Annotated in this window: 53 protein-coding genes and 1 pseudogene (2 of these 54 cut by a window edge); 32 read left to right on the top strand and 22 right to left on the bottom strand. The window is 48.3% G+C overall.

What is annotated here, in order from left to right:
- The 5 genes from WB237_RS13620 to ytfQ all read right to left on the bottom strand — a co-directional run.
- A protein-coding gene (locus WB237_RS13620) for a methyl-accepting chemotaxis protein (RefSeq protein WP_336213836.1) crosses the window boundary here: on the bottom strand, positions 1-317 show its start. It extends 1,255 nt beyond the left edge of the window; only the first 317 of its 1,572 coding nucleotides appear in the window; the start codon lies at positions 315-317; the stop codon falls past the left edge of the window.
- A gap of 93 nt (positions 318-410) precedes the next feature.
- Positions 411-1,412 (bottom strand): galactofuranose ABC transporter, permease protein YjfF, encoded by a 1,002-nt coding sequence (gene yjfF / locus WB237_RS13615; RefSeq protein ID WP_129996827.1) that lies wholly within the window; start codon positions 1,410-1,412, stop codon positions 411-413.
- Positions 1,399-2,424, bottom strand: coding sequence for a galactofuranose ABC transporter, ATP-binding protein YtfT (gene ytfT, locus WB237_RS13610; protein ID WP_028016478.1), 1,026 nt, complete (start codon positions 2,422-2,424; stop codon positions 1,399-1,401). The genes yjfF and ytfT overlap by 14 nt, the downstream gene beginning before the upstream one ends.
- Positions 2,425-2,434: 10 nt before the next feature.
- Positions 2,435-3,937 carry a galactofuranose ABC transporter, ATP-binding protein YtfR gene (gene ytfR / locus WB237_RS13605; RefSeq protein ID WP_049005177.1) on the bottom strand — a complete coding sequence of 501 codons (1,503 nt, stop codon included), beginning with the start codon at positions 3,935-3,937 and terminating at the stop codon, positions 2,435-2,437.
- Positions 3,938-4,001: 64 nt separating this feature from the next.
- Positions 4,002-4,958, bottom strand: coding sequence for a galactofuranose ABC transporter substrate-binding protein YtfQ (ytfQ, locus tag WB237_RS13600; RefSeq protein ID WP_014068659.1), 957 nt, complete (start codon positions 4,956-4,958; stop codon positions 4,002-4,004).
- A gap of 308 nt (positions 4,959-5,266) precedes the next feature.
- Between ytfQ and ppa the strand changes: the two genes are divergently transcribed.
- From ppa to WB237_RS13585, 3 genes are all read left to right on the top strand, one after another.
- Positions 5,267-5,797, top strand: coding sequence for an inorganic diphosphatase (gene ppa / locus WB237_RS13595; protein WP_010427397.1), 531 nt, complete (start codon positions 5,267-5,269; stop codon positions 5,795-5,797).
- A 221-nt stretch (positions 5,798-6,018) separates the two neighbouring features.
- A complete protein-coding gene (locus WB237_RS13590) occupies positions 6,019-6,603 on the top strand; it encodes a hypothetical protein (protein ID WP_336213830.1) in 585 nt (194 codons plus the stop codon).
- On the top strand, positions 6,600-7,070 hold the full coding sequence (locus tag WB237_RS13585) for a hypothetical protein (RefSeq protein WP_336213828.1): 471 nt from the start codon (positions 6,600-6,602) through the stop codon (positions 7,068-7,070). Before WB237_RS13590 ends, WB237_RS13585 begins: the two co-directional genes overlap by 4 nt.
- Before the next feature lie 314 nt (positions 7,071-7,384).
- On the opposite strand, the gene WB237_RS13580 is transcribed toward WB237_RS13585, so the two are convergent.
- From WB237_RS13580 to tamA, 3 genes are read right to left on the bottom strand one after another with little or no spacing between them, the layout of a single operon-like run.
- Positions 7,385-7,729, bottom strand: coding sequence for a gamma-glutamylcyclotransferase family protein (locus WB237_RS13580; RefSeq protein ID WP_014830431.1), 345 nt, complete (start codon positions 7,727-7,729; stop codon positions 7,385-7,387).
- A gap of 2 nt (positions 7,730-7,731) precedes the next feature.
- The gene (gene tamB, locus WB237_RS13575) at positions 7,732-11,508 is read right to left on the bottom strand and encodes an autotransporter assembly complex protein TamB (RefSeq protein ID WP_336213825.1); all 3,777 of its coding nucleotides are present in this window, start codon (positions 11,506-11,508) and stop codon (positions 7,732-7,734) included.
- Positions 11,505-13,238 carry an autotransporter assembly complex protein TamA gene (gene tamA, locus WB237_RS13570; RefSeq protein WP_336213822.1) on the bottom strand — a complete coding sequence of 578 codons (1,734 nt, stop codon included), beginning with the start codon at positions 13,236-13,238 and terminating at the stop codon, positions 11,505-11,507. Before tamA ends, tamB begins: the two co-directional genes overlap by 4 nt.
- A 224-nt stretch (positions 13,239-13,462) precedes the next feature.
- On the opposite strand from tamA, the gene msrA reads away from it, so the two are divergent.
- Complete coding sequence (msrA, locus tag WB237_RS13565) at positions 13,463-14,104, top strand: peptide-methionine (S)-S-oxide reductase MsrA (protein WP_336213820.1); 642 nt, start codon at positions 13,463-13,465, stop codon at positions 14,102-14,104.
- Here msrA and WB237_RS13560 read toward each other — a convergent pair whose 3' ends face one another.
- Positions 14,105-15,163: a LacI family DNA-binding transcriptional regulator gene (locus WB237_RS13560; RefSeq protein ID WP_336213818.1), complete on the bottom strand. Its 1,059-nt coding sequence runs from the start codon at positions 15,161-15,163 to the stop codon at positions 14,105-14,107.
- Between the two features lie 192 nt (positions 15,164-15,355).
- On the opposite strand from WB237_RS13560, the gene WB237_RS13555 reads away from it, so the two are divergent.
- The 5 genes from WB237_RS13555 (at position 15,356) to WB237_RS13535 (ending at position 21,434) form a co-directional block, all read left to right on the top strand.
- Entirely contained in the window at positions 15,356-16,507 is a 1,152-nt protein-coding gene (locus WB237_RS13555; protein ID WP_336213816.1) for a Gfo/Idh/MocA family protein, read from the top strand.
- Between the two features lie 16 nt (positions 16,508-16,523).
- On the top strand, positions 16,524-17,702 hold the full coding sequence (locus WB237_RS13550; RefSeq protein WP_336213814.1) for a Gfo/Idh/MocA family protein: 1,179 nt from the start codon (positions 16,524-16,526) through the stop codon (positions 17,700-17,702).
- A 2-nt stretch (positions 17,703-17,704) separates the two neighbouring features.
- A complete protein-coding gene (locus WB237_RS13545) occupies positions 17,705-18,772 on the top strand; it encodes a Gfo/Idh/MocA family protein (protein WP_336213812.1) in 1,068 nt (355 codons plus the stop codon).
- Between the two features lie 12 nt (positions 18,773-18,784).
- Positions 18,785-19,807 (top strand): Gfo/Idh/MocA family protein, encoded by a 1,023-nt coding sequence (locus WB237_RS13540; protein ID WP_336213809.1) that lies wholly within the window; start codon positions 18,785-18,787, stop codon positions 19,805-19,807.
- Positions 19,808-19,886: 79 nt separating this feature from the next.
- Positions 19,887-21,434 carry an MFS transporter gene (locus WB237_RS13535; RefSeq protein ID WP_336213807.1) on the top strand — a complete coding sequence of 516 codons (1,548 nt, stop codon included), beginning with the start codon at positions 19,887-19,889 and terminating at the stop codon, positions 21,432-21,434.
- A gap of 388 nt (positions 21,435-21,822) precedes the next feature.
- Here the strand turns inward: WB237_RS13535 and WB237_RS13530 are convergent, their stop codons facing one another.
- The 3 genes from WB237_RS13530 to WB237_RS13520 all read right to left on the bottom strand — a co-directional run bounded on the left by WB237_RS13530 (position 21,823) and on the right by WB237_RS13520 (position 24,333).
- Positions 21,823-22,134, bottom strand: coding sequence for a hypothetical protein (locus WB237_RS13530; protein WP_336213806.1), 312 nt, complete (start codon positions 22,132-22,134; stop codon positions 21,823-21,825).
- 68 nt (positions 22,135-22,202) lie between these two features.
- Positions 22,203-23,612: a PAAR domain-containing protein gene (locus WB237_RS13525; protein WP_336213803.1), complete on the bottom strand. Its 1,410-nt coding sequence runs from the start codon at positions 23,610-23,612 to the stop codon at positions 22,203-22,205.
- Between the two features lie 10 nt (positions 23,613-23,622).
- The gene (locus WB237_RS13520; RefSeq protein ID WP_336213801.1) at positions 23,623-24,333 is read right to left on the bottom strand and encodes a hypothetical protein; all 711 of its coding nucleotides are present in this window, start codon (positions 24,331-24,333) and stop codon (positions 23,623-23,625) included.
- Positions 24,334-24,939: 606 nt separating this feature from the next.
- Between WB237_RS13520 and WB237_RS13515 the strand changes: the two genes are divergently transcribed.
- Positions 24,940-26,277: a hemolysin family protein gene (locus WB237_RS13515; RefSeq protein WP_028016472.1), complete on the top strand. Its 1,338-nt coding sequence runs from the start codon at positions 24,940-24,942 to the stop codon at positions 26,275-26,277.
- A gap of 71 nt (positions 26,278-26,348) precedes the next feature.
- Here WB237_RS13515 and WB237_RS13510 read toward each other — a convergent pair whose 3' ends face one another.
- Positions 26,349-26,555 (bottom strand): DUF1107 domain-containing protein, encoded by a 207-nt coding sequence (locus tag WB237_RS13510; RefSeq protein ID WP_028016471.1) that lies wholly within the window; start codon positions 26,553-26,555, stop codon positions 26,349-26,351.
- 323 nt (positions 26,556-26,878) lie between these two features.
- On the opposite strand from WB237_RS13510, the gene WB237_RS13505 reads away from it, so the two are divergent.
- Positions 26,879-27,436, top strand: coding sequence for a YtfJ family protein (locus WB237_RS13505; protein ID WP_028016470.1), 558 nt, complete (start codon positions 26,879-26,881; stop codon positions 27,434-27,436).
- Here the strand turns inward: WB237_RS13505 and cysQ are convergent.
- On the bottom strand, positions 27,430-28,170 hold the full coding sequence (cysQ, locus tag WB237_RS13500; RefSeq protein ID WP_114979623.1) for a 3'(2'),5'-bisphosphate nucleotidase CysQ: 741 nt from the start codon (positions 28,168-28,170) through the stop codon (positions 27,430-27,432). The two genes, WB237_RS13505 and cysQ, sit on opposite strands and share 7 nt — an antisense overlap.
- 190 nt (positions 28,171-28,360) lie before the next feature.
- Here cysQ and WB237_RS13495 point away from each other — a divergent pair, with 190 nt between their 5' ends.
- Positions 28,361-30,304 carry a bifunctional 2',3'-cyclic-nucleotide 2'-phosphodiesterase/3'-nucleotidase gene (locus WB237_RS13495; RefSeq protein ID WP_336213796.1) on the top strand — a complete coding sequence of 648 codons (1,944 nt, stop codon included), beginning with the start codon at positions 28,361-28,363 and terminating at the stop codon, positions 30,302-30,304.
- A 76-nt stretch (positions 30,305-30,380) separates the two neighbouring features.
- Here WB237_RS13495 and WB237_RS13490 read toward each other — a convergent pair whose 3' ends face one another.
- Positions 30,381-30,764 (bottom strand): winged helix-turn-helix transcriptional regulator, encoded by a 384-nt coding sequence (locus tag WB237_RS13490; protein ID WP_374760264.1) that lies wholly within the window; start codon positions 30,762-30,764, stop codon positions 30,381-30,383.
- A gap of 391 nt (positions 30,765-31,155) precedes the next feature.
- On the opposite strand from WB237_RS13490, the gene WB237_RS13485 reads away from it, so the two are divergent.
- The 5 genes from WB237_RS13485 (at position 31,156) to WB237_RS13465 (ending at position 37,571) form a co-directional block, all read left to right on the top strand.
- The gene (locus WB237_RS13485; protein WP_336213792.1) at positions 31,156-31,989 is read left to right on the top strand and encodes a TnsA endonuclease N-terminal domain-containing protein; all 834 of its coding nucleotides are present in this window, start codon (positions 31,156-31,158) and stop codon (positions 31,987-31,989) included.
- Positions 31,980-34,103, top strand: coding sequence for a transposase (locus tag WB237_RS13480; RefSeq protein ID WP_336213790.1), 2,124 nt, complete (start codon positions 31,980-31,982; stop codon positions 34,101-34,103). The genes WB237_RS13485 and WB237_RS13480 overlap by 10 nt, the downstream gene beginning before the upstream one ends.
- Positions 34,100-35,542, top strand: a complete 1,443-nt coding sequence (locus WB237_RS13475; RefSeq protein WP_336213788.1) for an AAA family ATPase — start codon at positions 34,100-34,102, stop codon at positions 35,540-35,542. Before WB237_RS13480 ends, WB237_RS13475 begins: the two co-directional genes overlap by 4 nt.
- A 44-nt stretch (positions 35,543-35,586) precedes the next feature.
- A complete protein-coding gene (locus tag WB237_RS13470; RefSeq protein WP_336213787.1) occupies positions 35,587-36,450 on the top strand; it encodes a TniQ family protein in 864 nt (287 codons plus the stop codon).
- Positions 36,451-36,578: 128 nt separating this feature from the next.
- Positions 36,579-37,571, top strand: coding sequence for a TniQ family protein (locus WB237_RS13465; protein WP_336213785.1), 993 nt, complete (start codon positions 36,579-36,581; stop codon positions 37,569-37,571).
- Between the two features lie 68 nt (positions 37,572-37,639).
- Here WB237_RS13465 and WB237_RS13460 read toward each other — a convergent pair.
- From WB237_RS13460 to WB237_RS13435, 6 genes and pseudogenes are all read right to left on the bottom strand, one after another.
- A pseudogene (locus WB237_RS13460) lies at positions 37,640-37,832 on the bottom strand (IS3 family transposase); the annotation flags it as partial.
- A 125-nt stretch (positions 37,833-37,957) separates the two neighbouring features.
- Entirely contained in the window at positions 37,958-38,371 is a 414-nt protein-coding gene (locus tag WB237_RS13455; RefSeq protein ID WP_336213783.1) for a hypothetical protein, read from the bottom strand.
- Positions 38,372-38,395: 24 nt separating this feature from the next.
- Positions 38,396-39,355 carry a hypothetical protein gene (locus WB237_RS13450; protein ID WP_336213781.1) on the bottom strand — a complete coding sequence of 320 codons (960 nt, stop codon included), beginning with the start codon at positions 39,353-39,355 and terminating at the stop codon, positions 38,396-38,398.
- Between the two features lie 216 nt (positions 39,356-39,571).
- The gene (locus WB237_RS13445; protein WP_336213779.1) at positions 39,572-41,362 is read right to left on the bottom strand and encodes a carbohydrate-binding protein; all 1,791 of its coding nucleotides are present in this window, start codon (positions 41,360-41,362) and stop codon (positions 39,572-39,574) included.
- A gap of 249 nt (positions 41,363-41,611) precedes the next feature.
- A complete protein-coding gene (locus WB237_RS13440; RefSeq protein WP_052714356.1) occupies positions 41,612-43,798 on the bottom strand; it encodes a M60 family metallopeptidase in 2,187 nt (728 codons plus the stop codon).
- 51 nt (positions 43,799-43,849) lie between these two features.
- On the bottom strand, positions 43,850-45,466 hold the full coding sequence (locus WB237_RS13435) for a glycoside hydrolase family 19 protein (protein WP_336213775.1): 1,617 nt from the start codon (positions 45,464-45,466) through the stop codon (positions 43,850-43,852).
- Between the two features lie 459 nt (positions 45,467-45,925).
- On the opposite strand from WB237_RS13435, the gene gspG reads away from it, so the two are divergent.
- The 12 genes from gspG (at position 45,926) to WB237_RS13375 (ending at position 54,965) form a co-directional block, all read left to right on the top strand.
- Complete coding sequence (gene gspG / locus WB237_RS13430; protein WP_045908025.1) at positions 45,926-46,339, top strand: type II secretion system major pseudopilin GspG; 414 nt, start codon at positions 45,926-45,928, stop codon at positions 46,337-46,339.
- A 2-nt stretch (positions 46,340-46,341) separates the two neighbouring features.
- On the top strand, positions 46,342-46,785 hold the full coding sequence (locus tag WB237_RS13425; protein ID WP_045908024.1) for a lytic transglycosylase domain-containing protein: 444 nt from the start codon (positions 46,342-46,344) through the stop codon (positions 46,783-46,785).
- Positions 46,786-46,872: 87 nt separating this feature from the next.
- A complete protein-coding gene (locus WB237_RS13420; protein ID WP_238461044.1) occupies positions 46,873-47,979 on the top strand; it encodes a type II secretion system F family protein in 1,107 nt (368 codons plus the stop codon).
- Positions 47,979-49,601: a GspE/PulE family protein gene (locus tag WB237_RS13415; protein ID WP_052714355.1), complete on the top strand. Its 1,623-nt coding sequence runs from the start codon at positions 47,979-47,981 to the stop codon at positions 49,599-49,601. Before WB237_RS13420 ends, WB237_RS13415 begins: the two co-directional genes overlap by 1 nt.
- A complete protein-coding gene (locus WB237_RS13410) occupies positions 49,582-50,244 on the top strand; it encodes a hypothetical protein (protein WP_045908022.1) in 663 nt (220 codons plus the stop codon). The genes WB237_RS13415 and WB237_RS13410 overlap by 20 nt, the downstream gene beginning before the upstream one ends.
- Positions 50,241-50,738 carry a hypothetical protein gene (locus WB237_RS13405; protein ID WP_336213767.1) on the top strand — a complete coding sequence of 166 codons (498 nt, stop codon included), beginning with the start codon at positions 50,241-50,243 and terminating at the stop codon, positions 50,736-50,738. The genes WB237_RS13410 and WB237_RS13405 overlap by 4 nt, the downstream gene beginning before the upstream one ends.
- Positions 50,728-51,270: a hypothetical protein gene (locus WB237_RS13400; protein ID WP_336213764.1), complete on the top strand. Its 543-nt coding sequence runs from the start codon at positions 50,728-50,730 to the stop codon at positions 51,268-51,270. Before WB237_RS13405 ends, WB237_RS13400 begins: the two co-directional genes overlap by 11 nt.
- Positions 51,267-51,782, top strand: a complete 516-nt coding sequence (locus WB237_RS13395; protein WP_336213762.1) for a hypothetical protein — start codon at positions 51,267-51,269, stop codon at positions 51,780-51,782. Before WB237_RS13400 ends, WB237_RS13395 begins: the two co-directional genes overlap by 4 nt.
- Positions 51,779-53,653 (top strand): secretin N-terminal domain-containing protein, encoded by a 1,875-nt coding sequence (locus WB237_RS13390; RefSeq protein WP_336213761.1) that lies wholly within the window; start codon positions 51,779-51,781, stop codon positions 53,651-53,653. The genes WB237_RS13395 and WB237_RS13390 overlap by 4 nt, the downstream gene beginning before the upstream one ends.
- Positions 53,650-54,126: a type II secretion system protein gene (locus WB237_RS13385; protein WP_336213758.1), complete on the top strand. Its 477-nt coding sequence runs from the start codon at positions 53,650-53,652 to the stop codon at positions 54,124-54,126. The genes WB237_RS13390 and WB237_RS13385 overlap by 4 nt, the downstream gene beginning before the upstream one ends.
- Entirely contained in the window at positions 54,113-54,481 is a 369-nt protein-coding gene (locus WB237_RS13380; RefSeq protein WP_045908017.1) for a type II secretion system protein, read from the top strand. Before WB237_RS13385 ends, WB237_RS13380 begins: the two co-directional genes overlap by 14 nt.
- On the top strand, positions 54,468-54,965 hold the full coding sequence (locus tag WB237_RS13375) for a type II secretion system protein (RefSeq protein WP_336213755.1): 498 nt from the start codon (positions 54,468-54,470) through the stop codon (positions 54,963-54,965). The genes WB237_RS13380 and WB237_RS13375 overlap by 14 nt, the downstream gene beginning before the upstream one ends.
- A 4-nt stretch (positions 54,966-54,969) precedes the next feature.
- On the opposite strand, the gene WB237_RS13370 is transcribed toward WB237_RS13375, so the two are convergent.
- Positions 54,970-55,230: a LysR family transcriptional regulator gene (locus WB237_RS13370; protein ID WP_045908015.1), complete on the bottom strand. Its 261-nt coding sequence runs from the start codon at positions 55,228-55,230 to the stop codon at positions 54,970-54,972.
- 255 nt (positions 55,231-55,485) lie between these two features.
- Between WB237_RS13370 and WB237_RS13365 the strand changes: the two genes are divergently transcribed.
- The 3 genes from WB237_RS13365 to WB237_RS13355 form a co-directional block, all read left to right on the top strand.
- Positions 55,486-56,172: a response regulator transcription factor gene (locus tag WB237_RS13365; RefSeq protein WP_052714354.1), complete on the top strand. Its 687-nt coding sequence runs from the start codon at positions 55,486-55,488 to the stop codon at positions 56,170-56,172.
- Between the two features lie 61 nt (positions 56,173-56,233).
- Positions 56,234-57,019 (top strand): prepilin peptidase, encoded by a 786-nt coding sequence (locus tag WB237_RS13360; RefSeq protein WP_336213752.1) that lies wholly within the window; start codon positions 56,234-56,236, stop codon positions 57,017-57,019.
- 157 nt (positions 57,020-57,176) lie between these two features.
- On the top strand, positions 57,177-57,671 hold the 5' portion of the coding sequence (locus tag WB237_RS13355; protein WP_045908012.1) for a response regulator transcription factor. Its footprint extends 108 nt past the window's final position; 495 of the gene's 603 nt are visible here — the first part of the coding sequence; it begins with the start codon at positions 57,177-57,179; its stop codon lies beyond the right edge, outside the window.

Below are 57,671 nucleotides of genomic sequence, written 5' to 3'. Positions count from 1 at the left end.
TCGATCACGCCTTTCAGCGTTTTCTGGGCCAGGGTGACTTCCTGATTGATATTTTTTACCGATTTGGCCGCATCATCCAGCATGCCGATTTCCATCATTCGGACGGCCTGACCCGCTTCATTGCGGGCGCGGAGGATCAGCGTATAGCCGGAATTAAGCTGCACCATCTGCTCACCCTGAAGGTGGTTGATGCGCTGTAGTGAAGAAGAACTCTGTGTAAGGGCATAAATGCCAATACCGCTGACAATCAGCAGCAGAAGGGTCATAACGGCCAGTAAAGAGAGCAAGCCGGTACGAATCGATAGCGTTTTAAGCATGATATTATTTCCGGTAGCGAGATATTTCTGGGCATAAAAAAAGAGTATCGGCCGCTACCGGAAAATGTTTAGACTTTAAGCAAATTCAGCGTGTTATCGCTCTGTTACTGATGTGTTTACGCGTGTAACCGTCGAGCTTTGACGATTCTCCCAGAGCACCGTCAGACCACGCTGCAGGGCGATAAAAATAAACAGCAAAATGCCGATGGCAATCTTGGTCCACCAGGAGCTGAGCGTGCCGTCAAAGTTAATGTAGGTTTGTATCAGGCCCTGGATTGCCACGCCAAACAGCGTCCCCAGCACCGTCCCCACGCCACCACTGAGCAACGTTCCACCGATCACCACCGAGGCGATGGCATCCAGTTCCACCCCTACGCCTGCCAGGGCATAACCCGCCTGGGTATAAACCGAGAATACAATTCCCGCCAGCGTCGCCAGACCTGTTGAGAGCATATAGATGCGAATAGTTGTACTGCGGGTGGAGATCCCCATCAGGTTTGCCGACGTGGCGTTGCCGCCAATAGCATAAACCTGATTGCCAAACCGGGTACGATGGGCAAGGAAGATCCCAATGACCACGACGCCCAGCATCAGTAACCCCATCGCGCTCAAACGTCCACCGCCGGGTATTTTCCACGCCAGGCTGGAGAGCGTGTCGTACACCGGATGGTTAATCGGAATAGATTCTTCCGACACCAGATAACTCACGCCGCGAAGGAAGAACATCCCGGCGAGGGTAATAATAAAAGCCGGGATTTTCAGCGCATCGATCAGTAGCCCCATAAAGGCACCAAACGCGCACCCCATCACCAGCACCAGCGGAAACGCCACCAGCGGTGAGATCCCCCAGAATCCGATAGCCTTCGCAAGAAACACGCCGGTGAATGCGATCACCGAACCAACGGAGAGATCGATCCCACCGGAAAGGATCACAAAAGTCATCCCGACGGCGATAATGCCTAAAAAAGCGTTATCGGTCAGGATATTGCAAATCACACGCGTGGAGGCAAACCCCGGGAACTGGGTCAGACAGTAGAGATAACCCAGCACAAACACGCCCAGCGTGATCATTAGCGGCAAATTACGTTTTATCATGGCCACGGATCCCCTTAATGATGCTGACAAAGCGCGGCGACTGGACGATCAGCACACAGAGCACGACCACCGCTTTCACCACCTGGTTGAGCTCCGGCTGGAAACCAGAGAGCAGGATCCCGGTATTCATTCCCTGAATAATCAGCGCGCCAATCACCGAGAGCAGCAGGTTAAAACGCCCGCCCATCAGCGATCCGCCGCCGATCACAACCGCCAGGATCGCATCCAGCTCCAGCCAGAGTCCTGCGTTGTTGGCATCGGCCCCACGAATATCTGCCGCGACGATCGTCCCGGCAATGGCGGCGCATATGCCGCTCAGCACATAGGTCAGCATCACCATCAACCGGGTATTGACCCCGGCGTTGCGCGCGGCACGAATGTTGATCCCGACGGCCTCAATGAACATGCCCAGTGCCGTTTTGCGGGTAAAGAGCCAGAACACCACCAGCGTCACCAGGGCAATGATCACCGGAGTCGGGAAGAACAACAGTTTGCCGCTGCCAAGCCACGCCAGGCCCGGAGAGTTAAAGGTGACGATCTGCCCGGATGTGATCAGCTGCGCCACACCGCGCCCGGCGACCATTAAAATCAGGGTGGCGACAAACGGCTGGATCTTGAGGACTGCCACCAGAATACCGTTCCACAGCCCGGCGAGTACGCCAGTGCCTAAGGCGGCAAGCAGCACCACCGGCAGGCTGTGCCCGGCCACGGTCATTGAGGCTGCCGTAGCCCCGGCGATAGCCATCACCGCGCCGACGGAGAGGTCAATCCCGCCAGTGGCAATGACCAGCGTCATACCAATCGCCAGCAGCGCCACCGGCGCCGCACGGTTCAAAATATCGATCGGGCTGCCAAACAGACGGCCATCCTGGACAATAATCTGGAAGAAATGCGGCGCGACAAGGCTGTCAACCAACAGTACCACCAGCAGTGCCGCGATTTGCGGTGTGCCGGTTGGCCAGTTGAAGCGGCGCTTTGACTCCCCTGTTTGCGAAAGCGAACGAGACATCACAATTCACTCCTTACGCCGCGATGGCATTCATGATCGCCGGAACGGACAGTTTATCCAGCGGGATCTCTGCCACCTGTTTACGATCGCGCATGATGATCACGCGATCGGCATACCCCACCAGTTCCTCCAGCTCAGACGATATGACCAGCAGCGCCAGGCCGTCCGCACACAACGTTTCAATAAGCCGGATGATTTCAGCATGCGCACCGACGTCAATCCCGCGCGTCGGTTCATCGAGGATCAGGAACTGGGGTTTGGTCAGCAGCCAGCGCGACAACAAGACCTTCTGCTGGTTACCCCCTGAAAGGAATTCAATAGGTTGTTCTGCGCTCGGGGTACGAATGCCAAGCTGGCGGATAAAGCGTTCCGCAATGGCGTTTTGCTCTTTGCGTGGGATTGGCCTCAGCCAGCCTCGCTGCGCCTGTAACGCCAGAATGATATTCTCCCGCACCGAGGCGGCGGCAATAATACCGTCCGTTTTTCTGTCTTCCGGACAGAAGCCAACGCCCAGACACGAGGCCTGATGCGGCGATCGCAGCGTTTGCGGTTTGCCTTTGATTAATGCGGTGCCGCTGTCTGCTGGCTTAATTCCGAAGATGACTTCGGCGGTTTCTGTTCGTCCGGAGCCTAACAATCCGGCCAGACCGACAATTTCGCCAGGACGAACCTCCAGGTTAAACGGTGAAATAGTCCCTTTTTTGCCGAAATCACTGAAAGCCGCGACGGGTTTATCACTCAGCAGCGTGCGGCCCGCACGCTGGAGCGCGTTGGTCTCCAGCTCGCGCCCGAGCATCATTTTGACCAGTTCAATCTGGGGTAATTCACGGGTTTCCCGACAGCCGACAAAACTGCCGTTACGCAGTACCGTAATGCGATCGCTCACTTCATACACCTGGTCGAGGAAATGGGTCACGAAGATCAGGCTCACGCCCTGATCGCGCAGCTGGCGCATCAGGGTAAAGAGCATTTCCACTTCCTGGGTATCGAGACTGGCAGTGGGCTCATCGAGGATCAGTACTTTTGCGGAGAGATCGATAGCGCGACAAATCGCGACGATCTGCTGCATGGCAACGGAAAAGCGGTTCAGCGGCTCGCGAACGTCGAGAGAAAAACCGTAGGATTCCATCAGCTTTGTCGCCCGCGCTTCCATCTCCTTGCGGCGCAGCAGGCCAAAGCGTCGTGGTTCACGGCCAATAAACAGATTATCCGCCACCGACATGTTCGGCAGCAGGTTCACTTCCTGATAGACCGTCCCGATCCCAAGCTGCTGGGCGTGAGCGGTATTTTTCGGCGAAATGGCATTGCCTTCCAGCCAGATAGTGCCGCGATCGGCATGATAGACGCCGGTCAGGGCTTTAATCAGCGTCGACTTCCCTGCTCCGTTCTCACCCAGCAGCGCCATAATCTCACCACGCCGCAGGCTAAAATCAACGTTATCCAGCGCTTTTACGCCAGGAAAGTATTTACTCAAGCCCTCTGTGCGGAGGATTTCCTGATGTTGTTCCGAGTTCATATTTACGCCTCCGGCACAAATCGTAGGCCGGGTAAGCGTAGCGCTACCCGGCAATTACACTGGATCAGTAACCCATATTTTTCTTCTTCTCTAACTCTTCTTTTGCTGTGTCAGGAAGGTAGAGTGTGGATTTGGTGATAGTCAGTTTTTCAGGCATCGTGCCGTCTTTCTTGAATTTCTCCAGCGCATCGAATGCCGGGCCCGCCATGTTCGGCGTGAGCTCCACGCTGGCGTTCGCTTCACCGTCCATCATCGCCTTGTAGATGTCTGGCACACCGTCGATTGAGCCGGTGAGGATATCTTTGCCCGGCTTCAGGCCCGCTTCTTTAATGGCCTGAATCGCACCGATCACCATGTCATCGTTGTGGGCGTAAACCATGCAGATGTTCTTGCCGTTGTTTTCAGCCTTGATAAAGCTCTCCATAACCTCTTTGCCTTTACTGCGCGTGAAGTCACCGGACTGAGAGCGGATAATCTTGATGTTTGGTGCTTTAGCGATAGCCTCAGCAAACCCTTTCTTACGGTCGATGGCCACGCTCGCGCCAACGGTGCCCTGCAACTCAACGACGTTACACGGTTTGCCATCCACCTGTTTCACCAACCAGTCACCAATCAACTGTCCTTCAAGAATGTTGTTGGCGGTGACGGTGGTCATATAGAGCGATTTGTCTTTGACATCAATGGAACGATCGAGCAGGAAAACCGGGATCTCAGCGTCTTTCGCTTCCTTCAGGACAGGTTCCCAGCCCGTCGCGACGACAGGCGCAATAAAGATGGCATCAACGCCCTGGGCGATAAACGAACGCACGGCTTTGATTTGGTTTTCCTGCTTTTGCTGACCATCGGCGATTTTCAGGGTGATACCACGTTTCTGGGCCTCGCTTTTTGCAACGTTGGTTTCTGCTGCTCGCCAGCCGGATTCAGAGCCGACTTGCGAAAAACCTACGGTTAAAGGGGCGGCCATCGCCATAGACGACATGGCTGCCGAAACTGCTGTGACCAGGAGTAAGCGCTTCCACATATGAACGTCCTCGTAGGGGGATTATTGTTGGTGAAAAGATGTTCTGCGAAATGACTATAGCCAATGAAATATGTAACGAATTGCGTTACATCACACTTCGGAAAAGTGAATAAAACGTTAATCACAAGTTTGTAATCGCTTTCATTTCGCCATGAAAAATGCAGCTGAGTTTATGGATTTTTCTGTCATGGAATCGGTCTGAAAAGTGGGGTTAGCGGTGAGAGAAGGCGAAAACAGGCGGAGACATTCAGCGCGAGTTGGCTATAATACCTGCCACTTGTTTACCATCCATTTTAAAGGACACCGACATGAGCTTACTCAACGTCCCAGCGGGTAAAGAACTGCCAGAAGATATCTACGTAGTAATCGAAATCCCGGCTAACGCAGATCCTATCAAATACGAAGTGGACAAAGAGAGCGGCGCCCTGTTCGTAGACCGTTTCATGTCTACCGCGATGTTCTATCCGTGCAACTACGGTTACATCAACCACACCCTGTCTCTGGACGGTGACCCGGTTGACGTACTGGTCCCAACGCCATACCCACTGGAGCCAGGCTCAGTTATCCGCTGCCGTCCAGTTGGCGTACTGAAAATGACCGACGAATCCGGTGAAGATGCGAAGCTGGTTGCGGTTCCGCACACCAAACTGAGCAAAGAATACGATCACATCAAAGATGTGAACGACCTGCCAGAACTGCTGAAAGCGCAGATCACTCACTTCTTCGAGCACTACAAAGACCTCGAAAAAGGCAAGTGGGTTAAAGTTGACGGCTGGGACAACGCAGAAGCGGCGAAAGCAGAAATCATCGCCTCTTTCGAACGCGCTGCTAAGAAGTAATTCTTACGGCTGATATTAAGGCCCCGCAAGTCGGGGCTTTTTTGTGTCTATGGTTAAAAGCAGCACAAACTGATTTTTTAAGATAAATCCCATTCCGTTTCATTCAGGCATTAAAAGCAATAAAGATATCCTATCATTTATGGTGGGGATGGTTGAATAGCCTGGCCATTAACAACATACTGTCATGATGAACATTAATCCCCATTCATTATAGGATTCATATGTCATCCATTAACATTGATGTTGCCCGCCCAACTGGAATTTATTTTATCATTGAACGGCTGTATTCTCGCGATGGCCTTATGCCTTCTATTGGGGAAATAAGCCCCTCTTTGACACAGGTGCACCGTACTGTCATTCAGCTCAAACGCAAGCAAGATATGTTTATGGATGGCGTTAAGGTTATCCCTAAAGATATTACTCTTTGGCAACAGATAAAATATCTTACAGGTTCAAAAGTCACGACTAAAGATACCGATACGTTAGTGTATACGACCGATTTTATCGGCTCCCTTATTGCCACAACGCCTTTAGGCAATATTGAACTTGAAAATATTCCTCGTTTCCTCACGACAGAGTCTATCCACTCCCTGCCGCAAGCAGTGAGTTATGGCCGCGACCCCATTCCGCAAGTTCTTCTTTATGGCCGTAAGGATATTGTCTTCTTTATGGACAATGGTGGAAAAGGTACACCAACCGCTATTGCAAAATATAACCACAATACGCGTGACCTTGCCATAATCAAAGATCAGCTAGAAGCCAGTAAAACAATGAAGGAACTGCTGTCAAAAGGAGCAAAACTATGAGTAAGAAAAGTCATATCATGAGTCTGCTCGTCCTTATTATTGCCTCTTTTGTCTTTGGTAGAAGTACGTATTTTGAATACCTGGCGTGGTACTATGGGAGCGATAATTTAGTATACAGTGAAATAAATAATTCATTACTAGCCAGTTTATTTAATGGGATTTATTTTGCTCTATCAGCAAGTATTATCTATACGTTGCTAGTTCTATTAAAAAGAATCCCCAAAAATATCGTCGTTTCTTGTCTGCTCCAGTTCTGTATTAATATCGGGCTGTATACCCTTTTCGTTGCAGTAGAGAGAGGATATAGTCAATTGCATACTTTAGGCTCGGGTGCTACTGATATCACCCATAGCTATTTTTTAGGGGCGTTGCTGACGAGCACACTCCTGACCGTCGTGATCGTGAGCGTGATACATGCTAAGTTTCTTTCTTCAAAGCATAAAGATGGGCTACATAAAAGCATTTGACTGTTACGGTAAAGACAGCAAATGGCAGTATCTCTGCATCATGGCATTCCAGCTTACCTGGTTTTTGTGTTACTTATGGATCCCTTATCGAAGCGATTATGCGATTCTGCTGTTTTTACTGTTTTTCCTGCCCGTCATTTCAAGCAATACGCGATGCATAAACTACTATGGTCGTTCACGCGCTTTATGTTTGTTATGGCTTATTGCCCCGTACATCATGCTGTTCGTTCCTCTGTTTTTAACCCGACGCCGGGGTGCAGAAGAGAGCTGAAGGAACAAAAAACAACGCCACCTTTCGGTGGCGTTGTCGTTTTTCAGTACTGGTCTCTGTCTAACCAGTTACCGCTTACAATCCGCGTTAACCCTTCGACCGGACGCTGGTAGACATACATCCACGCGCTTCCGTACGGTGTCTGGATCAACTGGCGCGCGTATTCACCGCCCCTGGTGCGCAAGGCATCAAGTTCGGCAAGTGTCGCGTTATCAATACGATAGACTTCACCCTGTACTGTTCCTTCGCCGGGAACCGCGCCTGGATAGTGGCCCAGGCTGTACAACTGGTAGTTCTCGATATTGTAATTCCCCAGCAGCAGGGCATTGGTCATCCAGTGACTGTTGCCTTGCTTGGTTCGTAAACTGCCGTAGACAAATATTCGCATTGCTAAAACTCAAACTGATAGAGCAGATCAAGTGCCTGGTCTACGCCGGACACTGCTTCCAGATATAGCTTAGGCATCAGGCGATAGCGTAACGTGAGTGTTGCCAGTGAGTCAAAGATCCCCACACCATATTTTACCTGCAGACCCGGCAGTACATAGCCGCTGACCACCACCTGCGAGGAGTCACCCACGCCCTGGGTGTCCAGCGCCAGATTGCTTACGCCGAACGTCTCGCCGATTTTACCCACAACCTGCCCACTTTGTGCAACCCCCAGACCCACTAACATCGAGGTCATCGCCGCACTGTCGCTCTGACCGCTGTCCAGACCTTGTCCACGCAACAGGTAAGAAAGAGCTTCCTGTTGTGACATCGCTGGGTCAGAGAAGATTTCCGCCTTCGGTTCGTCGGCGGAACCGGTGACGCGTACACCCGCGATGACGTCGTTTTCCGTCGCTTCCGGGTTACGAATCGCTTCGATATTCAACAGAGGTTGATCCGGTGGACCGGAGAACAACAGTTCACCTTTACGCACAATTAAATCCTGACCATAGGCATGGAAACGCCCTTCAGGAATATTAATCTGCCCGTTCAGGCCCAACCCTTGTTTATCCTGCGCCACCTTCAGGTCACCCGTAAGCCTCGCCTTCAGCCCAAACGCATCCAACCGCACGTTATTCCCCACGTGCACGATAAGGTTACTATTAATCGGTATGCCAGCGCTCTTCTGTTCGACAGGTTTCAGATTTTCATTGAGCATAACTTCATCACTTGAGACACCGACCGCACTTTCCGGCACGTCGTGAACCACAATACGAGCCCACGGCACGTCGACGCGTCCGTCAAGCGTGAAGAGGCTTGGCGTGGCTTCAAAGACAACATCAGGTGAAACATCAAGGCGTACCATTGGCGGAACGGTGATGCGTACCTTACTGCCTTTCGCAGCAATACGGGCGCGCCAGTTATCGAGTTGGCTCCAGTCTGCGTCACCGCTCAGATTGATCTGCCCTTGCTGAGTCAATACCGAGCCGCTCAGTGTTGAACTCATACCATTGAAGTTCATCGCGATCTGGCTCGGCTGCATATCAAACGGCATAAAGTTACCGTCGATATCCACACCGCTGAGCCGCATCTGACCGAACAGCTGCGGGCTTTGCGCGTTGCCAGCCAGACGCAAATTGGCATTCAGCATGCCTGCTGCTTTTTCCCCGCGGTCGAAAATCGGGTTCACCATCGCCAGGTTGAAGTTACGGATATTGACGTTGCCGCCAAGATTACGCCGTCCTTGCGGATCGGAAATCTGCACTTGTCCATCAAACTGACCATTGTTGGTCAGACGGATAAGCCATCCCAGCTCTGCACGGTTGTTATGCAGATCCGCACTCAGGTTCAGGGTGTCAAAGGCTACCGGCAGCGGCGCATCATTCACCAGTTGCGTCACCTTCACGTTACGACCCGAAAGCGTGACGCTACCCTGTGGCAGCCCTTCTTTTGTGGTGTCCCAGGCCACATCGGCCTTCCCGCTAAAGACGCCGCTGGCCTGCGTGGTATCTGGCATAAACGGCTTCAACATCGCCAGGTCAAAGCGATTAAGGTTGATCTGCGCGCGCCCTTCCGCCCCAGCATCAATGGTCTGAGGTACACACAGCTCAGCATTTGGGTTGGTCCAGCAGTGTGGTCCGATGCTGATCTTTTGTTCCGCGTTACGGTAGTCCAGCGCAATAGAGCGTGACAACGCCAACGGCCCGACCGGTGTGTTGAAGCGGGTGTTATCAAGCAGACCTTTCCAGCGCTCCTCTTTACGGTCAAAGCTTCCTGTCAGGTGAAGCTGCCCGGAGACCGGCTCACCCTGCACACGCAGCTGGAGGTCGTGCTGCTTTTCGTTGCCTTTCGCTTCCAGCGTCACCAGATTAATGTTCACGTCCGGCTGAGCAATGCGCTCCACGCGCAGGTTCAGGTTACCGCCGATCTGATCGGTGGATTTCACATCCCCTTCCACGCGAACACGGGCAACGCTTAGCTCCTGCCAGCGCAGGTTATTGGCGGTGATATCCGCCAGAAGTTGGGGGGCGTCTACCGTCCCGCGCACTTTCACTAACCCTTTCGCCGTGCCACCCAGGCCCGGCAGAGCATTATCCAGATTCGGCGCGTCGATAGTGGCATCCAGATTGAGATCTTTCACCCCCAGCTCGCCTTTGATATCCGCCGTGTTGCGGCCCAGCGCTACGTGCAGACCCGGGATCGTCCACTGCAGGTAGCTGTTGCCTTTGACCGAGCCCTCAACGTTAACCTTGTTCTGCTTCACGTTCCCGGTGAGTTTGATTTCCGGCACGTCCATCTGCCACGTGCCGCCGTACAGGCTGCCGCGGGTTTTGATCAGGCCATCCAGCTTCGACGGCCAGTCCGGTACCTCTTTGGCGGTGTTAATACCCGTCAGCTTCAGCTCACCGCGCCAGCTGATCGCCTGCTGCCAGTCGAGCAGTGCGGTCAGCTCGGTTTTGCCTTCCAGTGCCGCAACGGTCAGTTTGTCGAGATTAACCTGCTGTTCATTGCCCTTCGCATCCAGCGTGATGTTCGCGGGCGGCACGCCCTGCCCCTTCACTGCGGTACGGAACGAGAGCGTGTAATCGGTCATTTTGCCGCTCAGCTTCAGCTTCAGATCATCGGCCTGGAACTGTTTTTCGCCGGTAAACGGCCAGTAAAGCTGTTTACTGACCATTTCAACATTGAGCGGTAACCCCGCTTCTGCCAGTTGAGTTTGCGCCCGCAGGACCATATCTACCGGGCCGGAGAGATTTACCCCGACGTCCAGTTTGTCGCGTAGCGCACCGCCCACTTTGACCTTCACTTTTTCACCTTTCAGCGGGTCAATATTCAGGGCGCTGTTCAGCGTGATGTCCACCGGCCAGTTGTCGCGCAGCAGGGCATTGCCAGAGGCATTCACCGAGCCCTGGTTGGTGTCGATATCCAGCGCGTCGAGCTTCATATTGCCGTCAATACTGCTGACTTTAAGCAGCATGTTATAGACCGTCAGATCGGTATCGCCGGTGAGGCGCAATTGCTCGCCTTTGAACTCTTCAATGTTGAGATTCAGCGGCAGATGAACATCGGTCATTTCCGGCAGGACGGGTTTCGAGAAGAGGTCTTTCAGCGTTTCACCCAGCGGCTTCTCTTCCGGCTGTGGGTTCTGGATCTTCGGCTCGACGATCTCTTCCTGCGCCACGTCGGCCACTTTCGGCAGCGCGATCAGTAATCCCTGCAGGGACGTCGGCGTCAGGGTGAGGTTTTTCTCCTGCCAGCGCAGGCCGGAGGTGAAATCCATCACGGATACGGTGGTGTCGTCGATTTTGATATTGACGTTATCAAGCGCCACCCGATAGAGCGCGATCGGATACGGCGTGGAGAGATTCAGCGGACCGCTGTCTTCTTCCTCGACCGGCGCAGACTTCGGCATTTTCTTTGAATCTATCGCCACGTTTACATCTTTTAGCGACAGATCGTTGACGCATAGCTTGCTGTCCCGCAGACAACCCAGCTTCACCGCAAGGTGGAACTCCCCGGCGTTGACCGCTACGCCAGGTTGCTCATAGCGAATGTTCTTCAGACGCAGATCGCGCCAGCCGCCCGTCACCTGACCAATTTCAAGTCCCGGCACCCAGCGGTTAGCGGCGTTAAACAGCAGGTGCAGCCCGGTTGTCGTTCCCACCAGAAACGCCACCGTACCGAGCAGCAGTACGATAAAAATCAGCACCCCGAGGCTTATCTTCTTCCATAAACTCATAATTCAGGCCCCAGACCGATGTAAAACTGTAAACCATGCTCTTCTTTGTCGCCCACAGGTACGGCGAAATCGAGCTTGATGGGCCCGACGGGTGACTGCCAGCGCACACCCACGCCCGCGCCGGTTTTGAAATCGCTGCGGCGGATGTCGCTCACCGCTTCGCCGCTGTCGACAAACATCGCCCCCCACCATTTACCGCTGACGTTGTACTGATACTCCAGCGAGCCGGTGGCCAGTTTCGACGCACCGATCAGCTTGCCGCTGTCATCTTTTGGCGCAATGGATTTGTATTTATAACCGCGAATGCTGCGGTCGCCACCAGCGAAGAAGCGCAGATCCGGTGGGACTTTGTCGAAGTCACCGGTTTCAATCCAGCCGAGGTTGCCGCGCATCACAAAGCGGTGTTTGTCATACAACGTACGGATCCAGACGTTTTGTGCCTGAATCACCGAGAAGTCGACATCGGAACCCCACATGGTGTTGGAGTAATCAATGGAATAACGCTGGGAATCGCCCCAGTCAGGCATCAGGCCACCGCGTGAGCGGGTACGGCTGATCATCACCCCCGGATAGAGCAACATCGTGGTGTTGGTGACGTTGGCCTGAGTAAAGTGGTCGAGACTCCAGCGCAGGTTAATGGCACGCTGCCAGCCGCTGGAGAGATCCCAGTAGCGTGACAGCGCAAGGGTGGTGGAATCTGACTTGGTATCGTTCAGGTCGGTACGCTTAAAGCCCCCCTGAACCAGGTAATATTGCTCCAGCGGGTTTTTCAGCAAGGGCATTTTATAGCTGAAATCGAGCTGCTGTTCCGGGGCGGAGATACTCGCGCTGGTCGTCAGACTGTGGCCGTACGAGTTCATCCACGGCTTTTTCCATGTGGCCTTCACGCGCGGACCGACATCCGTCGAATAACCCACACCGGTCTCAATGGTGTTCTCGATCCGTGGCGAGACGACGCCATGCAATGGCAACACTTTAGTTTTGCGCGACTTATCAAATTCCGGCGCGACAACCACGGAATTAAACCATCCGGTGGCTGAAAGACGACGGTTCAGTTCCGCCAAATCGCTCGACTTGTAGTAATCCCCTTTTTTGAAGGGCACAAGATTTTGCAGATATTCTTCACGGATTTGCGAACCTTCGAAGGTTACATCGCCAAAACGATAGCGCTCCCCACTGTCGTAATCGATATCCCAGAAGGCCTGGTGTCTGTCCAGCGCAATACCAAGCTGACTTTTGTTGAACTGGCTGTCAAAGTAGCCCTTACGAAGGGAAACGCTCGTCAGCTCTTTTTTGAAATGATCGTAGTCACCGTGATTGAGTACGGTACCGATTTTCGGCCGCGTACTGAGCAGATCCAGGTAATCCCGGTCTGTGCGTGCTCCACCGCGCAGAATGACGTCAGTGCCGCCAATCAGTACCGGCTCACCCGGCGAAACGCGGGCAATAAGCACCTGGCGCCCCTTCTTTGGCGGTGGGCGTAGGTCAAAATCAATGGTAGGTTCGTAATAACCCAGCGCTTTTAGCCCTTCACGGATCGCGTCATCTACGCGCGCGCGAAAACGGCGGTCCGGCGTCACCTCATCACTCTGGATGGTCGACAACTGCGCACGCACGTTTTTTTCCAGCGCCCCGGATAACCCTTCAACCTGCAAACGAACGTTCGCCGCACTGGCAATCCCGCTTGTTAGTAGCAAACTGACCAAGCATAACTGGCGGATTTTTATCACGTTTTCTCCTGAATATCCCTGTTTCCACCCTGGAAGCAAATGAAGTGCCGCTCCGCGGCAAAATACGGCCTGTTGGCCAAAAACCCGAATCGCGGGTTGAAAATGGGTGCAACACCCAAATATTTCTTATGATTAAATCTAGACTCATTCAGCGCATTTATTGTGTTCAATTAAACGCTTCGTGACAACCTTAACTGAAACATCGCACCCCGGGAGGCCCCATCGTGAGTTTATTCGACAAAAAGCATCTGGTTTCACAAGCAGATGCATTACCGGGACGCAACACCCCTATGCCTGTGGCAACCTTACACGCCGTAAACAACCACTCAATGAGCAACGTTCCTGATGGAATGGAAATCGCCCTGTTCGCGATGGGGTGTTTCTGGGGTGTGGAACGTCTGTTCTGGCAACTGCCCGGCGTTTACAGCACGGCTGCCGGTTATACTGGCGGTTACACGCCAAATCCAACCTACCGCGAAGTATGCTCTGGCGAAACCGGCCATGCGGAAGCCGTTCGTGTGGTGTATGACCCTGCGGTGATTAGCTACGAGCAACTTCTCCACGTGTTCTGGGAAAACCACGACCCGGCGCAGGGCATGCGTCAGGGTAACGACCACGGCACACAATATCGCTCGGCCATTTATCCGCTCACACCTGAGCAGGATGCCGCCGCGCGCGCCAGCCTTGAGCGTTTCCAGCAAGCCATGCGTGACGCTGGCGATACGCGCGAGGTGACGACGGAAATCACCGCCGCGAAACCGTTCTACTACGCCGAGGACGATCACCAGCAGTATCTGCATAAAAACCCGTATGGCTATTGTGGCATTGGGGGCATTGGCGTCTGCCTGCCGCCGCAGCAAGCTTAATTATTGATCCAGCGCCACGCGCGCCGCGTGGCGCGTGGCGTTACTGACCGAGCCATAATCCATGACTTTGCCCTGCAGCAGCAGGTTGAAGACCGGTGCCTGCGGTCGGTTGAGCCGTGTTTGCAGCAGGTGAACGGCCTCAATCCCCAGCTCACGGCAGGGAACCGTGACGCCCGTGACCGGTTTTTCCAGACGGTGCGCTAAATTCCATGCAAAATCGGTCGTAATGAGTGAAATGTCTTCCGGAATGCGCAGCCCATGACGCGTTAATGCCCTGACCACCCCTTCCGTCATGCTGGTACTGTTGGGGAAAATCACCTCCGGCCACTGGGAGCGGTCATGCGTCATCAGCCACGTATCCAGCGCCTGCTCGGCCTCTTCTGCCGTAAACCACTCCGTCACTAACAAATCGCGCTGGGGATCAAAGGCCACGTGAAAATGGCGGTATGCCTCCTTTATGCCGTCCAGACGCGCGTAGAGCGTATCCCGTCGCAGGCAGGTAAGCGTGAGCACGCGGCGATGCCCTTGTTCAAACAGATACTGCATGGCGGTGAAACCAATCGCCCGGTGATCGGGTGACACGGAATCCAGCACCCGATCCCGGTCAACAGAATTAATCAACACGCAGGGTTTATTCAGCGTACTCGCCAGTTTAAATATGGTGGAATCATCAGTCCCAATAATAATTATCGCGTTGATATTCTTATGGCTGGCCTTTTCCATAAATAATTTCACATCGGCGTGCTGTTCTTCTAACCCACAGCAACTGACCCACACATTGTGCGGCGAGCAGGCTTCAGCAATGCCTTTTGTGACTTCCAGATAAAAAATGTCCCCACGTCCCTGAAAGGTTCTTTCCGGCGCAAACACAGCGATACCGTTAATTAATAGTCTCCCGCTCGCCATTGACTCCAGCACACCTAATTCTCTGGCGGAGCGAACGATCGCCTCCCGGGCTTTATCGCTGGTATAAGACTTGCCGCTTAATACCCGCGACACGGTACTGACGGAATAGCCCGTCAGGGCCGCAATTTCCTCCATTTTTAACCTGCCAGGCATAGTGTGACCTCGCTCTCATTCAGTTTTTGCAAATATTTGCAGAAACAGTTGTTTGATTTTAAAACTAAATTTCAGAAAGCCTGGAGATTACTTAATCACCTTGCGAGTATTCTCACAAAAACACATTGTCGCTGCGGCTCCCCTTTCCTATTTTCCGGTCATCACTCATTTCAACTGAAATAAAGGTGTGACATGGATAAGGTACGTTTTGGCATTATTGGAATAGGGAATATCGGTACGGTCCACGCGCGTTATTTACTGGCGGGTTCGGTCAGCGACGCCTGTCTTACCGCCGTTTGCGATAATGCGCTGGAAAAACACCCGGCCATTCGTCAACTGGTCGGCTCCCTTCCTCTGTTCAGTGACGCACAGGAGATGCTCCAGAGCGGTCTTATCGACGCAGTGATTATCGCGACGCCGCACTATGACCACCCACGCCTGTCAATGCTGGCGATGCGCAACGGCATCCATACCCTGTGTGAAAAACCGGCAGGTGTGTATACCGCCCAGGTACAGGAGATGAACGCCTGCGCCAACGAGTGCGATGTGGTGTTCGGCATCATGTATAACCAGCGCCCGAACCCGCTCTACCAGAAGGTGAAAGATCTGATCGACAGCGGCGAGCTGGGCGAGATCCGCCGCTCCAACTGGATCATCACCAACTGGTATCGCTCGCAGAGCTACTACAACTCCGGCGGCTGGCGCGCCACCTGGAAAGGTGAAGGCGGAGGCGTACTGCTCAACCAGGACCCGCATCAGCTCGATCTCTGGCAGTGGCTGGTCGGCATGCCGGTTCGTCTGCGCGCGTTTTGCCAGTTCGGTAAGCATCGTGATATCGAAGTGGAAGACGAGGTTACCGCCTATGCCGAGTATGCCAATGGCGCGACGGGTGTGTTTATCACTACCGTGGCGGAAACACCGGGGACCAACCGGCTGGAGATCGTCGGTGATTGCGGCAAAGTGGTCGTCGAAGAAGGGAAACTGCGCTACTGGCGACTGCGTGAGTCCGAAACCGCCTTCAACGCCCGCTGGCAAAACGGTTTTGGTGAACCCGAGTGTTGGGAGGTCACGCTTCCCGTCGACCCGGAATGCAGCGAGCACCACGTCATTACCACCAACTTCTGTGCCGCCATCCTGCGCGGCGAGCCGCTGATTGCACCTGGTCTGGAAGGGATCCATGGGTTAACGCTCTCCAACGCAATGCACCTCTCCACCTGGACAGACGACTGGGTCGACCTGCCGCTCAACGAGAAACAGTATCTGCGCCTGCTTCAACAGCGTATCAGCACTTCAGTGGCTAAAGAGACAACCAGCGTCACGCTGGATGCCTCTGGCACCTGGTAACTCCGGAGAAGAATCGATGTTAAATGTCGCTATTGTGGGAACAGGGAATATCTCGCATAACCATATTCAGGGCTATTTGCAGTTTGGTCAGCGCTGTCGGATTGTCGCGCTGGTCGATATCTACCCGGAAAAAGCCCACGAGAAAAAAACGCGCTACGGCCTGACAGACGTCCGCGTGTATGAAAGCCACCAGCAGATGCTGGCGTCAGAGCCAAACATCGACATCGTCGACGTCTGCACACCGCCCTACGTACATGCTGAGATTAGCATTAATGCCCTCAATGCAGGTTGCCATGTGCTGTGCGAAAAGCCGATGGCCGCCTCGCTGGAGGAGTGTGACGCGATGATCGCCGCACAACAGGCCAGCGGCAAAACACTCGCCATCATTGCCCAAAATCGCTTTACCGATGCCTTCTGGCGTTTAAAAGCGGCGCTGGATTCAGGTCTGGCGGGCAAGGTCTGCCATGCCCAGGTGGATTCGTTCTGGTGGCGCGGACACTGCTACTACGACCTGTGGTGGCGCGGCACCTGGGAAAAAGAGGGGGGCGGCTGCACGCTTAACCACGCGGTTCACCACATCGACGCCATTCAGTGGATGCTCGGCTTCCCGTCCGAGGTGGTGGCGATGATGACCAACGTGGCGCACGACAACGCTGAAGTCGAAGATCTCAGCGCCGCGATATTTAAATACCCCAGCGGCGCACTCACCCAACTTACCGCCTCGGTCGTGCACCACGGGGAAGATCAGAAAATCATCATCCAGGGTGATAAAGCGCGCATCTCCGCACCGTGGCAGGCCTTTGCCAGCGTTAGTGCCGATAACGGCTTCCCGCAGGAAACCCACGACCAGAAGCGCGAAGCGCAGCTCAACGCTGTTTTTCACGAGACGCCTAAGCTCGAGTGGACGCTGCACACCGGGCAGATTAACGACCTGCTTTATGCCATCGAGCGCGGCTCGGCACCGTTAGTAGATGGCCTGCAGGGTAAACGCTCGCTGGAGCTGATAACCGCGATCTATAAATCCGCCATTACCCGCACCGTGGTCTCGCTGCCAATTCAGCGTGACGACCCCTTTTACCGCACCGGTGGGACCAATGCCCTCGCCCCCCGTTTTTATGAAAAATCTGCAAGCGTGGCCAACTTCAGCGAAGTCGGCGCAATCCCTCTGGGCAAAGATCTGGATCAAGGAATCTAAGCATGAACAAAAATGACGGAATGAATTATGCACCGGTGGGCAAACCCCAGCCCGTTGTCAGGGAAGGTGAGTTTATTTTTGCCGCTGTCGCGCTCGACCACGGCCATATCTACGGTATGAGTAATGGCCTGATTGAAGCGGGTGCCACGCTGAAATGGGTATACGACCCTGACCCGGCAAAAGTGGATAAATTTATCCAGCAGTACCCGCAGGCAAAAGTGGCGGAGTCACTGGAGGTGATACTCAACGACCACGAAGTGCGTCTGGTGGCGGGGGCGGCCATCCCGTCCGAGCGCTGCGCACTGGGGCTGAAAGCAATGGCCGCAGGCAAGGACTACTTCACGGATAAAGCGCCACTCACCACCCTTGAACAGCTGGCAGACGCCAAAGCGATGGTGGAGAAAACCGGGAAGAAATACGCGGTGTATTACAGCGAACGCCTGCACGTGGAGAGCGCGGTCTTTGCCGGACAACTGGTGCAGCAAGGGGCTATTGGTCGCGTCGTACAAACGTTGGGTACGGGTCCGCACCGGGAAGGTGCCGGCCGCCCGAGCTGGTTCTACGATAGACGCTATTTCGGCGGCATTCTGTGCGATATCGGCAGCCACCAGATTGAGCAGTTCCTGTTTTATACGGGCAACAGTAACGCCACCGTGGTCGCCAGCCAGGTCCGTAATTTCAACCATCCGCAGTATCCCGCTTTCGAAGATTTTGGCGATGCCATGCTGAAAGGGGAAAACGGTGCCAGCGGCTATTTCCGCTGCGACTGGTTTACCCCTGACGGGCTCTCTACCTGGGGTGATGGCCGTCTGACATTGCTCGGCACTGACGGGTATATCGAGATCCGTAAATATGTCGATCTCACCCACGGCGAGCAGGACGTGGTGTATCTCGTCAATAAAGAGGGAGAGTTCCGTTATCCGGTCGCTGGTCAGGTCGGGTTCCCGTTCTTTGGCGAACTGATCCTCGACTGTCTGTATCGTACCGAAAACGCCATGACCCAGGCGCATGCTTTCAAAGCGGCGGAGCTCTGCGTGAAAGCTCAGATGCTGGCCAACGCGACGGAATAACGGGAGGCGACGATGACGATCCTGAACACGGCAGTTATCGGTGCCGGGGCGATTCACGGTTGCCATGTGAACGCACTGCGCCAGTTGCCCAACGTCGAGCTGCGCGCGCTGGTAGATATCGACAGTGGCAAAGGACTGAAGCTGGCGATGGACTACCAGTGTCGCTTTTATCAGGATTACCGGGAAATGCTGCTGGACGATGCCATCGACGTGGTTCATATCTGCACACCGCATTTCGAGCATAAGCGCATGATCCTGGCGGCGCTCACCGCCGGGAAGCATGTTTTCTGTGAAAAACCGGTGGGGTTGAACAGCAGCGAGCTCATGGATATCACCCGCGCGACTGAACAGGCGCGGGGGCTGCTCGGCGTGTGTTATCAGAACCGACTCAACCCCACCAGCCTGCGCATTCGCCAGGTGCTGGACGATGGTGAGCTGGGGAAAATGCTCAGCATCAAAGCGGTGCTGACGTGGTCACGCGCAGGCGCGTATTACACCAAAAGCCCATGGCGTGGTCGGCTGGCAACGGAAGGGGGGAGCCTGCTGATCAACCAGGCCATTCATACTCTCGACCTGATGCAGTGGTTCGCCGGCGGCGTGACGCGGGTAAAAGGCGTGGTTGATCGCGGTGAACTGGCGGACGTGACTGAGGGAGAAGACAGCGCGATGGCGACACTGCATTTTGCCAACGGTGCGCGCGGCCTGTTTTACGCCAGCAACTGCAATACCACCGATTCCCCGCTCCTGCTGGAGATCCACTGTGAGTACGGCTCGCTGCTGCTGAACGACAATACGCTCTGGCGCGTGACGCCGGGCGAGTGCGTAAGGCTCGTGAGCGATGACTCCCCGGATGGCTCGGTCAAAAGCTACTGGGGGCTGGGACACCAGCAGGCAATCTGCCGTTTTTACCACGCAATCACCCACCCGGAAAACGCGGAGTACACCGACATCCGTGAAGCCGGAAAATCACTCACCCTTGTGGAGGCTATTTACCGCTCATCCCAATTAAGACAATGGATAGATATCAATAACTAGAACGTAATTTGTATTCCAGCAGTAAATAAAAAACGACCCAAAACAACGGGTTAATCATTACCCTACACTGGATATTATTATGGTCAAACCAACTGAACGCAGAGTGGGTTATAGCGTGGCTCTTGGCTACGGCGTAACCGACCTCTTTGGCGGAGGTGCTTTCGCCATTATCGGCACCTGGCTGCTCTTTTTTTACACCACCTATTGCGGACTCTCGGTGATTGAAGCGGGCTCTATATTTGCCATAGCTCGCGTGATTGATGCGTTATTAAGCCCGATAATGGGTTATATCACTGATAATTTCGGTGATACCTGGCTCGGGCGTAAATTTGGCCGTCGCCGCTTCTTTTTATTGCTCAGTTCGCCGTTGATGTTTCTGTATGCCCTGCTATGGCTAACGGATATGGGTTACTGGTATTACCTTGGCACCTACCTCTCTATTGAGTTATTGTCGGCGATGGTGCTGGTGCCCTGGGAGACCCTGGCAGCAGAGATGACCAACCGATATGAAGAGCGTAGCCGCCTCTCCGGTGTACGCATGATCTGCTCCCAGTTAGGCGGTTTTCTTGCAGTTTCCGTTCCCGGCGTGATTATGCAGTTCACGGGGAAAGATAATCCGTTTACCTATACCCTCACCGGGTTGATATTTTCCTGTGTGTTCTGCCTTGCAGTATTTATTACCTGGTACACCACCTGGGAAGCGAAGGATGTTCATCATGAATCCAACTTTAAGGCGGATATTCAGCGTAAAAGCGGGCTGGGAAATCACCTGAAATATCTGGTGCTGGATCTCTTTTCCTCCTTCCGTATTCGCGCGTTCCGACTGCATATTATTATTTACATCTTTTCGTTCACGGCGATGGACGTATTCGGGTCGGTCTTTACCTATTATGTCGTGTATTGCCTGAGCCAGGATGCCTCAGCGGTATCCGGCTGGTTGAGTATTGCAGCCTTTGCCTCAGTACCGGGTACCTATGGATTTATGTTGCTATTGAACCGTCTGAACATGACGCCTTCTGCCGCCCTGCGACTCGCGTACGGCTGTATCCTCCTGGTGCTGGCGTTCCTGTTTACGGTCTACCTCACTAAAACGCAGGTGCCGACGCTGCTGTTCTCGGCGGTCTTTATCCTGCTGGGTGCCGCCCGTTCCGGGCTCTATTATATTCCGTGGAACATTTACAGCTTCATTCCGGATATCGATGAGATGGTGACCCAGCAGCGCCGCGAAGGCATTTTTGCCGGTGTGATGGTCCTGACCCGCAAAAGCACCGTGGCGATTGCCATCATGATTATTGGCCTTGTGCTGCAGGAGTCTGGCTTTGTGAAGGGCAGCGGCATGCAGCCTGAAAGCGCGCTGGGGGCGATTATAGGCCTGATGATCTTCGCGACGGCCGCCCTGCTGGCGGTAAGCTTCTTTACCACCTACAAATTCAAGCTCACCCGTGAGACCCATAAGCTGCTCCTGAAGGAGATAGCACGCCGTAAGCTGGGCGGTGATTACCGCGACTGTGATGCCAGGACCCGTGTGGTGATTAAGCAGTTAACGGGTTATGAGTATGACCAGGTGTGGGGAGGCGATGCCACCCGTCGGGCGGTGGGCGATGTCCGCCTGTCTACTGTGAAATAACGCGATGTACCGGACAGCGCCCGCTGTCCGGTCTGTTTTATGCCAAAAATGTGACCTCTGGCAGATTTACTTCTCTTTACGCTCTACCCAAAAGAGATTTTTGATCGTTTGTTTTTTGGTCAATTTAAGGTTAGTGAAAAGTTCAGTACCGAGGTCAGGGTACACGGCATTTTGTCGGGGGGGGGTTAAACCTGATCAAGTGAACGAGATATCAAATAAGGCAGATTAAAACTGACTGTACTTTTTCCTGAGTAAAAGATTACTTAAGATTTTTGTCAAAAATCGGGAAGCCTGGGATTTGATTATTTTGTGCTCTAAAGACTAGTAACCTAATCGCTTTCGTATTCACGTACAAGAAAAGCCGCTTTAGCGGCTTTATAAAATAGAATTAGAGAAATAAGTAAGATGTTATGATGGTTGTAAAAAACAGAACAATCATTGTTAAGAATAAAGTGAACTTAATTTTTAGCCACGATACTTCCTCTTTAGGTAAATTTTTGATGAAATCATAATGTTCGGGATTCATATTTCTCACTGGAAAACTTCCCTTTTTAAAAGCAAATGGGAAGATGAAGTACATATCTTTTTGAAAAGCTAAGAATATCCCCCCTGCTTGTGCAAGGATTATACCTGCGGGTACATATCCAAATCGTTCTTTAAAAATATCGCACAATAAAAGGTGTTGTTTATTCTTCGTCACCGAATATGCACATGCTACAATTGTCGATAAGACAAACAATATGAATATGATAGCAGATACAATTTTCATCATTTTCCTACTGCGTTATAAATTATTTCACCATATTCTTCACCTTTGTCTGAGAGATACTCTCCGCCTACATACCCCCCACCAGTACCAAGAATTACACCACAAGCTAATGCACCTGCTCCGGCAGCTTCTATTGTTAAAGCCCCCAAAATGACAGAACAGAGGCCAATACCAGCAGCACCGCCAGCATAACTACCAGTAAGCCCCCCTGCAAAGCTACCTATTTCCGTGTATTTCTTTTTAGTACATTCACTTTCACGACCAACAGAACAAGCCTCATTTATTTCATTGATAGAATGCAAAGCACTAAAGCCGATCCCGACATAACCAACATATCGCATAGCTGCTACATATTTTGCCGCTCGCTCTATATGTGTAGCGTAGCCATCAATATCACTTATTCCCGTTTCATTCCATTTATGAGTTATCGATTTAGTTGATAAACCAAGAGCACTTTTTAAGTCGTTGTACTCACCAAGTTTCATACCTTTATTAAGGAAGCCGACTTTAAGTACATGATCAAGTTCCTTGAATAGTTGAGCACGCCTTACATAGAATTGCTCACCAATCAAAGCCCCTCTTGTGATGTATGTATTCTTGTACGTTTCCTGAATTTCTTTCAGGATTTTCTCTATATTTTCGAAATACTTCCCAACAGGTTCAGCAGCAAGCCCGATTCCTTTATCGGCGATGTTGCTAAAGTTAGCTATTGTTGCATAGTGATCGTGTAAGAAGTTAGCCTCTTTATGCGTAAGCGGTTCTAATGCTGTATCAATACGTTGTTTAGCCACCTGCATATGTGCGATCTGATCACTGTCCTGTTTTTCTGGATCAACAACAAGTAGGATAGAACCAGCTTTGTATTCCTTACCTTCTCCATTAAGTGAACGGTAAAGTTCACGTGTTCCTGCTGGCGGTTCACTTTCGAACAGATATCGTTCATAGGCTCCAGTTTCAGCACCGTAAGGAAGTACACAAAAGCCAGCATCTACTGGTTCACGTTTAGTTTCTTCCTTATGTGGTTTTTTAGCTGTCTGGGCGTGCTGTACGGGTTCTTCCGCTTTTGTTGGTGCAGGAGCAGCTAAAGGGGCGGCAGTAACTACAGGGACAGCCTTAACAGCTTTCTTCTCCTCGACCCAATAGGAAGCATTTGGGAATGACGAAATGAAACTTGCGTTACAGGGGCATGTACTGCGGCTATGCAAGGTACCTGCTGCGGCAACTCCATGAATCGAGTAAGTGGGGATACCACCTGCGATATGGTATACCTTGCCATCTTTACCACAAGAGACAGAATCGCCATTTCTCGCAGTCGCAATCCCCCCAAAGCTATGATTTGGGGAACCTGAAAGAATACTACCGCCGCACGTTGTCTTGTCGCCAATCCTCAGAAAATGACCAATAGCCATAGAATTATCCTTAATGAAGTTTGTTAGCAGGTTTAGTACCATTCACTGCCAGAGAAGATACGATCCACATTTGCTTTTCGATGGAATAGGTGGATACACAGTGTTGCATTGCCGGGCTGATCATCGGTGTTGCAGTGACAAGTGCCGTTGATACAGCATTCCGGGCATGTTCTTTTATGAAGTCGAGAGGTTGAGAGTTCAGGATCTCCATTGATTCACAGTAGCTAGGAAACTCTTCATGCCAGTAACCATTCATCCCCTCGAACAGGGATTCATCGAATTTCAGGATTACCTTGTTTGTGATGGGATCTAAGCCGTCACCGATAGGGAATGATTCAGGGAATTGCAGAGTTCGGTATAGATCAGATTGCAGTATAAGGTTTCTGAAATCATCGATTGAGAACCCAAACACAAGCATCATGCCGTAATGCGATTTATGGGTTTTCGTGTTGATCATCATCTCTGTAATGTTCAGATCAGAGAATGGGTAAACCTTCCATTCCGACGGGGTTTCTGCCTGATTCAGTACTTCAGCAGCAATTGCCGCATCAAGAATCGAAGTGTAAAGAGCCATCCCCTGAACATTGCCACCGCCAACCCACTGAGTCTCTAACCATTGAACCCCGTCATCATTTACCGTCATCCGGGCAACTGAGAAAAGTAAAGTTGGGCTAATGTAATCGTTTGTACCTGGTGCATAAAAATGAATCTTTTTGGTCATAACGTCCTGTTCTCGTGTTGTTTTTTTTAGACTCTAATTCTCACATGAATATTACGGTTTTGTACAGAAGTTGAGCTATTAACCTCACATTTTTGCCACAAATACATAAAACAGAAAGTACTGAGATATCATTTAATTGCCATTAAAAAAGGCCGCTTTTGCGACCTTATGCCTATGCTGGTAGTTATTGAGAACGGTCAAGTACCATATATGCTGGCTGGCACATACTACCTCGCTCCTGTAGCCAGTAGTAATCAAGATCGGCAACCCTGTCCTTCAGCCCTGAATCCACACGGTTGATCTGTAATCGTAATCCTACAGTGTCTTTATAGGGCTGTATAAGAAACGGACATTTCGCTGTATAAAGATTGGATAAAGATCCGGTAAAGATTGCATGAAAACCCTCTTTAAATGAGAATTATTCCCAAAGCCGACGCTAAGCGGTATACAAACGCCAAAAACGTGACCTCTGGCAGGTTTACACTCCTTTACGCTATACTACCCGCTGAAATAATCAGCTCAACGCTACGAGCTGACGTTCTACGTGTTTTCACACAAATGGTATCAACTTCCCTTCCGAGGATCTGGCGAGAAGCCGGATAAACTATGTTAAACAGTATTTTAGTAATACTTTGTCTTATTGCCGTCAGTGCATTTTTCTCGATATCTGAGATTTCGCTGGCCGCGTCCCGTAAAATCAAACTCAAACTGCTTGCCGATGAAGGCAACATCAACGCCTCACGCATTCTGAAGATGCAGGAAAATCCCGGTACGTTTTTCACCGTGGTGCAGATTGGCCTGAACGCGGTCGCGATTCTGGGTGGTATCGTGGGCGATGCAGCATTCTCGCCAGCGTTTTATAGCCTCTTTATTCAGTACATGTCCGCCGAACTCGCCGAGCAGTTGAGCTTTATTCTCTCCTTCTCGCTGGTGACAGGCCTGTTCATCCTCTTCGCTGATCTGACCCCGAAACGCATCGGTATGATTGCGCCAGAAGCTGTGGCTTTGCGTATCATCAACCCGATGCGCTTCTGCCTGTTTGTTTTCCGCCCGCTGGTATGGTTCTTCAACGGCCTGGCGAACGTGATTTTCCGCATCTTTAAGCTGCCAATGGTGCGCAAAGATGACATCACCTCTGACGATATCTATGCCGTTGTGGAAGCGGGTGCGCTGGCCGGGGTGCTGCGTAAGCAGGAACACGAGCTGATCGAGAACGTATTCGAACTGGAATCCCGCACCGTGCCGTCTTCCATGACGGGTCGTGAAAGCATTATCTGGTTCGATTTACATGAAGATGAGCAGAGTCTGAAGAACAAAGTGGCGGAGCATCCTCACTCCAAGTTCCTCGTCTGTAATGAAGATATCGACCACATCATCGGTTATGTCGATTCCAAAGATCTGCTCAACCGCGTGCTGGCAAACCAGAGCCTGGCGCTCACCAGCGGCGTGCAAATCCGCAATACCCTGATTGTGCCGGATACCCTGACCCTCTCAGAAGCGCTGGAAAGTTTCAAAACCGCCGGGGAAGACTTCGCGGTGATCATGAACGAATACGCGCTTGTGGTAGGTATTATCACCCTGAACGACGTGATGACCACCCTGATGGGTGACCTGGTTGGCCAGGGCCTGGAAGAGCAGATTGTTCAGCGTGACGATAATTCATGGCTGATTGATGGCGGCACACCGATTGAAGACGTGATGCGCGTGCTGGATATTGACGAGTTCCCGCAGTCCGGTAACTACGAGACCATCGGCGGCTTTATGATGTTTATGCTGCGCAAAATCCCGAAACGTACCGACTCAGTGAAGTTCTCTGGCTACAAGTTTGAAGTGGTGGATATTGATAACTACCGCATCGACCAGTTGCTGGTGACGCGTATCGACAACAAACCGACCGTGCTGGTACCGAAGTTGCCGGATGTGGAAGAGAAGGTGTCAGCGTAAAATTCCTTCCCCCACAAACATCAACGGCTCCCATCGGGAGCCGTTTTTTTAACTACTGCATAGCACGCTGGTTAAGCCATCTCAGTTTGCAGACGCAAAACCTGACGGTTGACTTCGGACATCACAGACAAGTGCTGCTTATCCTTCACTTTTGGGACGAGGATCTTGCCCTTATCAAACTCAAAAGCGCCAACATCCTTGATATACAACCGTCCACGGAACAGGATCTTCACGTACTTCGCCACCTGAAGCGGGTTGTAGCGTTGGAAAATTTTCATTCTTGTATCTCCTGCGAATCATACGCTCTTGCGGCGCCACAATCGGCCCGACTGTCGTGAGCGCAAATTTAATGCCTATTGACTATAGACCAGAACAACCTTGATACCCAGTATGCATAAGTTTATTTACCGTTTGATTACAATTATTCAGAATAATCTTTGCAAAGCGTGACTCAGGGCAGTATAAGGCGTCGTTTTTTCATGGATATGTGCGTTAACCCGCAAACTGGCACCGCAATTGCGGGAAAACCACATTGATCGCACTTATGATTAAAAGCGTAAGACCAAGTGGTCGGATCACCTGCAAACAATAAGGAAACGCCATGACCCTACGTAATATCCTTGCAGCGGCTTGCCTGCTGCTGCCTCTGTGGGCTTGCGCTCACAATATTGAAAAAGGACAACGTGTACCGCCAGTCGGCATTGCTGACCGGGGAGAATTGATTCTCGACAATGATAAGTTTAGCTACAAACCCTGGAATAGCGCGCAGCTCGCAGGCAAAGTGAGAGTTGTACAACATATTGCCGGTCGTACATCCGCAAAAGAGAAAAATGCCAACCTGGTGGAAGCGATCAAGGCGGCAAAATTCCCTCACGACCGCTATCAGACCACCACGATTGTGAACACCGATGACGCTATTCCTGGCTCCGGTATGTTTGTCCGTTCAAGTCTTGAGAGCAATAAAAAGCTCTACCCGTGGTCGCAGTTTATCGTCGACAGTAACGGCGTGACGCGTCAGGCCTGGCAGCTGGAAGAAGAGAGCTCCGCGATTATCGTGCTGGATAAAGATGGTCGGGTACAGTGGGTGAAAGACGGGGCGTTAACCCAGGAAGAGGTGCAGCAGGTTGTTGCCCTGCTGCACAAGCTACTGGCTCAATAAATCGAGACGCGGAAGCCGGGGTTAAGGAAGGATTCGCGCGGGGTGTAGTCCAGCGGCTTACCCTGCCAGTCATGGACATGTGCCCCGGCGGCCGCAGCAACGGCATGTCCGGCGGCGGTATCCCAGACGTTGGTTGGTCCAAAGCGAGGGTACAGCTGCGCATGCCCCTCCGCCACCAGGCAGAATTTCAGCGATGAGCCAATTGAGGTGGTCTGGTGTTCACCCAACTGTTGCAGATACTCCTGCAGTTCGCTGTCGCTGTGAGAGCGGCTAATTACCACCAGCGGCGGGCGTGCATCGCGAACCTGAATCTGCTTTCGCACACCGCACTCTTCCTTCCAGGCCTTACCTTCTGCGGCGCTGTACATTACTTTCATCACCGGCGCATAGACCACGCCGAGCACCGCTTTGCCCTTCTCAATCAGCGCGATGTTAACGGTGAATTCACCGTTGCGCTTGATGAACTCCTTAGTACCGTCCAGCGGATCGACAAGCCAGTAACGCTGCCAGTGCTGACGTTCATCCCAGCTCTGCGGTGCCTCTTCTGACAATACAGGGATCTCCGGCGTTAAGGCCTGCAACCCTTGCAGGATCACCTTATGCGCAGCGATATCCGCTGCCGTGACCGGAGAGTCGTCCGCTTTACTGACGACCTCCATGGGTTTTACACCGTCATACACCTGCATGATGGCGTCCCCCGCATCCCGTGCGAGCTGACAAATTTTATCTAACATTCTCCACCTCTTTGTTAACGCAGTGAGGTTAACTCTTTGTTTTAGTTATATCGTAATGTGAACAATTCCGCTATCTGTGAAGTAATTCCGGTTTCAGCACGCATTTTTCTGTCAGGATTCACATTTCTGTAAGCAACAAGCTATAGATACATACTCTTTTGTGGCCTGGATCGAAAAAAGGACTCCTCTGATGATTAAGTTTAGCGCAACGCTCCTGGCGACGCTGATTGCAGCGAGCGTGCAGGCAGCGACAGTCGATCTGCGTATTCTGGAAACGACCGATCTGCACAGCAACATGATGGACTTCGATTACTACAAAGATACCCCTACGGAAAAATTCGGACTGGTACGCACGGCCAGTTTGATTAACGCCGCCCGCGAAGAAGTGAAAAACAGCGTACTGGTCGACAACGGCGATCTCATTCAGGGGAGTCCGCTTGGCGATTACATGGCGGCAAAGGGGCTGAAAAAAGGCGAGATCCATCCTGTTTATAAAGCGATGAACACGCTGGACTATACCGTCGGCAACCTGGGAAACCACGAATTTAACTACGGGTTGAAATACCTGCATGATGCACTGGCAGGGGCCAAGTTCCCGTACGTTAACGCCAATATCATCGACGTTAAGACCCAAAAGCCGCTGTTTACCCCTTACCTGATTAAAGAGACCGAAGTTGTCGACAAGGACGGTAAAAAACAGACGCTAAAAATCGGCTATATCGGCTTTGTGCCGCCGCAAATCATGACGTGGGATAAGGCAAACCTCAGCGGTAAAGTGACCGTTAATGACATCACCGAGACCGCACGCAAATATGTGCCAGAGATGCGCGAGAAAGGGGCCGATTTAGTGGTCGTTGTTGCACACTCAGGTCTTTCAGCCGATCCATACCAGGCGATGGCGGAGAACTCGGTTTACTACCTGAGTGAAGTTCCGGGCGTCGACGCGATCCTCTTCGGCCATGCTCACGCGGTCTTCCCCGGTAAAGATTTCGCCAGCATCAAAGGGGCTGACATCGAAAAAGGGACGCTCAATGGCGTACCGTCGGTTATGCCCGGGATGTGGGGTGACCACCTCGGCGTCGTCGATCTGGTGCTGAATAATGACAGTGGGCAGTGGAAAGTGACTCAGTCCAAAGCCGAAGCACGTCCGATTTACGACGCAACAACCAAAAAATCACTGGCTGCTGAAGATAAGAAACTGGTCAACGTGCTGAAGCACGATCACGACGCCACGCGCGAGTTTGTCAGTAAGCCGATCGGCAAATCCGCTGACAATATGTACAGCTTCCTGGCGCTGGTTCAGGACGATCCGACCGTCCAGGTCGTCAACATGGCGCAGAAAGCCTACGCCGAGCACTTCGTTCAGGGCGATCCGGATCTGGCAAAACTGCCGGTGCTGTCAGCCGCTGCGCCATTCAAAGTGGGCGGGCGTAAGAACGACCCAGCCAGCTATGTTGAAGTCGAAAAAGGCCAGCTGACCTTCCGTAACGCCGCCGACCTCTATCTCTACCCGAACACCCTGGTGGTGGTTAAAGCAACGGGCAAAGAGGTGAAAGAGTGGCTTGAGTGTTCCGCCGGGCAGTTCAACCAGATTGATCCACACAGCAGTAAACCGCAATCGTTGATTAACTGGGACGGATTCCGCACCTATAACTTCGACGTGATCGACGGCGTAAATTATCAGATTGATGTCACCCAACCTGCAAAATATGACGGCGAATGTCAGGCCATTAACCCGCAGGCGGAGCGCATCAAAAACCTGACCTTCAATGGCAAAGCCATTGATCCGAATGCCACGTTCCTGGTCGTGACCAATAACTATCGCGCCTATGGCGGTAAGTTTGCCGGGACAGGCGACAGCCACATCGCCTTTGCCTCACCGGATGAAAACCGCTCAGTACTGGCCGCATGGATCAGCGCAGAATCGAAAAAAGCAGGCGAAATTCACCCGGCGGTGGATAACAACTGGCGCCTGGCCCCGATTCACAGCGATACGAAGCTGGACATCCGCTTTGAAACATCACCGTCCGATAAGGCGGCAACGTTCATTAAGGATAAGGCACAGTACCCGATGAAGAAGGTGGCGGCGGACGATATCGGGTTCGCGATTTATCAGGTGGATTTGAGCAGGTAAAAACAAAACGGCAACACACGTTGCCGTTATTAGTGTTTGCTCCCTCTCTCACAGGGAGGGGGACAGGGTGAATGCATCAGGCCGCGCGATCGTCCCGGTTCGCCATCACCTTCGGCGTATTCACCTCAATCCAGTCCGCCAGCGCGGCGACTTTCTCGCTGACCTCAATACCTAACGACGTCAGACTATACTCTACGTGCGGCGGCACAACCGGATACGAAACGCGATCAACAAACCCGTCCTGCTCCAGTGCCTGAAGCGACTGCGCCAGCATTTTCTCGCTCACGCCGCCCATCTTGCGGCGCAGATCGCTAAAGCGATGCGTGCCATCACGTAACGCCACCAGGATCAGCACGCCCCAACGGCTTGTAACATGCTTTAACACCTCGCGCGATGGGCACTGTTCGGCAAACAGGTTTCCGTCTCGTAACAGTTCACTGAGTGTTGACGTCATTTTCATACTTACCTTTTTGTACGTACTTACTAAAAGTTAGTGTCAGTGATAGTGTGCCACAACACAAGACAAACACGAAGGAGTTGTAATGTGACAATAAAGTTGTACCGCTAACATTAAAGTTGTACCGCTAACCTCGCAAAATGACATTAAAGTTGTATACTTAAGTACATCAATATCGTCCGAATGCAGCAGCTTACTGACAACTCATTCATTTCGTTTCTACTTGCTCGTCACCATCACCTGTAACTCTGGTTAATGTTCACCCGCAAGCCCAACCGGGATTTGAAGCAAAAGAAGGTTCTTGCATGCTGTAGCTGTAGGGTCAATGCCTAAGATTCGGGTTACGTTCACTGAACGCAGCATACAGCTGACTTACATAGCGGTAATACAGATCATGAGCAGAGGAAGGAGGCTTAAGTCCTATCAGGATTATGAGCAAGCCCTGAGTAAAGGCGTGGGGTCCGGGCATATGCAGGACTATCAGCCCTGGCTAAGAGTTCAGGATGTAAAATCTCACGGCAATCGTTCGGTTGTGTTTGGTCTAAAAACCATGCGTGCGCATCACTTCATGTCCATCATTGAAAGCGATTTCTTCTATCAGGCTGAATTCAATGATTCAGTTATTGATATTCGTGAACAGTTCCCTTTACTTCCCCTGAATCTCACAGAAAAAATTGCCAGTCACATTGCTGTGAAACACCCTGTTGTCATAGGCGTGAGTGGTCCTCCGGTTCTGTATGTTATGACTACCGATTTTCTCCTGACCGTCAAAGAGCCTGACGGCGGAATAACATATAAGGCATTTGCAGTGAAACCCGATGGGGTACCGACCCTACGGGTTGCTGAAAAGTTGGAGATTGAGCGTCTTTTTTGGGCTCTGCATGATATTGAATTTAAAGTCTATATTGGCTCAGAACTCAATCGAATCATAAGTAAAAATATCTCGTGGGCGACATCAGCAATAAGAATGGATACCACATGTCATGAGCATTTACCCTGTCAGGAAGTGGCCTCCGCGTTACTACCGGGAGACTATATAATGGAAGCGGTTTGTTCTTCGCTGGCCAGGAAGTTTAATGTCGAATACAGCGATATCCTGACTGTTATCCAGATACTCATTGCCCGAAAATTCATCCAGGTTGATTTAACCACTCCTATACTTGAACTTGGAGTGTTGCGTGTGCTGAGCAACACCTGTGACCATAAGGTATCTGAGCAATGGAAATAACCCTGAATAGTGTCTGGAAAACAAATGACACAGATGCGCTGAAAACTGGTTTGTACCGCATACTCGGCATGAATGGCGATACGGATACCATCATACTGTTCGGGCTTCAGGACAACCGTGCAAACAAGCCATTCTTTTTTTCTCTCCGGCGTTTCATACTTCTTGTTAAAACCCGCATAGTCGTTCGCACCACTTATGCCCTTCCGCTTTACATGATGGTTGATGAAGACAGCCTTGATCAGAAAAGCAAAAATAAACGAGATGAAAATTACAAGCTAATTCTCCCCCTTATCCAGGATGGCAATTTTCTCTATGATTTTACTTCGTCTCTGCGTTCCCCCATCTTAACACGCCATGCTTCAGATGCCGGTGTAAACCCCCAGCATCTGAGACTACTTCTGGCTCGATATTGGAGGTATGGCCAAAATATTTATGCATTACTACCCGCCTATTCCCGTAGCGGCGCCCCCGGCAAAGAACGTAATCCGGACACAATCCCGCTGGGCAAAAAAAAGAAAAATCGGGTTTTACCGATGCAACGCGCCAGCACTTATATACTGAAAAGCGAAGACAAAAAAAATATCATCAGGACAATAAAAAAATACTATCTGAAGGTCGGGGGCTTTTCTTTTGCCCGCACTTATGAAGAATATCTGAAAGACTTTTTCCGCGATGAAATTGAGCATGCCCGCGCAGCGGGTAAGGCTCCCTGCATCCCCTCGCTCAGGCAATTCAGATACTGGGGGAAAAAACGTATTCCTCAGGAGAAAAGGATACGTGCAAGATCAACAAAATCATATTTTATGCTTAACCAGCGAGCTCGCCTTGGCTCCGCAGCAAACACAAGTACCTTGCCTGGAGATGTTTTTGAGATTGATGCCACTGTCGCGGATGTTCACCTGGTTTCGAGCCTGAACAAAACCAACGTGATTGGCAGACCAACGATATATACCGTCGTGGACCGGGCGACCAGAATGGTAACCGGCGTTCATGTTTCTCTTTACCATGCATCCTGGCGAGCAGCCCGACAGGCACTGGCCAACTGTTTCATGCCCAAGAAAGAGTTTTGCAGGTTATTTGGTATTAACATCTCCGTAATGGATTGGCCCTGCTCTCACGTGCCGGTAAAACTGGTTTGTGACAACGGTGAAATGATCGGTCTCAAACCCCAGGATGTCGTAACTCCAATGACAACACTGGAATTTGCTCCCGGCTACAGGGCTGACAAAAAAAGTATCGTTGAGAGGCGATTTGGTATTTTGAACCGGGAGGCAATTCACCCCCTTCTCGGCTCAACAAGAGGAGGACTTATTGTGAAAGGCGAGCCAGTACCAACATCAAGAGCGTGCCTGACGCTACAGGAGGTGACAAAGACGATTATTCTCGCCATTCTGGAGCACAACCAAGCCATCTTCAAAGAACTCGCCTACATTAATCCACTCCTTATAGAACACGACCTTAATATATCCCCTCTGAATAGCTGGCTGATTAGCCAGAAAAAAAGCAGATTCAGCGCGCGCACCATTATGGAGGATGAAGTCATTTCCAGGCTTTTGCCTCCGGAACGGGTAAGCATTACTCCCGGCGGGCTGCAGTACAACAATCTCTATTATGAATGCGAGGAGGGTCTTGCCTCGGCAGCACGTGTTTTCGGGCAATCGAGTTGCGAAGCCCGTATCGACGACAACTGTGTGGACTTCATCTATGTCCGCCTTGATAAAAACAAACCGTTTACCCGCCATGCTCTACTTGAGAAACGTTATATCTTTAAGGGCATGCCACATCTTGACGCTGACGCCCTCGCCGACTGGGTTGATCTGCGTAGTGAAAAGTCCCCGGTCACTGCATCATCTTATATTGTGAAAGAATTCTCTGAAGCACTACAAGAAACAGGCCTGCAAAGACTGAATAACCTGAAACTACACAATAGTGCCAGGACAAAGAACATAACGGAAAACAAAAGAGAAGAACTGAGGAAAAATGCGGTTTTCCCCGGAGATAGTACGCATCAGTTGCCACCAGAAAACATCACCCTGCATCCAGGTCCAAAAGAAAAGGAAAAATGGCTGGCCACAAAAAATAATCAAAATGACGTGAAGGGTGAAAAAAAATGAGAAAAGTCTTCGCACGGTATAATGAAGCCATACTTCCTGAGCATAGAGGAAACCCGTTAATCGAGGCATTACCCCCCTTGTTGGATGATACCGAAATTTTAATGGCCATGAGTAACTTTCCTCCACTGGATGAGTTTATACGCTGGAATGAATCAGCATCCGTCAGGGAACATTACGTTGACCGCATTAAACACTTCCGTTGCCCACAGACAAACTACATTGAATGCTATAAATATTTAACCAGAATCATCAGAGACGGGTACGCCCCACGAAACCCATTAAAACGCAGCACTCAGCAGTACCTTCACTACTACGGGGATGAACGTCCGGATATTGAACCCGTGGATGGCTATTTTCACCCCAACGCCGATACCTTAACCATTGTGGGTACCAGCGGTTCCGGAAAAACGACCATGCTCGAACAGATCCTTGGTCACTTTCCTCAGGTCATTCAACACACCCAATATAATGGCATTTATCCTGGGGTTTCTGACCAGGTCATCTGGGTGAAGGTAAACTGCCCTTACAATGCCAGCGTACGTGAACTCTGCGAATCCATTCTTCTCATACTTGATAATGTACTGGGGCTTGAGCCAACGAAACCAGCAAGCAGAAATGGGGGTCTGGCAAGGCAGATCGCACAAAGAATCAAAGCCGCATTTCTTGGCGTACTGGTGATTGATGAAATGCAAAGACTTAAATTCTCCAGAACAGGCGGAGAATCAACCTTGATTGATTTTCTTCATGAGATTGTTGATTCACTGGGTGTGTCACTCGTGTTTTGCGGTAATCATCCCTTTGAAGAGACACTTTCAAAAAAACTCAGGATCGCAAGGAGAGCTGAATCAGGGGGGTTTATGAACATTTCCCCTCCGGGTTTCAACACAACAGACTGGCAATCTTTTATCCATTATCTCTGGCCGCTACAGTGGACTAACGTTGAAACACCGTTAACACAGGAGCTCAATGAGACACTTTTTTTGCTCTCGAAAGGCAATATGGCCATTGCGCAAATGATTTACAGAAGAGCACAAATGATGGTGATAGGAAGCGGGAATGAGGTCATTAACAGAGCCTTACTACGTTCAGCGGTACCGAGGTTATCGGCCAGTTCAGAAGAATTTACTGACACTCAAATCAACGTAACACTTCCCCCATCCAAATCAATACCAGTGAGTGTACACAATGATGAACATTCTGCCACAGTAACCGGCAATGTGAACAAGCAGAAGGCCTCTTCAATCATTGTTTTCGGAGATCTGAGTCGCCCTCAGCACAGTGAACTGGCAGACAAGACTATGAAGGTACTGAACGCATTTGAAGAAAACATGTCCCAGGTTGAATACAGCTCAGTATTCCGGACACTTGCAAATGAAAACAAAAGTTTTGCGCATTTGTCTGCCTACGGATTACTGTGTATAGCGCCTGTCTTTGAATAAATGCTGTATAATTATCAAATCATCACCATAAGCCCGGGTGACATATGCAGTTGCTTCAAGCCCTTCCCGAAGAGACGCTTTACAGCCGATGCGTGAGAACGCAGGAAGTGTATGGCATGACCGCTAATCATTTTTTTTCTGTGTTCTTCAAAAATAAAACACATTCAGTACATCCTTACCTCAACACATCACTGAATATATTGTCTGAAAAAACGATTGAGTCAGGGAAGGAACTCTGGACACGACAGACACTTCTTCCGCTCTACGCATGGGCAATGCCAGACTACAGAATGCAGCTTGAAGACCTGACAATTTCAGCCATGAATTTACATACCCTATGTAAATTATCAACCTATGCGGAAGATCATCCTGCTCCGCTAAAACACTGCCCTGTTTGCACATATCATGATGTCAGGCATTTTGGGGTTGCGTACTGGCACCGGCAGCATCAGATCGCCGGAGTAACGACTTGCAATCATCATAAAGTCAGGCTGAATTCTATCGTGTATCCACGATTATCAGTCATCAATTCCCATGGATTACTCCATCAAAGACAAAGGCTCTCTCTCAGCAGTGAGGATGACTACAGATTTGCTACGTTTTCTTCACAAATTCTCGAACTTATATGCAGTTCTTCACCTGAATTTATCAGCAACCGTCATTCACCAATCGTTAAGCGATTTATAAAGTCTGTACTGTCAAAAGACCCAACCGGTGAATCAGACACATCCGTATTCAAGAAACTATACGATATAGCAGAAAGACTTGATCACTCCAGTAAAAACTTGTTCCCTTCACTAAAAAACAATATTTCCTACTGGAAAACCTTATTGTATGGTTCTTCACCACAATCCCCCACCCAATACCTACTGTTACTCTATTGTTTAAATCAGTTTGATCTCAGTTGAGTTGAAAAAGTTAATTCTCTCAAAATTTTATTGAACACAACTCGCAACACTAATAAAACCTGCCAGAAATTATTTCTGTTGTATGCTTGAGTTCTTTTACCAGGTCATGTTTTTACGAGAAGATCCATATGTCAGGAAAAATAACTTACCATTCAGATGAAACCCTGCACAGTTTCATCTTCAGAGTTTGTCTGGTAAACGGTGTGGAGCAATATGCAGATGTAACAGGTCATAATTCTCGCTGGAGAAAAACCATCCATCTTAATAAGAATATAGCCAAATTTTTTAAGTGTTACAATGACCATGATTTCCTTTTATTAATCAGAAACTCATGGCAAGCCTGTAAGAGTGCGAAAATGTTTTCCGATCCGACAGAATACATGTCAGACTTAAAAAGTCTTTACACAAAGGGTCCTCGCAAGGGAGGCATAGATAAAATCTCCCATATAAAATACTGTATGGATTGCATAATAGAATCTATTAAGGAAAATGGATATGGTTACTTTAAATCGTCATGGCATTATCAACATTCTGAAAAATGTACAACGCATAATAAAGCTTTAACGATTGCATCAATGACACTTGATGAAAAGCCTTGTGATACATTAAAAACCATACTCAGGGGGAAGCATCCTGTAGGGTCTTACAGTGTACTTAGTGTTACTGGCCCCATAAAGGAAAACATTCCCCCCATGTACATATCGGTGAACGAATACAACACACTACCATATGACAATGGGGAGTTTATATACATCGCTGATTGTTTGAAGAGAGAAATCAGAAAGTTCATCCTTTCATTCCCTGGTGAATTACCAAAAATGTCAGTAAGGAAAGACCGAAGTCCACAAAAAACGATACAACAGTATCGTCGAAGCTATCTTTCGACAGACCCTATCCTTGCCAGGATAATCAGGTGTTTTTTTGAAGAAAGCTTCGTTCCTTTTAATTCTTTCTGGAAAGAAAATGCCGTCAAGACATCCATACCTTGCGGTATCATTGACATCAACGAGATTATTGAATACATATATATATTTAGAAACATGAATGCATGCAGAATATGTAACTCTGAGATGTGTCCTGTAAAAAAATGTTCTCTTTTTCCTCAGAGCAGAGGACGTTGATCCTACCCCCGAATATGCTCCAGTCAAAATCAGGAATAACCGGCTTCATGTTGGCTGCATATTCTGGCAACCGACAGAGCATGTGTCCAGAAACTGATCGAGCTGACCTTTCGGGAGACTTTAGCCCACAAGCCCCTGGCGACGCAGTCTGCCTGCGATTTTTTTAACCTTATATTTCGCAAGACGTGGCGCATCATATCGCTGTTTTGCTTTAGTAAAGGCTTTGCTGACCGCCGCATCACTGGCCAGCCGGAATTGTTGCCAGTGATTCGGTCGATCATGCAGGTCTGAGCCGATTTAGTCGGTTCTTACTTTGGTTTAGCTTGTGTCAGGTGGTCACATATAGTGAGTCGCTATAATGTACTCAGCTTCTGCTGAACCGAGAGTTAGGGATGCTCCATATCAAACAGCGCTTTTGCATGCGCTGGAAGCCGCTCCCGATCGTAATTAGCAAAATAGAGCGTACTTCCCACCGCATTAATTGCACTTCCTGATGCGCTCGCCAGTGCATTATTAAAACGCCCCTCTTTCAATCCATCAACGGTGTCTTGTGCGAACACCATACTTTCACGCAAAGAGGAAGCCATTTCCGACTTTGTACCGAAATGAACTTGCCGGATGTTATCGGAAATGCTATTGAAAGCTCGTTCACTAATGCCAATACCCAGATGTTGCAAAACCTGGTTAACACAACCTACTGCGGGGATGTAAACTGAACCGGGTGTATAATGGTTATCAACCATTTCAGCCAGTTTTTCACGGCGGGCTAGTGCTGTAAAATCACTAACAGTAACAGGCATAGTTCTGTCCTTATAATCTAAAAGTCATACAGAAGCAGTCGATTGTAATCTCTGATATTTTTCAGATAGCGCTTTTGATTTTAGATTGTAATCATTCTCATTAAGAACCGTGGCCTTAATGGGACGATTCATCTCTATCTTATTTTTAATACACTCATTCTTTGTATAATAGTCAGTAGTACCATCGGGAGCATCATACTGATAAAATGTAACCTCTTGCCCTACTTCAAGCCCACTTTCGCGTGCATAATCCATGATTTGGTCCATAAGCGCCATTTCATTTTGCAATTCTTTAATTTTTGAGTCAGGATGGAATATTTTATAGAGTTTTGTTTTGATAATGTCGATGGGCATATTAGCCTCCACCTTACCAATTTCAGACTTAAACATATCCTTCGCAATGAGCTCATCAACAATTCGTTGGATTTTGTCGGTAATAACCGTTTCCAGTGAACCATATATTGCTGTTGCAGCGGAAAGTTCAACGATTTCACCGTGAAGCCTAAGATAGCGAAAAGTCAAAATAAAGCTATGCATTACTGCATTAATATCTCTTTCGTTTTTCTGTATGCATTGCTCTAATAAAACGACGAACTCTTTTCGCCTTGGGTCGTTATTATAGTTATTTTGCTCTAAAAGAGCAGCTTTAGCATTACGGAGTGTATTTTTCCTGTATAGAGAAAAAATAATACTCAAAAGGAGATTTTTAGCGCTCCCTTTTATTGACTTTACTCTTATTGACGACTCTAATATATGAGACATACCTGCTTCTACAACACTGGTTAAACGCGCATCAAACACTGAGGCCATCAGCTTATTTTTACCATAATCAATTTTCAGTGCATTTATTTTTGCCACATCGGCATAAAGCATAATCAACAATTTTTGTAATGTTGTCTGCGATATTGCGCTTTTGTTCTTTTTGAGATCAATGGCATGTTGTAAAGAATGCGCCCTGATATCAATTTTTTTTGCGAAAAACATATAGTAGGATCCTTCATTATGAAAAAGTCTGTCATCAGATTATTATACTATCAGGCAAAATCAAACCCATTTCATGGAAAGCAGATTATCCTTGCCTCATATCAAGATTAATCTCAATACAAATCAGACAAAACACACATGAGATAATATTAATGAAAAATAAAAGAACCTCACGAAACATGAGGGTCTTTTATGACAATTATTTATATTTAATAATTATTTTAATACCCAAACATCGGATTTACCTGGAAGATCGCCACGAGTCCACCATTTAGCCTGATAGGTTTCCCCCTGGTAAATCGTACTCTCCCCCCCGCTATATGGCGTGTTAGCGTTCCAGTCCATCACTTTACTTTTATCGGTCAGCTCCCAGACATCGTTTTGGCCAGGAATGTTATTTTGTGTCCACCACTTAGCCCGATATTCCGTTCCCTGATATTTTACCCGGTCGCCTCCATTGTATACTTTGGCGCTATCCCACTCATCAGCGGAAGATGAGCTGGCAGGCGTCGTCACTGAAATTTCCTCGCTCATTGCCGAAATGTTTCCTGCCGCATCGGCAGCAGAGACCTGATAATGATAGTTGGATGACTCACTCACTTTACTGTCAGTAAAACCCGTTGCCGCAATGGTGCCAATATTGATGCCATTGCGGATAACATTATAGTGAGTAACGCCAATATTATCTTTTGAAGCCGACCAGTTAAGGGTTACGCTGCTACTCGACACTTTGGAAGCCAGCAGATTCTGCGGAACTGTTGGTTTCTCGCTATCAGGCTGATCTGCTTTATCAGTCGAAACCTGAGTCACTTCACTAACTTCAGAGCGGTTATTCGCTTTATCAAGCGCAATAATATAGTAATTATACGTTGTCTCTGGAAGCACATCATTATCAACAAAGGTCACCTGAGACGTAGTTGATATCTTTTCACCATTTCGCCAAATTTCATATTGCGTCACACCGACATCATCCCGTGAAGCCCCCCAGCTTAAAGTCACTTTGTCAGAAGTGGCCAGGGCGAAAGGTTTTCCTGGTTTTGTTGGAGGAGTAACATCATCACCAGCTGGAATGTCGCCATTAATCAGTGATTCATAACGGTTAACAAATTCGTAGCTATAGGCATTGCCTGCAGAATTACGTCCACCATCCCAGTTAACTGACCATGTCATAAGACCCTTGATGGGTGTACCATTCGCAGCCAGCTTTTCAAATGTGCTGCGAACATCTTCAACCTTCTGCACATAACCGGTAGCCGCAGCATCAATATTGCTCGGTAAACCAATGACCAATTTATTCGCTGGGATTTGTTCAAATCCACGGGTACCGTGGATAATGGAATCAGTAAGATAATACAGGAAGTCTGCTTTACGATTGTCATCATTCTGCGGTAACCAGCCCGCGCCATCAACCCAAACGCCATCCCCACCCTGGTTATAAAATTGGGGGGCGATAAAATCGTAGTCGCCCTTCAGTGCAGTGATGTATTTAATATAGTTACCACCTGTTCTCAGATAGGGAAACTCAGGCGCCATACTGATAATAAAATTCATCCCCATATCACGAAAGTGTTGCTTAACGATCTTTAGCGCTGCAGGAATAACAGTCTGATTATCCCCGGCAATAATAGCCGCTTGTTCGAGATCCAGATCCAGACCATCAAAACCGTAGACATTAACCAGGCGGATAATTTCATTAGCAAAGGCCTGTTCCTGTCCTTTATGTAATTCAATATGAGCTTCGGCACCACCCAATGAAAGTAAAACAGGTCTTCCCTGTTGATTCATAATGCCGACCTGATCGCGAAATTCTTGGTCTGTCATATTATAAGGTTTGAATGATGGAATACCTTCTCCCTTCATAAAGGCGACAGCGATAACATTATATCCTGCTGGGATATCAGACAGATTCATATCAGCAGGTTGTCCCTGCTGATAACCAGAGCGTGCGGCACCGGACCAGTTATGCCAGAACCCCACCAGCACTTTTTTCCCATTAATATCAGGCATAGTACTCGCCATATCACTACTGTATGCAGACGCGCAACCCAAGGCACTGCTCAATAAGAGTCCTAACGTAATAAAACCATTATTTAACCGGAAAGTCATTTCATTTAACCTCTAATAATGTAAATTTGTTATTAATTTAAAATGATATTTAAAAGTAATTCTCATGGTACTAAGACAACCGGAGGAAAAGATAAATAACATTCACCCCTCAGTTAACAGGAAAGCCCAATGATAGTACCGATAATTATTCTACTTGCACTGGGAATGAATATTACTGGCAGTTACTTTTCGCCATACGCCCCAGTCTCCGTCGACGCCAGGTTTACTGCCTTGTGTCCACCAGCCATTCATCCAGATATTACCTTGCCATGAGACTTTAGCGCAGGGAGAGGAATAGACTTTATTTGAGTCCCACTGTGGTATGGCAGGCGCAGAAGCATTCACTACAACGGAAAAATCGGCCACAGCACGTCGGTCTCCGCTATTTCCCACCGCGATAACATGGATATCATAATTTCCAGGCGTCATCTCAGCTGAATTCAGAGTGAGTTTGTTCCCAACAACACTCATACCATCCGTCACCCTTTCTCCCTCATGTGTAACCTGCCATTGAAAATCATTAGCCTTAGGAATATTGGTTTGCGCCAGATAGGTGCTGTCATTTCCTTGCACAATAGTATTGTTTCCAAGGATCGCCACTTTCGGCGCCACAACGGTTACCTTTACCGTATCCGTTGCGGTTTTAACTCCCTTACCTGTAACGGTAAGTTGATAGATTGCCTCTCCCGTGGTTTTCGCAGGGACAATAGCTTCCGCACTAATATTGTTAACTTCTTGCGTATTTGCCGAAGTACTGTCTTTGCGAAGTTTGAATTGACTATCCCTCTGAACCAGAGTCCATTTATAATTCACGGCATTCTGGCTGTGGCTGCCATCTAACTTATAAGCAAACGCCCAGTTGTTTGTGGCTACCACCTCGATATCTTTTCCGGCATCCGCTACAGGTGTCGTTTCCTCACGGTGAGAATAATCATACAAAATATTGCTGTCGCGATTTTCCCATACAGGATCTAACAGCGGTGGTAGCGATAACTGATTAATGGAATCAATCGTTTCAATTGACGGCGTCAGCCCCCACTGGATAAAGAATGGCGTCAGATCATATCCGGCTACCCTGCTGGTTTCCAGAATAAACACCTGTACTTTTTGGGCAGATGTCGCTGGCTGCTGTGTTACAGGGAGCTCACGATAAAGCTTACCGAGACGGGCATAAAAATCTTTACCAAATGTCAGATCCAATTGCCAGAACATAGCCAGTTTTGTAAAGAGCCCTTGCGCATTAAAATCTTTGCCCGACTGTTTAAGATAGGGAAATATTTTTTTGTCCCATTCACTGGATGTTTCCAGTCTGGATGCAAGTCCAAGGCTTCGCTGTATGTAAAGCGATGTAAGATTAACGGTAACCTCCGTCAATCCATCCCAGGTCATTGGCTTCATCTGGAACAGATGTCCCAGCTCATGCCACGCCCCCCATGCATTGGTGGTCAGTGTCTGATGATTCACCACATCCCCAATGGCATTGTCATTGCAGGTTTGCAATCGCCATGTCCATGCATTCATATAACCTGTACAGCTATCGGGATTCTCCACCCCAGGCAAGGAAATACCATCCACCCAATGGAAGCGATGAGCAATTCTCTGGTTCACGCCAGACGAACTTTCATCAATTAGCCCGTACTGTTTTTCGGCTAAATCAACAATATTGTCCCAGTCCTCAAGCATCTCGTCTGGCCCACTTGCCGGAATAAACTGAATCGCCTTATCTTTACGTAACGTCAACATTACTCGGTTACTCAGAAGTTCCACGTAAGGGGAATCAGAAAATGCATTCAGCATTAATGTCCAGTCCTGGTCGTGGTTAACACCGAGGCTATATCGCGGGAAAGGTTCACCTCCCGATTTAAGATTGACCTTGATATCACCTTTGACAGGGTTACTAAATAAAGCAATATATATAATACCGGATTTTTCAGCAGTGATAACATTTTCACCACGAACAATCGGTTTGCGAAATGCATGGGCGTATTTATAAGTACGGTCGTCTGGCTGTGATACAAACAATTCAATATCAGGTTTAACATCTACTGGATAATCGAGATCAATAACCAACACCTCACCTTTATTGACCCTGTATCCCGTTGACTGCAAGGGTGTGTGCTCAAAAGAACGAAGCTGTTTACTTACAATACCATAGGGCGAACCGGGTTGCGCTAACGTAAATTGCCGCGGCGCACTCAATGAGTCCTGATCTGACTTTAGCGTAATTTTTTCGACAGAGTTAACCACCTGAGTTGCACTCGCACTTAGAGGATTGAGTGTATATAACCCAAGTAAAGATACGGCAATCACTGAAAGTTTAGAAAATGATGTTTTCATTTTACATCCGTAAATTTATAAAAAAAGGGGCATCATGCCCCTTTCAGGGCATTAATCTTTAATAACGATATCAGGGAAGTTTTCTTGAACACATTTTGCGTAGTCACCTTTATTCAAGGCAGTGTTAGAGCTATTTTGCCAGTTCGCTAATTTACAGGCATAAGATTTACCGCCAGGATTTTCAGCCACCCAGCTGTCATCTTTCACCCAGAACAGCGGTGTTGCGGCGCTACCCGTATCGGAGAATTGCTTCATGCCTTTACAACCCAGAACTTCAGAGCTGGAAACCGGGACTCCCAGTTGTTCGGCAAAGGCTTTGTAGTAAGAGATACGGTTTAAAGACTGCTGCACCTCTACGCTTCCGCCACACTCAACGCCACCGTTGATAATTTGTGTCGTCACGCCAAACCCTGGCAAAAGGCCATCAGCCTGGTCATGCGCGTTAGGCTGCCATGAACCGTCCATAACGGACTGCATGCTTGGTTTTGGCGGTTGCGGCTGAACATAGAAGAAAATAGCGCTAGCCAGATTCAACCAGGTATCAGCTACAAGCTCAGGCTTTTTCAACAAGACATTCACATCGCCAAACATGGCCTGTGAAAACGCACCGTAGTTAAAGTTGTAGCTAAGCTGTTTGGCACCACGGCCAAAATAGCTCATCTTATGGCCTTCGGAATCCGTTGCGCATGGCCATACTTTGCCCTGCCAGGTACCCGCATCACAGGTCGCGCCGGTGTACTTGTCGTAATCCTTTTCAGACAGACCCATTTCACGAACCCAGTGCAAACCTTGCTGCCATGGTGCAATATCGCTGTTAGGGTCATGTTCCCCGGTTTCCTGCGTAAAATGAGCAAACATCGTGGCCAGAGTTTTCCGGCAGATTGCGTCAGCATCGCGCCCATCATTGAAATCGCCACACAGCACCGGGAATTTACCCACGGCCTTCAGGAAGTTTTCATAGGTATATGCAGGGTCCCGATGTGGGAAGAAGAAATCCCATTTTTTCGCATCGATAATTTTTTCTACGCGCTTGACGTTTCCTGGGTTACTGCTTGCACCAGGTTTGATCTGCTCCACCAGCGCATTATCCAGGGTCCGCAGATCATGACGAATTTGTGGAATCTGTGTTGCATTGACGATCGCGTCTTCTTTAGCATCCAGATCCTTGCGGCTGAATTCCGGCCCTGGCTCCGGGGAAGCGCCATAAACGCCCCAGGCGGCATCCCACCCAAAACCTACGCCAGGTTCATAAGCCGCAGCAAGACCTCCGCACCAGCCCGCAACTTTACATTCGTAGTCTTTTCCTTTATTAGAAACAATATCCCCGGCCTTATATTGCGTACCTGCAACATACTGCGGGTACTGCGAAGGGGTTGGGGTTGGATCCGGATCGGGCTGAGGGTCCGGGTCTGGCTGAGGATCCGGGTCCGGGACAGGCGTATCACCCGAAATTTTTTTCCATACATTATCCCAGGTATGTTCAGCGGTTGGATTTGGTTTTTCGCCTGGATTCACATACCACTGAGCTTCATAATCGGCGCCAGAATAAGTAACGCGTGAGCCCCCCTGATAAATCTTTGCGGCATCATATTTTTCATACGCTGCAGCATTGAACGAAAGCAAAATGCTCGATGCCAGTAATGACAGAATAACCTTGTTGGTTTTCATTTAACTCCTAAGCCTTTTTATATATCCATAAACCCAGTTCATTGCTATATCACCAGATATGCATTTCTGGGGCTTGTTAATGTTATCACCAGGGTTTTAGAACGACGATATGCAACTAAACCCAATGAGCTCAACGACATTTCTCCGTCTGAGACGGAACATATATAAATGCCACGTAATGTAACCATCAATTAAATATCAATACAATCACCAACGCGTTAAATATATTACTCTTAAGTTCAAAAAGAATTTTCCATAACGAAGAGTCATTATTTCTTACCAATAAAAACCAATTAACATAATCACAACAATTTCATCAGAAAATTAACCAGATAATTCTGCATTATGCTTCTAGATATTCTTATTCCGCCAAATGAGAATAATGCTAACATTAATACATTATTGACGAAGAAACAGTTAATTGATTCATCTTTCTAAAATCACTTTTTTAGGATACACATGAAAAACACATTATTAAAAAAACAACAAGGCTTTACTCTGCTTGAACTGCTGGTTGTTTTGATGATTATTGCTCTACTGGCAGGTTTTGTTGGGCCTAAATTGTTTACTCAAGTTGATAATGCCAAGGAAAAAACAGCCCTCAGTCAAATGAAAGGATTTTCTGATGCTCTTAGCCAGTACCGCCTGGATGTGGGACAGTATCCAGATGAGCAGCAAGGTTTAAAAGCATTAATGGAGAAACCTTCCCAGGCAGATAACTGGCACGGTCCTTATTTAAGCAAAGCGATACCAAACGATCCCTGGGGTAACCCTTATCAATGGCATAATCCTGCACGAACAAAAGATACAATGAACGATGTTGAAATCACGGCGACAGGAAATAATGATCATCCTGTTATATATGGTTTTTAGCTATGAAGACGTTGTTGCTTATTATAATGGCAGTCTTTGTATCCTTTTCAACGCACGCGACTTGCTGGATACAGGCAGGCAAGCGATACAGGATAGAGCCAGAATTATTGCAAGCCATAGCTATTACCGAATCCAGTCTGGACAGTAAAGCCCTACATAAAAATAATGATGGGAGTTACGATATCGGCCTGATGCAAATTAACAGCAGACATTTAACTCACCTTGAAAAATATAATATAACAAAGGATGATTTACTGAATTCACCTTGCTTGAGTGTCATGACAGGTGCCTGGATCCTTTCAGGATTTATTCAGAAGTATGGCTATAGCTGGAAGGCCATCGGTGCCTACAATGCCGGTGGATCTGCACAACGTGCACATTTAAGGAAAAAATATATCCGGCGAGTCATTCCCAACTATCTCAAATTAAAGCATAACACTAACTGATACATCGATAATCCCATGGCTACATTCTTTGAAGTCACAACCTTGCATAATAATAAACGAAAAGCACTACGAATTAAGGCATCCTCGATGAGTGATGCTCGTGCCATCGCTAACCAAAATGGTGTTCTGGTTATCAATGTGAAAGCTGCCAAAACAGTTTCGAAACATGACAACAAATTTCAGTTATCTATTTTTATTCAGGAACTTACCGCGCTACTTGAAGCGGGACTGGTTATTGTTGAAGCGATCGAGGCTCTGTACGAGAGCTATCATGATAATGAACAAAAATTAGTGCTTAAGGAACTCCTCAATGCATTATATAGCGGGTGTCAGTTTTCGGATGCACTTGCAACGTTGCCTGATATATTTCCACCCCTATTAATCAATACCGCAGCATCTTCCGAACAAACCGGTCTGCTGGCAATCACACTGAAGCGTTTTTTGCAGTACGATAAAAGAATGGAAACATTACGAAAACGCATCAAGGCCACAATGTTGTATCCATGCGTGGTTATTGGTGCAGGATGTTTGATTATCTTTTTCTTATTGGGCTTTATTATCCCACGCTTCGCTATGGTATTTGACGGGATGAAAAACATCACCGGCAGTGCGCAATTTATTGTCTGGTGGGGACATATGACCCGAGAACATGGTATGGCACTCCTCGTTGCCACATGCAGCTGTGGAATAATGCTGATCTTTGCTTGCCGTAGCCGAACGTTACGCAACACGCTTTTACGTCAATTGCTCTATATTCCACATTTTAGAAAACAATACTGGACAGGCATTTTTGTTAGGTTTTACAGAACACTGGGCTTATTGCTCCAGGGGGGAATACCGGTTCTTGAAGCATTGACATTGACCAGCACTCTGCTACCCACAGAATATCAGCCACGATTGAACAAGATGATGGCAGAAATACAGGCAGGAAAATCACTTTCCTGGACATTGTCGCACTACGAGCTCACTACGCCTGTCGCCAGCCGTTTACTGTCCGTAGGTGAAAATAGTGGCGAATTACCAGAAATGTGTGAACGCATAGCCGCGTTTTACGATGAGATCCTGGAGCGTGCCATAGAAACCTTTAGCAAAATTTTCGAGCCAGTTTTAATGCTAATTGTTGGTGGTTTGGTTGGGCTCATCGTTTTCCTTCTCTACATGCCAATTTTTGAAATTGCTGGAGGTTTATCCTGATGTCGACATCACCTTCTTCATGGCAAGATTTGCCTGTCGAAAAACGTCTTTCCTGGATGGAAAAGACGTTTGTCAGTGACACCCCACAAGAAAACTTGATGAATCTGGCTACTGAGCTGGGGTTATATTTTTTACCGCTTGAGCAACTCGCTCAGGCCGAATTAAATTTCTCACAAATCTCACTGCAGGATGCACTGGTGCAACAGGTTCTTCCTGTTCGTTTCCAGGATAATGATTTTGTTTTGTTAAGTGACCCCTTCTCATTGGCCGCAAGGCAATGGGCACAGCGCCATATCCAGCGCTTAACGCTCTGCTCACCTAAATGGTTAAAAGAACGTTTGCAGGAACTCAAGCAACAACAACGGGCCATGGATCACGTCGAAACACATACTGTGGAGGGTAATACGGAAGAAATGGTGTTAGAGATAACACCACAAAATATCGCCCAGGAAAAAAGCCATATTATTAAACTGGTAAACGCAACGCTCTATGACGCCTTACAAAGCCGGGCAAGTGATATTCATCTTGAAAGCACACCCGCTGGCTTGACCGTAAAATATCGTATCGACGGTGTCCTGCACGCTATTACACAAAGTAAAGGTAGCCAAAATGCCGAGCAGATTATCTCCCGTCTTAAGGTATTAGGCAATATGGATATCGCAGAACGCCGCATCCCTCAGGATGGACGGTTTAAAGCAATGATCCAGCAGCGAGCGGTAGATTTCCGTGTTTCTATTATGCCCAGTATTCATGGTGAAGATGCTGTTTTGAGGGTGCTCGATAAGAGCCATGATAAAAAATTGAAGCTGGAAACGTTAGGTTTTGATCAACCGACACTACTCTCTATACAAAAGCTGATGCAAAACCCACATGGTATGGTTCTGGTAACAGGTCCGACGGGCAGCGGAAAATCAACCACGCTCTATTCAGCATTAAGTGAACTGAATACCGGCGAACAAAAAATAATTACTATTGAAGATCCGGTAGAGTACCAGTTAGAGGGTGTATTACAAATTCCGGTAAATGAAAAAAAAGGACTCACCTTTGCGAAAGGGCTACGTGCAATCTTACGCCATGATCCCGATATCATTCTTGTTGGGGAAATTCGCGACAGCGAAACAGCAGGTATTGCCGTACAGGCAGCCTTAACCGGACACGTAGTTTTATCATCTGTACATGCTAACAATGCATTCAGCGTTCTTGAGCGCTTTCTTTATATGCAGGTGGAACCTGTCAGCCTTATCACCGCGTTAAACGGCGTGGTTGCACAGCGACTGGTACGGCAGACTTGTCCACATTGCCGGACCTCTTATACGCCCTCTGCTACAGAGATTACGCAGTGGGGTATTTCTTCACAGCTGCTTGCTCAGGGCAAATGGCAAAAAGGAACCGGCTGTAAAACGTGCCGAAACAGCGGTTACCATGGCCGTCTTGCTCTGGCTGAAGTTCTGCGCTTCAGCGACGAGCTTAAAGAAGCATTACTGGCCAGAGCCTCAGTAAGACAGCTTCGTGAATGCGCATTACGTGAAGGTTTTATTCCTATGCAGCAAATTGCGCTTAATGCAGCAAGTCGAGGTATGACGACAATTCAGGAGGCTCAGCGTGTTATTTCAGGCGCTTAAGCACTGGCGATGCTCATTACAGGGAAAGCATTTTTCACTGGAGATGGGAGGTCACCGTTATTATCAGATAACCGCTCATACCGATATCCCATTGAATGAGCAAATCGCTCACCTGGTGAGCAAAATTCCCGGGAATTTGCCCTGGCTTAACAGCATCGAATTTATTCTCGATGTCCCTTATGTTCAATATGCTCTGATCCCCTGGCAGGATGGGTTACATACACCGGCGGAACATCGCGAGTATGCGGCGGCGCTGATTGAAACTCAGCATAATATCTCTGTCGAGGCTATGAAAATAACATTTTTTAATCATCACTATGGTGAGGATGCTTTCGCTGCGGCAATGGAATCAACCTTGTTTGTCACACTGAAAACTATCGCGCTTAATGCACGCTTACGCTTTCATGGGTGTAGTACCCCATTTACCTCGCTGCTTAATAAAGCGAATAACAAATTACCAGAAGATATTGTTTTGGCTCGTATTGGTGAAGATATCAGCAGTTACGCTATCCGCTATCAAAATCGCTGGCACAGTGTTTTATCACTCCATATTCCTGAAGCTGAAGACGCTAAGCAGATCAAGATCATTAGCCAGCTAGTGGGTGTGCCTGAGCTACCATGGATACAGGCGAGCGATCTATGAATCAGCATAACTTTCGTACCTGTTCTCCTTTTTCTGTCTGGTTTAGTGCAATTTCTATCATTATTATTTTTGCACTCATTCCTGGTATCATGAAAGAATATGAACAAAAAACCTTGTTAGACTCTTATCTTTCCGCTGCGAATGAAAAGTGGCAGAAACATTTGAACGCAGCTCATGAAATACAAAAACGACAACTGGCGTTTAATAAACAACGTTCCAGGAAAAATTCGCCATCGGAAATAAATGGACTCATGCTAATCGGAAAAGCCTGGTCTAAAGATATTGCATTGTTGTCACTTAGTTCAAACATTAGGGAGAAAAGAATTCACCTTGAGCTGGTATCGAAATCACTGGATGACCTGCTCAATTTTATTATGCGCTTAGAAAAACAGGGAGCAAAAGTATCTCTGGAAACACATACCAAAGACATTCAGCTTCCTGCCCTCTGGCAGATAAAGGCAACGTTAACGATGGAATATGGCCATGACGCGTAACTTTAATCGCCGTATCATCCTGGCTAAAATACGCTGGAATATACTCTATTACTATGAGCAGTTCGGGATTCTGCCGTGTATCCTTAGCGCCATCATCTTATTATTGTCGCTCTACTGGACTCTCTCTTTACGGCCAGAAGTCAGTGCCCTGAAATACAGTCTGGCAAAAATTCAGCGCTCTCTCAGTGTTCCTCTGCCTGACGTTAAAGCAGCAATAAATCAGCCACATCAGGCGTTTAGCATTACGGAGTATCAACAAGTCAAAGCGCTTTTCGCCGTGCTGAAAAAAAACGGTTTGCAGGTTAATGAAAGCCACTATCAAACACAATCGAATCGTGATGGGCGTAAAAGTGAAACACTGATCCTGGAAATCCCTCTTTCAGGCGATTATCCACATCTTTATTCGTCCTTACAGGAGATAAAAGCTGCGCTCCCCGTGACCATAGAGACAATTACCCTGTCACGCGATCAGCCTGATAGTACCGCATTGAATATTCTGCTGCGCATCGCGCTGGAGAGTGCTAAGTCATGAAACTGCCTCGTTACCTGAAAATCTTATTAGCACTGACTGCCATTCTTCTGGTCTGGATACAGGTGAACGATATTCAGCAACCAGAACCTGTTGTCAGCATCGTATCACCTGCGCGGCCTGTTCATGATGACCAGAATTCAAGGGATGCCAGTATAACAACATTAGCATTTATCGATCTTTTTCCCTGGCAGGGAGAAAAAAAAGCCGCTCACGGTACCCTTTCCGTGGGACATCTTGCAGCGAACAAAAGCAAAGCCCCTTCTCTTCCTTTCAGCGTTGCGGGCACGTGGTGGAGCAGAAATCAAAGAAGCATCATCCTTACCGATGGCCAGCATAACTGGATTATCTGCCACCGCTGTCAAGCGCCCGATCGTGTATGGATTGGCGATCGTTTAAACCTTGACTGGCAGCTTCAGGAAGTCTCTACCGGTCAACTCACTTTTCGCTGGCTTCCCCAGCAACTTGACCAGCGCCTTACGCTGTCAGAACTGGAAAAAAAACCCACGTTATGAATATGAATAAAACAAAACTTGCGTTTCTCATCGGCATCCTTTTCGTGGGTGGTTGCGCATCCACTCCGGAGACAAAACTTCCTGCCACCCAGGGTGAACAGCAAGAACTCGTCACAACGCTGAGGACGATCGAGCAACAACGTCGCCTTGCTCCGGCCGACATCGCCCTAAAAAAACAGGAGCAGATAACCAGGACCCGTCTTGTTAATCTCTATTTGAAGCAGGCGGATATGGCGATCGCCGCGCACAATTTTCAGCAGGCTGAACAAGCCTGGCGTACAGTCTTGCATTATCAACCCGGTAATATGCGTGCTCAACAGGGATTACGTCAGAGTCACTCCCGCTACTCTGTCGACGCAACCTATCAGCAAGCCGTCAAGCTTACCGATGAGAATCCGGAGCTGGCACTGAAAAAAATCCAGGATGTTCTTGAAGAAAGGCCAGACTGGCCACAGGCGACAATATTGCGCGATCGCTTACTACGTCAGCTAGCCGCCAGCCAGTCGCCGGATATTTCGTTAGATAAAGAGTTGCAAAAACCCATTTCGCTCAATTTTCCATCCCATAATCTTATACAGATTTTCACAACCATTTCGCATATGACGGGAGTAAATTTCATTTTTGATAATGACGTTCCGCGTGACATCAATGCCAGTATCATCGCCCGGGATACTACGGCTGAAGATGCTATCAACTTGCTACTTGTCTCACATGAGTTGCGTAAAAAGGTATTGAACAGCAACACGCTGCTGATTTATCCAGCAAACCAGGCGAAGGATAAAACCTACCGCGACATTGCGGTTAAAACCTTTTTCCTGAGCTATGCAAAAGCAAAAGAGGTCAATGTTGCTTTACGCAGCTTGCTTAAATTCAAAGATATCCATGTCGATGAGCGCACGAATACACTCACCATTCGGGCACCACAGGATATGCTGGACATGGCAGAGCGTTTGCTAATGACGCTCGATCGACCAGAGGCAGAAGTGACACTGGACGTAGAGGTGCTGGAGGTGAACACCAGCGATGTTGAAAACCTTGGCATTAACTATCCAGGCTCTGTGGGTGTTGGATTCTCGACCAGTGAGGAGAACGGGAATAGCATCCCTCTGACTGATTTAAACAAAGGTAATTTATTCCTTAACCTTGGTGACAATAAAGGGGTTTCTGTCGATATCAGCAAAATTCGCTCCCATGCCAGAATTCTTGCCAACCCGCGTATACGGGTAAAAAACAACAAAAAAGCACAAATCGAAATCGGTGAGAAAATCCCGGTGATCACAAATACCTTTAACGATAATTTCTCGAGTGAAAAAGTCGAGTATCAGGACGTGGGGCTGAAACTTGAAGTGACACCGGATATCAGTCTGGAAGGTGATATTGGTATGGACGTCAATTTTACCCTCAGCAGTCTGGGGCTCGCACAAACCGGCTCTAACGGTCTGAAATATTATGGTACCAATAACCGTACAGCAAAAACGGTGCTCAGTAGTCAGGATGGGGAAACCCAGATGCTGGCAGGTCTGATCAACGAGGAAAATAAGGATAACAGTAGCGGCATACCCTGGCTGAGCGACATCCCTCTGATTGGCCGCCTGTTCGGCAGTTCAGGGCAAGATGTAAAACGAACTGAAGTCATCTTACTCATTACCCCTCATATTGAGCGAAGTATCGATTTGCCCGGCAGCCATGTCAGCACTATTCCCGTCGGAACCGAAAATCTGCCAGGTGAACAGAACACCATTTTGCATTCTGCTGGGCATATTAATGTAGGCGAAGAAAGTGACACTCGCGAACCTGCGTTAACACAACCTGCGCATGAGCCAGAGGAACATGCCATGCTTCCTCCTGATAGTACGGAACAAACTCAATGAAATATCAGCAACGTGGTTTCACTCTGGTGGAAATGATGGTGACACTAACCCTGATGGCCATTCTCGCTACAGCGGCACTGCCAGTGCTCGAGAAACAAGCACAAAGACAAAAAGAAGAGCAGCTTGAACTCGCATTGCGGCAGCTCAGGGAAGCGATTGACTCCTGGCATACCGCCAGCGAGGAGGGACATATCAGCGTTTCACCTGACGGTTCGTACTATCCGCCCGATCTCAGAGCCCTTGCCAAAGGGGTACAGGATATAAAATCACCGGATGAAAAAAAGATTTACTTCTTACGATCCATCCCGCGCGATCCTTTCTGCGATTGCGATGACAAACCGGCAGAGCAGACCTGGCGTATTCGCAGCTATACCAACCCACCGGGTGATTACAGCCCTGGTAGCGATGTTTATGATATTTCTTCGTCAAGTCGAGCCACTGGCCTGAACGGGGTTCCTTATGCGCAGTGGTGAAAAAGGTTTTACGCTGATTGAACTGCTGGTCGTTTTAGCAATTATTGCCACACTTACCACGATAGTTGCACCGCGTTACTTTCAACAAACGGAACGCGCCAAAGAGGTCGTGCTGAAACATAATCTTAAAACACTGCGGCTTACGATAGACCAGTTTCGCCGGGATCGCCTTAGCAGCCCGGAGAAGCTCGATGAACTGGTCTCTGATGGGTATTTGCGCCAACTCCCGATAGATCCATTCACACAAAAGAGGACAACGTGGGAAGTTAAAACAGATGATGTTGGCCAAATAATCGATATTCATAGTGGTTCAACAAAAAAATCACTGTCAGGTGAAACCTATGCAAGCTGGTGAATCAAAAGAAGCAGGGTTTACTTATCTTCTTTTAATGATTTGGCTCACTATCATCGCGATTATGCTGCTATGTAGTGAAGAACATGTTGCGGCAGAATGGCGCAGGCAAAAAGAAGCACAGTTATTATTTGCCGGAGACCAAATAAGAAAGGCAATCATCGAATATCGTGACAATCCTCAATCTGATACTTGCTTTCCAGTAGATTTTTCGCAACTGCTGGAAGATAAGCGCGGAGGGCGTACACGATACCTGTTACGTAAGCATTATTTCGATCCCTTTACAGGGAAAGAATGGGGAAAACTGTATGACAAAGAGAACCGTTGGATTGGTATATACAGTAAAGGTAAAGGCATACCACTTAAAAGAAAGCACTTTCCTGCACGCTATGAGGATTTTGAAAAAGCGAAAAGTTATTCTGACTGGAAATTTATCGTTGAGGAAGATCCTGGTGCTCCCCTCCCCGATCGCTGTGCAGCGAAATGAAATTTTAGTTGGTAAGTATTTCCTGCTCAAATTGCTGCTGGCACTGACAGAGTTTGGTCGCATGTTTATAAAATATCTTTCCGTGGAGCGTCAACGTACAGGGCCGGCAACGGTTCAGGAGTTTTAACTTTAACTCGTCCTCCAGCGACTTAATACGAAACGCAACAGCAGAGGATGTAATATGAAGTTCGTGTGCTGCGGCCTCGAAACTCCCGCTTTCTGCAACTGAGATAAAAGTAAGGATTTTTTTAAACGTCGAGCGCATCTGTAACCTCATCAGTATAAGAGAATATTCTTGGTTGAGAGCAGTCTATCACCAGGTAAAAGAGAGATAAATCTGACTAGTCAGAAAATGGTATACCATGAAATACCAATATAAAATTAACACAATGAAAACATCTACAGTTAAAAACCAACAACCAGAATTTTTTTAAATGAAGACAAAAAGAATTATCTTTTTTTCACATCAGACTATATGATTTTTTCATTACGAAATTCACCTAAGTAGATGACTAACGCTATGAACATTCTTATTGCAACTGAGCAAAAACTTTTCCGCCGTGGTCTTACATCCTTAATAAAAAATATATCTAATAGCAAACTCTGCAGTACAGACACAAAACCTATTTTTAATGTCGTGGCTGATGTTTCGTCTCCATGTGAATTGATGAACAAGCTAGAAAATAATCATGTGAATATTCTATTGCTGAGCTACTCATTAAAAGTCACTGAAGACAGCCATAACCCGATATCATCATTGGATGGCTACAACCTCATTAAATGGCTCAGAAAACGCTTCCCGAATCTAAAAATTGTCGTTATATCCTCTTACAGGCATGCATCGATGATTCGTGCATTGCTTGAGATAGGGATCAGTGGTTATGTCAGCATGGATATTAACGAAAAAACATTAAAAGAAATGCTCTTTGCTGTTAAGCAAAATGAGATATATGTTGAAAATGCAATAATGCGCTCACTTTTTTTGCACCAACAGAATAATCCAAGCGAACTTTCTTTAAGAGAATCAGAAATTTTGAGGTTGCTTTGCCAAGGCTTAAGCCTTACACAAATTTCGAATAAAATGAATTTAAGCATCAAAACAGTAAGCGCGCATAAAATACGAGCCATGAATAAGCTTGATGTTGACACAGACAGTAAACTCTTCATCTATCTTTCCAGAACAAAACTATTTGAAATGGAATTTTAGCATCAACGATATAAATATTATATTAATCTCTTTGCATCACTTTTATTAAGAGTGCAACATCATGAATTACATCTATTATTCATCAGTATTCTTCTGGTTATTGTGTGCATTCATTGGGCTATCAATTGGAAGTTTTATCAATGTTGTTGTATACCGACTTCCTTTAATGATCGTTAATAATACACAACGACAGTTTAACCTTTACTATCCCGCCTCACATTGCACGTGCTGTTTGCAGTCTCTGAGGTGGTATGAAAACATACCGCTGTTGAGTTGGTTGGCTCTTAAGGGTAAATGCCGGCATTGTCATCAGGTGATATCAATTCGCTATCTTTGCGGTGAGGCTTTATTTATGCTCATCACCCTCTTTAGTGCCTGGATCTGCCCCGATATCAGCAGTCTGAGCGCGGCAATGGCGTTAAGTGCCTACCTGCTGGCACTTTCACAAATTGACATTCAGCATCAACTGCTCCCGGACTCATTAACATTATCGCTGCTTTGGCTTGGTCTTATATGGCATTTACTTCCCGGATCAGTCTCACTTTCCGACGCGGTATGTGGTGCGATAGCTGGTTACTTATCCTTGTGGGTCATTTATCACCTTTTTCGTTTCATCACCGGAACAGAAGCTCTCGGCTACGGCGATTTTAAGCTTCTGTCTGCTCTTGGCGCGTGGCTCGGCTGGCAACAACTCCCCCTTTTGGTGCTGGTTGCCAGCCTGATGGGCATCACCATAAGTATGATTATTTATTTACGCAAAGGTCGTGTGAATAAGGCGTTACCATTTGGTCCTTTTTTGTCACTTGCTGGCTGGTTTTTATTCTACTTCTCCTTTATTACCCACTAATTAAGGAGGGTTAATGTCTTCAGAAAGAAGAGTATCAACAGTTCAAATTTTCATGCTACACTTTGGTTAACAGAATGCCAAACTCTGTAACCATTATTTTTGCAATCAAAAATATGCTAATAAGATTTTATTTCGTTAGTTAACAAAGCAATTAACTATGACTATAAAAAAAATCGTCATTGCCGATACGCATCCGATTTTTCTTATCGGATTGCAAAGCATCATACTGAACACATCTGCCCATGCCTTTGAAATTTGTGGGCAGGCAGACAAAGTTCCGGATCTGCTACAGATCATAGATGAAACACGCCCCGATATCGTCGTGGCAAACCTCTCCTTGCCAGAAGGGAAATATAGCGGAATTCCGTTTATACGTTATTTAAAAAAAACCTACACCACCATTCGGATCGTCGTTGTTACTCATAACAATGCTCCCGCCCTGGTACATATACTGCTTGCCTGCGGTGTATATTGCGTTATCAGCAAACAAGGATCGCTGAAAGACATTGAACAGTGTCTCTCTAACTTATCCCTTAATGTCCCCTCATCAATTTCTCCGCCAAATAATTCATTACTGTTAAGCCCAAAAGAGGCCGAAGTGCTTCATCTGCTGAGTACCGGGCATACGATCAATTCGATCGCACTTATGCTT

Origin of the sequence: Enterobacter sp. P82 (genome assembly GCF_037053385.1) — a bacterium.
Taxonomy (GTDB): domain Bacteria; phylum Pseudomonadota; class Gammaproteobacteria; order Enterobacterales; family Enterobacteriaceae; genus Enterobacter.
This window is presented reverse-complemented; position numbering and strand designations above follow the sequence as displayed.

Excerpts from the sequence above, each read along its gene's own strand:
- yjfF (WP_129996827.1), bottom strand. The coding sequence starts at position 1,412 with ATGATAAAACGTAATTTGCCGCTAATGATCACGCTGGGCGTGTTTGTG.
- ytfR (WP_049005177.1), bottom strand. The coding sequence starts at position 3,937 with ATGAACTCGGAACAACATCAGGAAATCCTCCGCACAGAGGGCTTGAGT.
- ytfQ (WP_014068659.1), bottom strand. The coding sequence starts at position 4,958 with ATGTGGAAGCGCTTACTCCTGGTCACAGCAGTTTCGGCAGCCATGTCG.
- ppa (WP_010427397.1), top strand. The coding sequence starts at position 5,267 with ATGAGCTTACTCAACGTCCCAGCGGGTAAAGAACTGCCAGAAGATATC.
- WB237_RS13590 (WP_336213830.1), top strand. The coding sequence starts at position 6,019 with ATGTCATCCATTAACATTGATGTTGCCCGCCCAACTGGAATTTATTTT.
- WB237_RS13585 (WP_336213828.1), top strand. The coding sequence starts at position 6,600 with ATGAGTAAGAAAAGTCATATCATGAGTCTGCTCGTCCTTATTATTGCC.
- WB237_RS13580 (WP_014830431.1), bottom strand. The coding sequence starts at position 7,729 with ATGCGAATATTTGTCTACGGCAGTTTACGAACCAAGCAAGGCAACAGT.
- tamB (WP_336213825.1), bottom strand. The coding sequence starts at position 11,508 with ATGAGTTTATGGAAGAAGATAAGCCTCGGGGTGCTGATTTTTATCGTA.
- WB237_RS13560 (WP_336213818.1), bottom strand. The coding sequence starts at position 15,163 with ATGCCTGGCAGGTTAAAAATGGAGGAAATTGCGGCCCTGACGGGCTAT.
- WB237_RS13555 (WP_336213816.1), top strand. The coding sequence starts at position 15,356 with ATGGATAAGGTACGTTTTGGCATTATTGGAATAGGGAATATCGGTACG.
- WB237_RS13550 (WP_336213814.1), top strand. The coding sequence starts at position 16,524 with ATGTTAAATGTCGCTATTGTGGGAACAGGGAATATCTCGCATAACCAT.
- WB237_RS13545 (WP_336213812.1), top strand. The coding sequence starts at position 17,705 with ATGAACAAAAATGACGGAATGAATTATGCACCGGTGGGCAAACCCCAG.
- WB237_RS13540 (WP_336213809.1), top strand. The coding sequence starts at position 18,785 with ATGACGATCCTGAACACGGCAGTTATCGGTGCCGGGGCGATTCACGGT.
- WB237_RS13535 (WP_336213807.1), top strand. The coding sequence starts at position 19,887 with ATGGTCAAACCAACTGAACGCAGAGTGGGTTATAGCGTGGCTCTTGGC.
- WB237_RS13525 (WP_336213803.1), bottom strand. The coding sequence starts at position 23,612 with ATGGCTATTGGTCATTTTCTGAGGATTGGCGACAAGACAACGTGCGGC.
- WB237_RS13520 (WP_336213801.1), bottom strand. The coding sequence starts at position 24,333 with ATGACCAAAAAGATTCATTTTTATGCACCAGGTACAAACGATTACATT.
- WB237_RS13515 (WP_028016472.1), top strand. The coding sequence starts at position 24,940 with ATGTTAAACAGTATTTTAGTAATACTTTGTCTTATTGCCGTCAGTGCA.
- WB237_RS13510 (WP_028016471.1), bottom strand. The coding sequence starts at position 26,555 with ATGAAAATTTTCCAACGCTACAACCCGCTTCAGGTGGCGAAGTACGTG.
- WB237_RS13505 (WP_028016470.1), top strand. The coding sequence starts at position 26,879 with ATGACCCTACGTAATATCCTTGCAGCGGCTTGCCTGCTGCTGCCTCTG.
- cysQ (WP_114979623.1), bottom strand. The coding sequence starts at position 28,170 with ATGTTAGATAAAATTTGTCAGCTCGCACGGGATGCGGGGGACGCCATC.
- WB237_RS13495 (WP_336213796.1), top strand. The coding sequence starts at position 28,361 with ATGATTAAGTTTAGCGCAACGCTCCTGGCGACGCTGATTGCAGCGAGC.
- WB237_RS13490 (WP_374760264.1), bottom strand. The coding sequence starts at position 30,764 with ATGAAAATGACGTCAACACTCAGTGAACTGTTACGAGACGGAAACCTG.
- WB237_RS13485 (WP_336213792.1), top strand. The coding sequence starts at position 31,156 with ATGAGCAGAGGAAGGAGGCTTAAGTCCTATCAGGATTATGAGCAAGCC.
- WB237_RS13480 (WP_336213790.1), top strand. The coding sequence starts at position 31,980 with ATGGAAATAACCCTGAATAGTGTCTGGAAAACAAATGACACAGATGCG.
- WB237_RS13475 (WP_336213788.1), top strand. The coding sequence starts at position 34,100 with ATGAGAAAAGTCTTCGCACGGTATAATGAAGCCATACTTCCTGAGCAT.
- WB237_RS13470 (WP_336213787.1), top strand. The coding sequence starts at position 35,587 with ATGCAGTTGCTTCAAGCCCTTCCCGAAGAGACGCTTTACAGCCGATGC.
- WB237_RS13465 (WP_336213785.1), top strand. The coding sequence starts at position 36,579 with ATGTCAGGAAAAATAACTTACCATTCAGATGAAACCCTGCACAGTTTC.
- WB237_RS13455 (WP_336213783.1), bottom strand. The coding sequence starts at position 38,371 with ATGCCTGTTACTGTTAGTGATTTTACAGCACTAGCCCGCCGTGAAAAA.
- WB237_RS13450 (WP_336213781.1), bottom strand. The coding sequence starts at position 39,355 with ATGTTTTTCGCAAAAAAAATTGATATCAGGGCGCATTCTTTACAACAT.
- WB237_RS13445 (WP_336213779.1), bottom strand. The coding sequence starts at position 41,362 with ATGCCTGATATTAATGGGAAAAAAGTGCTGGTGGGGTTCTGGCATAAC.
- WB237_RS13440 (WP_052714356.1), bottom strand. The coding sequence starts at position 43,798 with ATGAAAACATCATTTTCTAAACTTTCAGTGATTGCCGTATCTTTACTT.
- WB237_RS13435 (WP_336213775.1), bottom strand. The coding sequence starts at position 45,466 with ATGAAAACCAACAAGGTTATTCTGTCATTACTGGCATCGAGCATTTTG.
- gspG (WP_045908025.1), top strand. The coding sequence starts at position 45,926 with ATGAAAAACACATTATTAAAAAAACAACAAGGCTTTACTCTGCTTGAA.
- WB237_RS13425 (WP_045908024.1), top strand. The coding sequence starts at position 46,342 with ATGAAGACGTTGTTGCTTATTATAATGGCAGTCTTTGTATCCTTTTCA.
- WB237_RS13420 (WP_238461044.1), top strand. The coding sequence starts at position 46,873 with ATGAGTGATGCTCGTGCCATCGCTAACCAAAATGGTGTTCTGGTTATC.
- WB237_RS13415 (WP_052714355.1), top strand. The coding sequence starts at position 47,979 with ATGTCGACATCACCTTCTTCATGGCAAGATTTGCCTGTCGAAAAACGT.
- WB237_RS13405 (WP_336213767.1), top strand. The coding sequence starts at position 50,241 with ATGAATCAGCATAACTTTCGTACCTGTTCTCCTTTTTCTGTCTGGTTT.
- WB237_RS13400 (WP_336213764.1), top strand. The coding sequence starts at position 50,728 with ATGACGCGTAACTTTAATCGCCGTATCATCCTGGCTAAAATACGCTGG.
- WB237_RS13395 (WP_336213762.1), top strand. The coding sequence starts at position 51,267 with ATGAAACTGCCTCGTTACCTGAAAATCTTATTAGCACTGACTGCCATT.
- WB237_RS13390 (WP_336213761.1), top strand. The coding sequence starts at position 51,779 with ATGAATATGAATAAAACAAAACTTGCGTTTCTCATCGGCATCCTTTTC.
- WB237_RS13385 (WP_336213758.1), top strand. The coding sequence starts at position 53,650 with ATGAAATATCAGCAACGTGGTTTCACTCTGGTGGAAATGATGGTGACA.
- WB237_RS13380 (WP_045908017.1), top strand. The coding sequence starts at position 54,113 with ATGCGCAGTGGTGAAAAAGGTTTTACGCTGATTGAACTGCTGGTCGTT.
- WB237_RS13375 (WP_336213755.1), top strand. The coding sequence starts at position 54,468 with ATGCAAGCTGGTGAATCAAAAGAAGCAGGGTTTACTTATCTTCTTTTA.
- WB237_RS13370 (WP_045908015.1), bottom strand. The coding sequence starts at position 55,230 with ATGCGCTCGACGTTTAAAAAAATCCTTACTTTTATCTCAGTTGCAGAA.
- WB237_RS13365 (WP_052714354.1), top strand. The coding sequence starts at position 55,486 with ATGAACATTCTTATTGCAACTGAGCAAAAACTTTTCCGCCGTGGTCTT.
- WB237_RS13360 (WP_336213752.1), top strand. The coding sequence starts at position 56,234 with ATGAATTACATCTATTATTCATCAGTATTCTTCTGGTTATTGTGTGCA.